Below are 53,868 nucleotides of genomic sequence, written 5' to 3' on the forward strand. Positions count from 1 at the left end.
GTTCGCATCGCGGGACTCGCTGGCGCTCGCCCCGCGCACCGCTCGCGGTCTCGCCAGGGTGAGAGCAAGCTCTCACTGGCCATCGGAATCGCAAGCGATTCCGAGACAGCCGCGCGCCAGTCGGATGGTCGGGTGGCCACACCGTCCAATCAGTACCCCGAGTCGGCGTCTGTATTTATCTGCACGGGGGGCGTAACTGGTCACCATGAGTACAGTATCGACGCGAGTCTCCAGGGTGGTCCGCCAGTGAAGCTCGCCATGATCGGCTTCGGCCAGGCCGGTGGGAAGGTGGTCGACCGGTTCGTCGAGTTCGACCGGCAGACCAGGGGGAAGACCGTCCGGGCGGCAATCGCGGTGAACACCGCCGAGGCCGACCTGCGCGGGGTGAAGCACATCCCGAAGGACCGGCAGGTGCTCATCGGGCAGACCCGGGTGAAGGGCCACGGCGTCGGCGCGGACAACGAGCTCGGCGCGGAGGTCGCCGAGGAGGACATCGAGGAGATACAGGCGGCGCTGGACGACGTGCCGGTCCACGAGGTCGACGCGTTCATGGTCGTCGCCGGGCTCGGTGGCGGCACCGGCTCGGGCGGTGCCCCGGTGCTCGCGAAGCACCTGAAGCGACTGTACGCCGAACCCGTCTACGGGCTGGGCATCCTGCCGGGCTCCGACGAGGGCGGGCTGTACACGCTGAACGCGGCGCGGTCGTTCCAGACGTTCGTCCGCGAGGTGGACAACCTCATCGTCTTCGACAACGAGTCGTGGCGGCACACGGGCGAGTCCCTGGGCGAGGGCTACGCGGGCATCAACGAGGAGCTGGTGCGCCGGCTCGCGGTGCTGTTCGGCGCGGGCGAGGTCGACGACGGCGGCGCGGTCGGCGAGTCGGTCGTCGACGCCTCCGAGATCATCAACACGCTCGGCAGCGGCGGCGTCTCGACCATCGGCTACGCCGTCGACCACGTCGAGCGAGAGAAGGGCGGGCTGTTCTCGCGGTTCTCGAAGAAGGAGCTGGACGAGACCGACACCACGAACCGCATCACGTCGCTCGTCCGGAAGGCGGCGCTCGGACGGCTCACGCTCCCGTGCGAGCTCAACGGCGTGGAGCGGGGGCTGCTCGTCACGGCCGGGCCGCCGGAGTACCTCAACCGGAAGGGCATCGAGCACGGTCGCCGCTGGCTGGAGGAGCAGACCGGTTCGATGGAGATCCGCGGCGGTGACTATCCGCTGCCGGACGAGCACTCGGTCGCCTGCGTGGTCCTGCTGTCGGGTGTGACCGACGTGCCCCGCATCAAGGGGCTCCAGCAGGTCGCCATCGAGGCGATGGACAATCTGGAGGAGATCCGTTCGCAGTCGGACGCGAACCTCGAGGCGTTGCTCGACGACGGCGACGAGGAACTGACGCCGCTGTTCTAGACCTTCTCGTTGCTGGGGACGACGCGCTCGGTCCCCCGGCCGGCGTCGATGCGACTGCTCAGTCCCCAGCCGAAGACGATGATGCCGAAGACGAAGATTCCGGTCGCGGCCAGAATGGAGGCCAGCGGTGGCGTCGCGAAGCCGAAGAAGGGGCCCTTTGCGATGTACCAGCCGGAGCCGGCCGTCACGACCAGCCCGATGAGCATCACGGCGGTACTCAGATGTGTGCGCATACCTCTCGCTTATCGGCCAATAGATTAAAGTTAATCTATAATTCCTTTTCTATAACTATAGATTGAAGTTCTTTACTTCAAGAATTAAAAATCCGCCCCGTGGAGATCAGCACAGAGCGAACCGACGGTCCGGTCGCGGACCGGGGACCGGTCACGGTGGCCGGTCGTGGTTCCGTCGTCCTGAACCGCTCAGTCCTGGATGGAGATGTCGCTCAGTCCTGGATGGAGATGTGGTAGTCGTCCTCACCCCCGAGCATGGGGAGGTGGACCTCGAGGACACCGTTGCGGTAGGTCGCCTCGATCTCCTCGGCGACGATCTCGCCGGGGATGCGCACGCGCTCGCTGCTGCGGCGCGACTGGTGCATGGAGACGAACTCGGAGTCGTGGTCGATCTCGGTGACCGCGTCGACGTGGAGGAAGCCGTCGCGGTAGGTGAGCTCGATGTCCTCGCGCTCGAAGCCGGGCAGGTCCATCACGAACACGTAGCTGCCGTTGCGCTCGGTGAGGCTGGTCGCGCTGTCGCCGTAGGTCGTGACGTCGGTGTCGCGGCCGGACTCGAGCTGGGGTGTCATCCCGCGAGGGGTCATGCCCATCCAGCCGGCTCGCATCTCGTCGAACATCTGGTCCATCTGGTCGAACATGCTGTCCATGTCGTCGAAGGTTCTGAATGCCATACCCGCAGTACGAGCTATGAGGAGATAAACACGTATGGACAGCAGTTAGCACAGCTCTGCTGGTTGAATTCGGGAGCCTGGAGAAAATTATGGATTCGTTCTGACCTGTGCTGCCGCGTCCCGGAACAGCCCGTCGAGTATCTCGGGCGTGGTCGGGTGGAACGCCCGGTCGGGCACCTCGCGCACGTCGAGACCGAGTTCGACGACGACCTGCATCGTCTTCGCCATCACGTCGGCGTGGTGGTGCAGCCCCTGGTAGCCGAGGACGGTGCCGTCGTCGGCGTCGACGACGAGCGAGGCGCGCCCCTCGGGAGTGTCCTTCGTCGTGAACACGCCGTCGTCGCTGGCCTCGCGCGTGACGTGCACGTGGTCGATGCCGGCGGCCTCGGCGCTCGCCTTCGAGTGGCCGACGCGGGCGTAGGGGTAGACGCCGAGCCCGGAGAAGACGACGTGATGGTGGACGTTCTCGTACGGCTCGAGCGCGTCGCCGCGGCTGTGTGCGAGGATGTTCGCTGCCGCCTGGAACCCCTGTTCCTTGGCGACGTGGAGGATGGGTTCCTTCCCGTTGGCGTCGCCGACGACGAACACGCGGTCGTCGTCGCGGGCCTGCATGGTGTCGTGGACCCAGCCCTCCCCCGGGACAAGCCGGGTCGATTCGAGCCCGAGGCGGTCGAGGTTCGGCCGTCGGCCGGTGAACAGGAACAGCTCGTCGGCCTCGTGGACCTCGTGGTCGCCCTCGCGCTCGACGTGGAGACGCACGCCGCCGTCGTCGGTCGGTTCGAGCCGCTGCTCGTGGGTGTGCCGGAGGATGTCGACGTCGAACTGCTCCTCGTAGAGGTCGGCGAGGGTGTCGCCGAAGGCGGGGTCGGCCTCGTCGAGCGGCCGCGCGTCGTGCTCGACGACCGTCAGGGAGGTGCCGCCGGCCTCGGCGACGTAGGGGACGAGCTCCATGCCGACGTAGCCGAAGCCCATGACGAGCGCGGAGTCGGGGAACGACCGCGAGTCCAGCACGTCCGCACTCGTCCGGAAGTCGACCTCGTCGATGCCGGGCAGGTCGGGAACGTTCACCGTCGACCCCGTGGCGACGACGACGTAGTCGGCGTCGACGGTCCGGTCGCCGACGGCGAGCGTGCGGTCGTCGACGAACCGCGCGGTGTCACGCAGGAACTCGACGTCCTCGCGCTCGGCGAGGTCCTGGACCGCCGCCCGTCGGTGTTCGGCGAAGCCGGCGACGTGCTCGTCCTTCGTGTCGACGACGGCGTCGAGGTCGACATCGGGGAGGTCGCCTGCGAGCCGGTCGTCGTGTCTGGCCTGGAACCTGTGTGCGCCGGCAGAGAGCACCTCCTTCGAGGGCATACAGCCACGGAGGATGCAGAGGCCGCCGCCGGGGTCGCCGTCGTCGATCAGGGTGAGTTCGACGCCCGGTTCGTCGGCCAACTCGCCGGCGACCGCGACGCCGGCGCTGCCGTAGGCGCCGACGATAGCGACGTGTGTCATGCTCACCCCTCGGGGTGACACACAAAAAGGGATTCGCCAGCAGTGTGCGCCGCCCGCATTCGCGTCGGGGCGGCGTCGGTTCGAGGGCGATACGACGGGGGAACTCCAACGGGGTCGGAGGCGTCAGCTCCGGGCGCGCACCGCGACGAACGCCGCACCGACGAGGGCGGCGAGCGCGGTGGTCACGCCGAAGCCGGGCATGCCGCTACCCGAGTCGTCGCTGTCGTCGCCGTCGGTTCCGTCGCTGTCGTCACCGTCGGTCCCGTCGGTTCCGTCGGTCGTCTCCTCGCCCTGGATGGAGGCGGTCCGCTCGGAGAAGTGGTTGAACGCCACCATGACCGTGGTGGACGCCTCGGCCTGTGCGGACGCGTCCTCGGCGACGTAGTACATCGACTCGTCACCGTCCTGGGTCGCGGCGCGGAGCTCGCTCGTGCTCTCGGCCTGTGCGGCCGCCTCGCCGTCGACCATCACGTCGACGGAGTCACCCGCCTCGACGACGGCGTCGGAGACGTGGGTCACGACGACCTTGCCCTGGCTCTGCGAGCGCTCGACGGTCATGTTGACCGTGTGCTCGCTCTCCTGGGCGGCCTCGACGGTGGTGTCCTGACCGTAGGTGACGGTGTCCTCGACGGTCTCGCCGTCCTGCTGCTCGACGTAGACCTCGGCGGTCGCGGTGCCGTTGGCGATCATGCGCTCGACGCGCTCCTCGCCGTCGGTGCGCTCCTCTCCGGACTCGCGGAAGACGAGCGACGCGTCGCTCCCGAGTTCGGCGGTGACGTTCCCCGCCTCGTTGACGGTGACGTTCCCGTCACCGACGACGATGAAGGTGCCCGTCGTGCCGTTCCCGGTCTCGACGACCACGCGGTCGTCGGACGCGGCCGCCGCCTCGGCATCGCTGCTGACCTGGGCCTCGACGAACTGACCGTTCTCGCCACCGTGGACGACCAGCGTCCCGTCCTCGTTGTCGTGAGCGACGATGCTGGCCGAGCCCTCGGTCTGGACGGTGGCCTGCGTCGTCGAGGACGCACCCATCTCCAGTCCGAGCCCGTCCAGCTCGACGACGGTCTCGAGGTCGAACTCGCCGCTCACGTCCGCGCGGCTCTCGTAGTTCGACTGGGACTCGACGCGCATCGACTCCACCATCGTCTCGTTGTCGACGGTGTAGTCGACGACCGCGTCGTCCTGCACGTCGTAGCTCACGTGTGTACCAGCGTAGGCTTCTTGCGTCTCGGTTCGATCGGCCGTGACTGCTGCCGCTGCGGGTGTCGCGACGGAGGCGACGACCAGCAGGGCGGCCAGCAGCGGTGCCATTCGATTCATCGCATCCCTCACGTGACCAGAGTGAGTGGTATAACGAGCCCCTAATCGAGTTGGGAGATCGGCGTATAGTAAAAGGCAGATACCGAACCAGTTGGGTTTCAGTCCTCGAACAGCGTGGACCGCTCGTCGAGAACGGCCACACCGGTCGGCTCGGCGCGCCGGACGATGTGGACGTCGTACGTGTCGTCGGCCGCGACGCTGTGGCCGACGCTCCGGAGCGTGGTCAGCATCCGACCGGCGTTCTCGCTCCCGACGAAGACGACCGTCGCACCCAGCTTCCGTGCGGTCCGTCGGATCTTCGAGGAGATGGTCCCTGGAGAGACGTACCTGTCCGCGAGCACGTACTCGAACTCGGCCGTCGGCGCGATGGACTCGACAGACTCGGCGAGTCGCTCGAGTACCAGCTTCGCGTCGAAGCTCTCCTCAGGGGCGAGCCAGTCTCGCTCTCTGGCGTAGCCGGGACTCCTCGGGACCACCGAGACCGCGACCACGCGCTCGTCGGTCAGACTCGCGTACGACTGCGCGCGGTCGAGCGCGACACGCGAGAGTCGCTGATCGTCGAACGGGACGACGTAGGTCATACCTGAAGCTACTGGTCGGGCGGCTATAAATAACGGCTACTCCTCTCAGGTTCCGAGGATGGCGACCCGGCCGTCAGCGCGAGATGTCCTCGGTCCGGTCGGCGACGATGGCGTCGACCTCGGACTTCGTGACGGTGGCCACGTCGCCGGGGATGGTCCGCTTGAGCGCGGCGGTCGCGGTCGCGTACTGCAGCGCACGACCGACGTCGTCGCCGGAGAGACGGCGGGCGAGGAACGCACCGGTGAACGCGTCGCCGGAGCCGATGGGGTCGTGCGTGTCGGTCTCGAAGGCGTCCTGCTCGTGGACGACGTTGTCGTGGATGGCGACCGCGCCGTGTGCGCCGCGGGTGACGACGACGGTGCGGAACTCGTACTCGGAGGCGAGGTGGTGGGCGAGCTGGGTCGGCTCGCCGTCGTAGTCGAGCACGGCCTCGGCGTCCTTCGCGGCGATGATGAGCACGTCGATGGCGGGGAACAGCCGCGTGATGGTGTTCCGGGCCGCCTCGGGCGACCAGAGCTTGCGCCGGTAGTTGACGTCGAAGGCGACCATCGTCCCGGCGTTGCGGGCGACGCTGAGCATGTTGACGGTCGTCTCGCGCATCTGCTCGGAGAGCGCGGGCGTGATGCCGGTCGTGTAGAAGGCGGTGGCGTTGCGGACCCGGTCGAGGTTGAACTCCTCGGCGGCGGCCGTCGAGAACTCGGAGTCGGCGCGGTCGTAGACGACGTTGGTCCCGCGGGGCTTGCCGGCGTGTTCGAGGTAGTAGGTGCCCGGGCGGCCCTCCTCGGACCAGACCACGTCCGTGGTGATGTCGTGCTGGCGGATGCCGTTCGCGATGCGCCGTCCCGGCGGCGTGTCCGGCAGCTTCGACATCCAGGCGGCCTTCGCGCCCAGCCGCTCGGCTGCGATGGCGGTGTTGGACTCGGCCCCTGCGGCGTGAACCTCCAGCTGTCCGGTCGTCTCCATCCGCTCGTTGCCCGGCGGTGACAGCCGCAGCATGGACTCGCCGAACGTGACGAGGTCGTCGCTCATCTGTCTCCTCCCGGCGTCGCCGCCGACTGGCTCGCAGCACTCATGTGCGGTCGAACGGACGGCACTGGTATAAGTGTCCCCACCACACGCCGCTGGCCGGTGGCGAATCGAACGGCGGGACGGTGGTGTCAGCCCGACAGGACCGCACCGGCGTCGTGCTCCTCGAGCGACAGGTCGAAGCCGAACGCTCGGGCGACCGCGACGTTCGTCTCGACGTGGTCGGTGACCGCCGCGAGCCGGGCCCGGCCACCGCACAGCGAGAGGGGGAGCACGAGCTGGTCCGCTGCGTACTCGTCGACGACGCCTGGGCCCTCGTGGAACGCCACAGCGTCGCCCGCGGCCGACTCACCCACGTCCTCGGCCGGTCGACCCGGCTCACCGAGCGCGTCGAAGCCGGCGACGCTGTCCGCGTACTCCAGCACGACGAGGACGGCGGAGCCGGTCGACCGGGCGTCGACGGTCGCGACGCACCGCTCCCGGACCGGGACGTCGACGGCCGCCCGCACGGCCGCGGTCGCCGCCCGTGCCTGTCGTTCGGCCACCTCGGCGTCGGCGAGGTCGTCCGAGGCGACCGAGCTGACGCGGACACCGTCGAGGTCGCCGCGCTCCGTGAGCGAGCACGACCGGGGCGCACCAGGCGCGACGTGTAGCGTCGCCTCACCGCCACCTTCCGGGTAGAACCCCCTGCGAGCCGGCTCGACGGCGGCGTGCAGGCCGAACCGACGGGCGAGCGGCAGCCGGACCCGCCGGTAGTAGTCGAGCGTCGGCGACCAGGCCACGTCGGTCCCGCCGGTCGCGGTCACCGAGATCGGGGCGTCGAGGGTCGCCGAGAGGGGTAGCAGCGTCTCGAAGACGAGCGTGACGGCTCCCGCCGTCCCCACGTCGACGGCGTACTCGCCGGGGTCGGGGTCGCCGGGATCGAAGACGACCGTCTCGCTGCCGAGATCGTCGCCCGAGACCTCAGCGTCACAGACCGCCGCGATGACCGCGAGGCCAGCGAGGTGCTGGTGTTTGAGGCCGGGGTTCGGACGGTTCCCACGGACGTTCTCGACCCGGACCGCCTCGCCGCGCACGGCCGCGAGCGAGAGCGCCGACCGGAGCACCTGTCCGCCGCCGTCGCCGCCGTCGATGGTCCGCACGGTCAGCCACCGTGGCCCGGGTAGTCCCGCTCGAAGCGCGCCTCGATCTCGTCGTCCGGGAACGAGACGAGCGTCGGGCGGCCGTGTGGGCAGGCCCACGGGTTCTCGCAGTCGTCGAGCGCCGCGAGCAGGTCGACCACGGAGCCCTCGGTGAGCGACGTGTTGCCCGTGATGGAGGGGTAGCACGCGAGGTCGGCGACGAACTCGTCGGCCAGCTCGTCCACGGTCGCCTCGCCGTCGGCCCCCTCGGCGACGAAGCCGGCGAGCACGTCCCGCAGGTCCTCGGGGTCGAGCGTCTTCCTGAACACCGCGGGGACGGCGGTCACCGCGACCGTCCGGTCGCCCGTCCGCTCGGCCCGGAAGCCGAGCGCCGAGAGCGCCTCCCGGTAGTCCGGGAACGCCGCGGCCTCGCCGGCGGTGAGTTCGAGCTCGACGGGCTCGGCGAGCGTCTGTGCCGTCGCGCCCTCCTCGAACTGGGCCCGGAGCCGCTCGTAGTTGACGCGCTCGTCGGCGGCGTGCTGGTCGACGAGCACGAGGCCGTCGGGCGACGTGGCGACGAAGTAGGTGTCGCGGTACTGCCCGAGCACCTCCAGCCGGGGGAGCGCGTCGTAGTCGGTCGGCTCCGTGGCGTCCTCGCCGGTCAGCGTCGTCTGCGTGCGCTCGCCACCGAACTTGCGGTCGGCGTCGGACGTGGCGTCGGCCCCGTCCGAGGTCCCCGTGGCCGGCCCGGCGTGCTCGCTCGACGACGGCGGCTCCGGCCAGCCGCCCGACGCCCGGGAGTCGCCCGGGCCGAACTCGCCGAGGTCGGTGGGTCGCTCGCGTGTCTCGGTGCTACCCCAGTCCGGTGCGTCGGTCGACTCGGACGTGGCGTCGGTCGTCGCGGTCGTCGACGCGTCGTCGGTATCGGTCGCTCCGCTTCGTGGCTCGGTGTCCGCCGTCGGCGTCGACGGCGACGAATCCGCCGCCCCGGCCGACGACGACGCCACCGTCTCCGGGGACGGTTCGTTCTCGGCGGTCGACGAGGCTCGATGCTCCGCCGACGATGCGCGGTTCCAGGTGTCCCGAGCCGCGGCGTCCCCGGCGCTGGCGGTCGGCTCCACGGGCGTGTCTTCGTCCGCCTGGCCGGGGTCGGACTCCGCCGTCGACTCCGGCCGCACGTCCGCCTCGGCCGCCTTCGACTTCCCGCGCGGGGCCGACGACCGGAGCAGGCCGGCGTCGAGCAGCGCGTCCTCGACGGCGGCGTGGACCTGCCGGCGCACCCCCGCCTCGTCGGAGAACCGGACCTCCATCTTCCGCGGGTGGACGTTCACGTCGACCTCGCCGGCGTCGAGCGAGAGGTCCAGCACGACGAACGGGTAGCGGTCGCCGGCGAGCTGGCCGCCGTAGGCAGACAGCACCGCATCGCGGACCAGCTTCGAGGTGACGTACCGGCCGTTGACGAACGTCGAGACGTACTCGCGGGTGCTCCGCGTCGTCTCGGGGTGGGAGACGAGGCCCGAGATCGCGCCGAGCGGGCCGTCCTCGAGGTCGGGCGCGTCGACCGACTCCATCGCCCGGGCGACCTCCTTCCCGTAGACGTTGAGGACGGCCGAGCGCAGGTCGCCCTGCCCGGTCGTCGCGAACACCTCGCGGTCGTCGTGGGTGAGCGAGACCGCCACGTCCGGGTTCGCCAGCGCGTAGCGCGTCACCACGCGGTTGACGTGGCTGAACTCCGTCGCGCGGGTCTTCAGGTACTTCTTCCGCGCAGGCGTGTTGAAGAAGAGCTCCTCGACCTCGATGGTCGTTCCTTCGGGACGGCCGACGGGCTGGACTGACTGCACCTCCCCGCCCTCGTAGACGAGTTCTGTGCCCTCTGCGGGCCCGTCGTCCGGGTCCCGCGGCTTCGTTCGGATCGTGGTTCGAGAGACCGCGCCGATGGTGTGCAGCGCCTCCCCCCGGAAGCCGAGCGTCCCGACCCCGCCTTCGAGGTCGTCGATGTCTCGTATCTTGCTCGTCGTATGCTCGCGCACGGCCGCGCGCACGTCGGCCTCCGTCATCCCCGCGCCGTCGTCCGCGACCGTCACGCCGTCGACGCCGCCGTTCTCGACGGCGACGTCGACCCGGGTCGCGCCGGCGTCGAGGCTGTTCTCGACGAGCTCCTTCACCACCGACGCCGGGCGCTCGACGACCTCGCCGGCGGCGATGCGCTCGACCGTCGCCTGGTCGAGCTTCCGGATGTCCGTCTCTGGCATATGCGTCGCGTTGGTGGCGACGACAATACGTGCTGTGGTCCGGGGAAAGACACTTGTCGTCACCATCGGTACCCGGGCGTGTGTCGTCCGATCCGCCCTCCACCCCGAGCCGCGGCCGTCGTCACGTGCTCGCCTCGCTGGCCACCGCCGGTATCGGTTCACTCGCCGGCTGTGCGACCGTCGACGGCTTCCTCGGCGACGACGTCGAACCGCCCGAGCGCCGCGTACCCGCCGACTGGAGCCCCGCACCCGGCGCCTGGCCGAGCGAACAGTACGGTCCCGCCCGGACGAACCACAACCCGTTCGCGTCCCCGCCCCGGCGCGAGCCGACCGTCGACTGGGAGGCCGACGCCGGCGGCGTCGTGGACTCGCTGATCGTCGCCGACGGGTCCGTGTTCGTCTGGAACGAGACCGACGGCGTCGTGCTCGCACTGGACTCAGAAACCGGCGAGGAGCGGTGGCGGCAGTCGGTCCCAGGGGACGCTGGAGCGCTGCAGGCGATCGCCGGGCGACTCTACGCCGGAGGCGGAGACCGACTCACGGCGATGACCACCGACGGAGAGGAGGAGTGGTCGACCGACCTGACCGACAGCGGCGTCTGGGGCTACTTCCTCGTCGAACGCGCCGGCTGGGTGTTCCTCTTCCCCTCGGACGGGGCGCTGTGCCTGCACGCCGACACCGGCGAGATCGTCGAACGGACCGACGACGCCCTCTACAGTGCAACGACGGACGGAGTGTCGCTGTACGGCGGGCGTTCGTCGTTCCGCGCCTGCGATGTCGACGACCGGACACTCGACGAGCGCTGGACGGCCGACTACGACGGCTACGAGAGCTACGGCCCCCCGGCCGTGCGCGACGGCCTCCTCTACCGCGGGACGAACACCCTCGCCGACTCCGGCACGCAGTCGCGGGGACGGCTGTCGGTGTACGACACGGTCGACGGGAGCGAGCTGCTGCAGATCCCGTTCGAGGAGACACCACAGCCGCCGGCAGTCGCCGACGGCGTCGCCTACGTCGCCACGTCGGACGTGTGGGCGGACACGCTCGGACGGGACGGCGTGCTCGTCGCCGTCGCATCCGACGGCACGGAGCGCTGGCGGTTCGAGCCAGACGCCGGCCTCTGCACGCCGGTGGTCGCCGACGGTACCGTCTACGCCAGCCCGTTCCGGGCGTCCAGTGCGCCGCTCGTCGCACTCGACGCCGACTCTGGGGCGGAGCTGTGGCGGCGGGAGCAGACAGTCAGCGGTCCGGAACTCGCCGTCGCCGGCGAGACGCTGTACGTCGCCGGCGGGAGCAAGGTGGTCGCCCTGCGGGACTGAGGCGACTCACTCCACCGCGCACGTCCCCGAGTAGGACACGTCACCGAGCGACCGGACAGTCGGCTCGTCGCCGCAGACCGGGCAGTCCGGGTTCTTCGCGACGGGCACCTCGTCGGTGGTCATATCGGCGGCGTCGTAGACGAGCAGCCGGTCGTCGAGGGGGTCGCCGACGGGGACGAACTGCTTGACGACCTCGGTGGCCATGATGCCGCCGACGACGCCCGGGAGCACGCCCAGCACGCCGGTCGTCGCGCAGTCCGGGACGGTGCCGGGTTCTGGTGCCTCGGGGAAGACACAGCGGTAGCAGGGGCCGCCGGGGAGGTAGGTCGTCGCCTGTCCCTCGAACCGGTAGATGGCCCCGTGGACGAACGGTTTCTCGGCGAGGACGCAGGCGTCGTTGACGACGTATCTGGTAGGGAAGTTGTCCGAGCCGTCGACGACGAGGTCGTAGTCGGCGACGAGATCGGCGACGGTGTCGGCGTCGACCCGGAGCTCGTGGCGGTCGACCGCGATGTCGGGGTTCAGGCCCTCGACGAACTCCGCGGCGCTGTCGACCTTCGGGCGGCCGACGTCGTCGTCGCCGTGGATGACCTGCCGCTGGAGGTTCGACCGCTCGACGGTGTCGTCGTCGACGATGCCGATGCGACCGACGCCGGCGGCGGCGAGGTAGGCGAGGACGGGCGAGCCGAGCCCGCCGGCGCCGACACAGCAGACCGAGGCGTCGAGCAGGTTCGCCTGCCCGTCGGGACCGACCTCGTCCATGATGACGTGCCGGGAGTAGCGGTCCAGCTGGGTCGGCGAGAGCGAGAGGCCGGTCATGCAACGGGGTTCGGGCCCCGGCTGCATGACTCTCACGCTCGTCGGCCTGCGGTGGCAGCCACTGGTACCCGACGGCTACATTTGGCAACGAGTGTCACACCACAACGGATTTAACGTGGTGTGGTGTATCATGGCATATGGCGTCCGCACCCGACTCCGGTGACGACGTGTTCGACGAATTCCTCTCGGACCGCGGTCACGAAACAGAGCGAGTAGGGTGGGACCACAACTACAACAAGCTACAGTGCCCCGACTGCATGGCGCTGCACGACGAATCAGCCGACGACTGCTCGGTCTGCGGCTGGGAGCCGACCCCGGCGTAACCGTCGGCCAGCGCCGATTCTCCTGTGAACGGGACACCCGCGGTGGAACCACCAGCGTGCGGTGTGTTGTCAGTTACATGAGACGCGGCAACACGGGCGGTTTGGCGGTAACGTTATTAAACATAATTCCATCAGACAGTCTTGGAGATTCAAATGCCGGAATGTCAGAACTGCGGGTCCTTCGTAACCGAGGCGTACGCGCGAGTGTTCACACCACGCGAGATCGACGACCCGCGCGTCTGCCCCAACTGCAAGGACAAGATCCGCGACGGCAGCGACGTCCGAGAGGCCCGATCCCCCCGGAACAACTAGGTTTCCCCGCAGCAGTACGTCTCCCCACAGCCCCGCACTATCGGGCCGCTGGCGCACGATTCTGCCCGGCGACCGAACCCACGGCTCTTATACGTATCGGCCTCCAGTATATGTGCAATGAGCGACGCCGATACGAAACTCACCCGTCTGTTCGGTGGGCCGGGGAGTGGGAAGACGACAGCCCTCCTCGACCGCGTCGAAGAACTACTCGAACGAGAGGACGTCAGCCACCGCGACATCCTCGTCGTCTCCTACACCCGCGCCGCCGCCGCCGAGGTCCGTGAGCGCCTCGCCGAGCGACTCGACATCAACCCCCGTTCTCTGCAGGGCAACGTCTGTACGATGCACGCGAAGGCGTACGAGCTGCTGAACCTCTCCCGCGGCGACGTCGTCAGCGAGTCCGACAAGGAGGAGTTCTGCGAGGAGTACGGCATCGAGTACGAGGACGAGTACGGTGGCGCCGGCCGTCGGACCGCCCGCTCGACCACCATCGGGAACAAGATCATCGCCACCTCCCAGTGGCTCCAGCGGACCGAGCGCGACGTCGCCGACTGGTACGACGTGCCCTTCCAGTGGAACGTCGAGGAGGTGCGGCTCCCGCCAGAGATCGACCCGAACGCACAGGACGGCAACAAGTACACGCCGACGTGGCCCTCGGACGACGACCGCATCGACGTCCCCGAGGTCATCCGTGCCTGGCGGAGCTACAAGGGCGAGCACGACCTCACCGGCTTCGCCGACATGCTCGAACGGGTGAAGCAGCGCTCGCTGCTCCCGAACGTCGACCACCTCGTCATCGACGAGTTCCAGGACATCACCACCCTCCAGCACGAGGTGTACGAGGAGTGGAAACCGCACATGGACACCGTGCTCATCGCCGGTGACGACGACCAGGTCGTCTACGCCTGGCAGGGCGCCGACCCCGACCTGCTGCTCGAGGCCGACCCCGACGAGGACGTCATCCTGCCGAACTCCTACCGGCTGCCCTCGCGCATCCTGAACGTCGTCAACCGGGAGATCCGCCACATCGACAAGCGCCAGGACAAGGACCTGAAGCCGCGCAAGGAGGGTGGGAGCGTCGAGGCCGTCGAGAACCCCTCGATGCTCGACCTCGTCCGGAACGTCCGGCGCACCGTCCAGAACGACGACGGCACCGTGATGGTGCTGTTCCGGGCGCGCTACCAGATGTTCCAGTTCATCGACGAGTTCATCTCCGAGGGCATCCCGTTCAAGTCGCTGACCGACCAGCGCATGTGGACCGACCGCCTCGACGACTACGTCACCGCCGTCGAGGCGCTCGACGAGGACGAGGACATCAACGGCCTGCAGGCCCGCCGTCTCGCGGACATGCTCGCGGACTCCGCGTTCGGCACGAACGAGCGCGACGACCTGTTCGACGCCATCGACACCGAGCAGGAGGACGCGGGCGTCGAGGACCTCACCGAACTCGACGTGGACCCGAGCCTCGTCACCGACTTCGTCCCGTTCATGCCCGGGCCAGCGTCGGCCTCGGACATGGTCCGGAAGGTCACCTCGTTCCAGCGCAAGTCGATGAAGGCGTACTTCGCGACCCAGGAGTACCGCGGGATGGAGCGCGACGCCGTCCGCGTCGGCACCATCCACTCCGCGAAGGGTCGCGAGGCCGACCACGTGTTCGTCGGCACCGACCTCACCGAGAAGGTCGTCGAGCAGATGGTCGCCACCGTCGACGAGGACGCGCTCGACGACGACATCGAGTTCACGAAGACCACCTCGCCCGTGCCGGTGCTGACCGACAACGAGCGCCGCGTCTTCTACGTCGGGATGTCCCGCGCCCGGGAACGGCTGGTCCTGCTCGAGAACCTCGTCAGCGGCGCGCCCACGCTCCCCATCGACGTCCTGCTGAACAACGAGCTCACCGGGGCCACCACGGACGAGCTCGCAGAGCTGGCGAGCGAGCCCATCGAGGCCGCCGACTGAGCGATGACGCTTCCCGTTCCGTTCGAGCACGTCCGCGAGGAGCTCCGCGACCGTGACGCCTGCGCGTTCGTCCACGCCGGCCGCGAGGACGACCCCACGCTCCGCTACCTCGGTCGTGCCGGCCGTATCGACGGCGAGCTCGCCGTGGTCGTCACCGCAGATACCAGCATGCTGCTCGCTGCCGAGGCCCCGGCCGCCGCCCGCGAGACGTTCCCCGGCGACAGCGTCCTGCCCGCCGGCGGCGAGATACCGACGGGCGAGCGCGTCGCGACCGTGCTCGACGACCTCGGGCTCGACGGTACCGTCCTCACACCCAGAACGATTCCGCACGACGCCGCACTCTACCTCGAGAACGCGGGCTACGAGGTCGCCTCGACGGCCGTCGTCGACGACGCACGGGTCGCCAAGACCGACGCCGAGCGCCTCCGCCAGTCCACGGTGCAGTCGGCCGCCTGCGCCGGGATGCGCCGCGCCGCCGCCGTGCTCGACGCGGCCCACGCCCACGAAGGGCGCCTCGACTGGGAGGACGCCCCCCTGACCACGCTCCGACTCCGCCGCGAGATAGACGCGGCCATCGCCGGAGAGGGGATGTCGCCCGGCTACACCGCCATCGGCGTCGACGGCGCACCCGCGACGCCCCGCTCGGAGACGACCATCGAGCCAGGCCAGACGGTCGTCGTCGACCTCGCACCGCAGGGCCCCGACGGCTACCACGGCCGGCTCGTCCGCACGTTCGTCGTCGACGGCGACGGCGGCTGGACCCGCCGCGCACAGCTCGCCGCCGAGGGCGCACTCGACGCCGCCATCCCCGAACTCTCGCCCGACGGTGCCGACGCCGTGGCGACCGAGCTCGACGCCGAGGTGACCGCGTACGGCTTCGATCCGGCACCCGAGTCCGGCGGCTACGGCGTCGGCCTCGAACGCCGCGAACGCCCCACGCTGGACGAGGACGAGCTGCCCGTCGGCGCGGTGCTCGCGCTCGACGTGCGTGTCTCCGACCCGGCAGAAGGCACCGTCCGTCTGGCAGACCTCGTCGCCGTCACCGACGACGGCGGCGAGCCCCTGGGCGCGTTCCCGCGCTCGCTCGTCCCCTGACTACTCCCCGTCGTCTCCCTCGTCGGGCTCCTTCACCGCCGCCTCGACGACCGTCTCGCCGACGATGCTGCCCGCGTCGAACGGGTTGTCGACGTACTTCTCCATCAGGATCATCAGGACGCCGATGCCGATGAGCGCCGCGCCCCAGGTGGTGTTGCCCTGGATGAAGAAGAGGTCGACGCCCGCCGCCATCGCCGGCAGCGCGAACGCGAGCGTGATCAGCAGGGAGAACTGCCCGAAGATGCTCTGGCCCATGTTGGCCGTCCGTACGTCACCGGCGGAGAAAAAAGGTGCTACTCGGGAGTCGGGTTCGGACGGGGCGTTCGGTCACCTGAACACGCCGTACAACCGGTCGTACGGGCCGTAGTAGACGAACAGCTCGGCGAGCAGGAACAGGCCGCCGACGATGCCGGCGACGGCGGCGAGCTGCTGGCCCTGCGGCAGGTCCCAGAGCAGCCCGGGGTCGAGCCGGGTGAAGACGGCACCGGTGGCGAGCATGACCACGAGGAGGGTGCCGGCGAACAGCCAGAGTCGGTCGGGGTCCGGCGACGCCTCGTTCGCCGGCGTCTCGATGGTCGCGACGTGGTAGCCGAGGAGGAGCGTGACGGCGAAGGCCGCCGCGACGTACGCGATGTTCGTGAACGGGTCTGGCGGGCTGAGCGTCGCACCGCCGACCAGCGCGGGAGCGAGGCCGATCGGGAGCGCCCAGCCGAGTCGTCGAAGTCGTGTACCCATCAGGAGAGGGGTCGGCGATGGCGACGGAAAAGGCTGCCTAGCCGTCGGCGGGCGATTACGTCTCCAGCAGGTCGGGCAGCAGCGTCACGTCGTCGAGGATGGCCTCGGCCCCGTAGGCGACGAACTTCTCCTTGCCCGAGACGCCGGAGAGCCCGCCGCTGAGGACGCCGACGGCGTGGTACTCGCGACTGCCGTCCTCGGTGGCGGCGTTGCGTGCGGTCTGGATGTCGTCGATGGTGTCGCCGACGAAGACGAGCGAGTCCGAGTCGAAGCGCTCCGCGAGCGTGACGAGCGCGTGGGGGTCGGGCTTGCCGGCCTCCCAGTCGTCCATGGTGAACCGGTGCTCGTCGGGGACGTCGAGGCCGACGCGGTCGAGCGCGATGTCGGCCTCGGCGGCGGGTCGGCCGGTGACGATGCCGACGTTCCAGCGCTCGGTCAGCGCCGCGACCGTCGCGGGCGTGGCGATGATGGGCTCGTCCTCGATGTAGCCCGTGTGGTCCATGTCCGGCTCGCCGCCCTCGAGTTCGCGGTAGCGCTGGCTGCCGAGGTAGAGCTGCTGGAACACGTCTCGCAGGCGTTCGGTGTCCCACGCCTCGTGGACCCGGTCGAGCGCCTTCGCCCCGATCTCGCTGCCGACGACGAGCTCGGCGGCGTCCAGCCCCCCGCCGTGTTCGCGTATCTCGCCGGTGAACTCCTCGAGGGTGAGTTCGAGGCCTTCCCGTCTCGCGAGGACGAACAGCGCTGCGGCGTAGGTCAGCTCCCAGTCGTTGTTGAACCCCTCGGCGTCCTTGAACGCCTGCACGTCCGCACGGTCGATGGTCTCGCCGTAGACGTGCTCGACGGCGTCCACGATGGCACGCCGGTAGGAGTCGGCCACGTCGACGAGCACGCCGTCGACGTCCAGCACGACCGTGTCCACCTGCATACCCCGCCATCTGTTCCCCCGGGTAATGGGCCTATCGGACGTCAGTCGCTGCCGGTCATCACCGTCGTCGGGGTGACGTCACGGGGGTCGACGACGGCGTCATCGACCGCCGCGACCGCGTCGTCACCGGCCACCGCGACCGCGTCGTCACCGGCCGCCGCGACCGCGTCGGCCTCGTCGTCGACCACCGGGCGTGTCCGTGTCGACGACGAACAGCGTGTCGCCCGGGATCGGCTCCGGCGTCGCCCGAACCGCCGTCGGGTCGCCACCGAGCGTGGTGACGAAGCAAGCCGCACCCGCGTCACGGGCGACCGCCACGACCGCGCGCTGGAGCTCCGGCGGGCAGTTCAGCGCGTAGACCGCCTCGGCGTCGGCGTACACCGACGGGTCGGGGTCGGTCACGTCGTCGCGGACGAAGCCGACACCATCGGGAACCGACCGGTCGTGGACGTCCGTCGCGGTGACGGCGACGCCGCGCTCGGCGAGTCCGGCGGCAACGTCCGTCCGGTTGCCGATACCCACCTCGACGACCCGCTCGAAGCGTGCGAGTCGGTCGACGAGCGCGGGGGTCGAATCGGGGACCACGGCGGGATATTTATAGCCCGGGCTACCTTACGGTTTTCCATGCTCGTCGACATCGTCCCCGTCGGGGACGTCTCCGCAGCCGTCAAGCGTGCGGCATCGGAGGGACTCAGGTCGGTGTACGACTGCGACGTGACGATCCACGAGCCACAGCCGCTCCCGAGCGACGCGTACGACGCGACGCGGAACCAGTACTCCGCCGAGGAGTTCATCCAGCTCGCGGAGCAGGTCGGGACGGGCGACAAGAACATCGGCGTCACGCCGAAGGACCTGTTCTACCGTCGGCGGAACTACGTGTTCGGGCTCGCCTACCTCGACGGGAGCGGGAGCGTCGTCTCGACGTACCGGCTCCAGACCTCGAGCGACGGTGGCTTCTCGAACCGCAGCTCCGAGGACATCTTCCAGGACCGCATCCGCAAGGAGATCGTCCACGAGATCGGTCACACGATGGGGCTCGAACACTGTGACAACAAGCGCTGCGTGATGAACTTCTCCCCGACGGTCCGCGAGGTCGACGTGAAGGAGGAGAACCTCTGTGGGACCTGCCAGCGGAAGGTCCTGTAGATGGACGGGGACCTGCCAGCGGGCTGGGTCCGCGAGTACGAGGGGCGGAACGGTGCGGAGTACTTCCACGAACCACGCGAGCTCGCACTGAGTATCCTCCCGCGCTACGACTCGCCGCGTGGCCGCGCCAGCGAGATGACCGCGAGTGGCTACCTCGTCCGGGTTCACCGCCTGTTCGGCGACGACTACTGGACGCCGCTGACCCTCGGCCGCACGGAGACGCTCGCCGAGGCGAAGGACCTCGCGCTGGGGTACATGCAGCGGCTCCACCGCGAGGGAGGCACCCGGACCGAGGAGCTGGCGGCCATCGCGGGCGTCGCCCCGTACACGGACGACCTGCTCGTCCGGCTCGTCCGCACCCGGAGCGAGTTCGGCCTCCGGACCGTCGCCCACCGCGTCGCTGACTCGGTGACCGTGGTGTACGAGCGGGACGAGTCGGCCGTCCTGTCCGCGAAGATCGCCCGAGCTCGCTGTCGGCGGCTCGGCCGCGCGATGGACGTGGACGCCGCGACACCCGCGAGCGTGGTCGCCAGGACCGACGACGGGACACTCGTCTACGTCGCGCCGACCGGCGAGCCGTCCGTGGGGACGCTCTTCGCCTTCGATTCCGACGCACGGCTCGTGCTCCCTGACCTGCTGGAAGACCTCGAGACGCTGCTCGCCCGTCGTGAGGGCTGCGAGAACGGTCAGCGCGACGGCAGCGACAGCGAGCGCGACGACGCGCGGTAGCGCTCGACGCCCGCGAGCAGCAGCGAGAAGACGGCCCCGAGCAGCCAGTACAGCTGTTCGGCGACGCCGTAGGGCAGGACGTACTTCGAGACGGCGACGCCGAACGCGAGGTACTCGGAGACGACGTTCGCGTCGGTCATCGCACTCGAGAAGTCGCCCTGGGTGGCCGACGGCGCGGGGACGCTCCCGTCGCTCGCGTTCGGCGGCGTGGTGACGCGGTCGACCTCGTAGACGAGATTGCCGACGTTCACCGCCCAGACGACCTCCCCGTCCGGGGTCACCTCGACGACGCGGTCGTTGTACGAGTCGGCGACGAGCGTGTCACCGTCGGGGAGCCGGTCGCCGTCGCGCGGCCAGTCGAACTTCGCGCTGCCACCGACCTCCCAGACGACCTCGCCGTCGGGCCCGAACTCCACGATGCGGTCGTGCTCGCTGTCGGCGACGATGAGCGAGCCATCGGCGAGCCGGTCGGGGTTGTGCTGCTCGTACAGCTCGCCCTCGTCGTCCGCGTGGAACGCGTTCGGCCCCACGACCGGCTCGACCCGCACGTCGCCGTCGTCCGCGACGTGGAGCTCGGCGACGGTGTCGAAGTTCCGCAGGCTGATCTGGAACACGCCCGGCTCGAGACGGTCCACGTCGTTCACGTGCGTCCAGTCGCCCTCCGGCCCCATCCCGTCGGGGCGCTCGTAGTCGTCCGTGGCGTTCCACTCCCAGAGCAGGTTCCCGTCGTGGTCGACGGCGAACACGCGGTCGTTGCCCATGTCGGCCATCGCGTAGCGCGCCTCGCCGTCGACGACGTACCGGTCCGCGTCGTGGAGCTCGTGCTCGTGCTTCTCCACGTCGTACCAGGCGTACTCCCAGACCACGTCGTTCGTCCCCCGGTCGACGTGCTGGAGCGCGTTCCGCACGCAGCCGTCGTAGCCGTCGCTGGCGTACGGCTCCGGGCACTCCGAGTCCGGCACCGTCGATGCGGTCGACACCTGCACCGTCGACTCGTTCACGAGCTCGACGTCGAACACGTCGTCCGGCTCGCTGTACTCCCACGCCACCTCGCCGTCCGGCGTGATCTCCAGGGCCTTCCCGCCGTCCTGGTAGCCCTGGACGGCGACGAGCGTGTTCTCCTCGGGCGGCTCCTCGTCGACGGTCAACACCGGCTGGGTCGGCATCGTCACGAACCCCGCGACCGCGACCGCGAGAAAGACGAGCGACAGAATCGCGAACAGACGGGCGCGTCCGCCGGGCGTCCGGAGCTCGGCGGCCGCGGAACGGAGACGTTGCACGCCCGTTCGTTGGGGCGGAGGGACACGTTAGCGCTTCGATTCCGTATCGGATCGTGTCTGGAATCGTCTCGAGGAATCGGCAGGTTCCGGGTCGAAGGCTGCGCGATATCCGGAACGACGATGGCAGTCCGCCGCCGTTCCGAATCAGTCGACGGTCGCGGTCGTTATCCGGTACTCCATCGAGATGGCGTTCCGGCTCTCGTCGAAGTACTCCTCGATCGCCGCGCTCATGTCCTCGCTCAGGGCCGGGTAGTCGTCCTCGTCCACGTCTTCGAGCGCGACGATGAACAGTCCGGACTGGGAACGGACCAGCTCCCAGGAGTGCGACGGCGAGAGCGACAGCTGCTCGACGACACCGGTCTCGAACGAGAGGTCTGTCACCCCGTCGGCCAGTCGCTCTCGCACGACTTCCTCGTCACCCCAGAGGAACGGGGGCGGGGGTGCATCCGGGTCGGGCGGCAGGTACGCCTGGAGCGTCTTCGCCATCGCCGGGACGACGCTTCGGGGCGTCCACGACGAGAAGGCGATCCGACCGCCCGGCCTCGTCACTCGAAGGAGTTCCGACGCCGCGGCCTCCGGCGGCGTCGCGAACACGTGGCCGACACAGGAGAGGGTGACATCGAAGGCATCGTCCTCGAAGGGAAGCGCCGTCGCATCCCCCTCGCGCCACTCGATATCGTCGACACCCGCGATGGCGGCGTTCTCCCGGGCGTCTGCCAGCATCTCCGGGGTGATGTCCAGGCCAGTCACCTGTGCCCCGCGGCGTGCGGCGGTGATGGCGACGTTCCCCGTCCCGCACGCGACATCGACGACACGGTCGTCCGTATCGACGGCGGCAGCGTCGACGAGATGGGCGGCCATCGACAGGAAGCTCGGCCCGATGGTGTCGGCGTAGGAGCCGGCCGTCCAGACCCGTTGCACGTGCTCTTTGGAACTCATCGTTCACTTCCCCAGGGTTCGACGACCCCGAGCTGTGTCAGTAGCCCAAGGAAGTCCCACGTCGCCCACGTCTCTGCGATCTGGCCGTCTCGGACGCGATGCATCGCATTCCCCTGGATCTCGATCGACGTCCCGGTCGGTTCGATGCCACGGAACGCTCCCCGGTGTGTGCCGGTCAGGGTGCCTTCGAACGATACCAGGTCACCCTCGGCGATCAGCTCGCCAACGTGAACCGCTGCATCGGGGAACGCCCGATGCAAGCCCTTCATGGACTCGACCCAGGGCTCTGGCCCCGATTCGGATTCGGGACTCGCCGGGTCGTGACGGGTGTACTCCTCGGTGAAGATGTCGTCGACGAGGGCGTAGTTCTGCTCGTTGACGAACTCGTCGATGAATCGGTGGATGACGTCCTTGTTGGCCCGTTCTTGGGTGGTCATTCGATCGCCTCCCAGGCGACCATTCGGGCGGGCGGATAATCGTGATGTCTGGTGAAATATTTCAGGCGGTGAACGCTCACACCTCCCGTCACCCCGTTCGCCTCGCGGTGAGGAACGACTCGGGGTCCGCAACCGGGCGCGCGTCGTCTCGGACGAGCTGGTACACCGACTCGGCCCACTCGCGTGCCGCCGGCGAGTCGGTATCCACGACGGCCCTGAGCGCCCCCACCGGGCCATCGTGGCAGCAGATCGCGACGCGGTCGTCGAGGACGAGCAGCCCGCACCGGTCGCCGTCCGGGAGCGAATCGTGGACGAGGTGGGTACAGTTCTCGAGGGCGGTCGCCTCGGTGACCAGCTCGGGGTTCCACGAGTAGACAGCCTCGAACACCGCCGGGTCGTAGATGTACTCCGACTCCATCCCGTTCAGTATCCGGGTGAATGCCGCCTCCAGGTTGTTCGATTTCACCACCGTCGCGCCGAACCCGCGGAGCGACTCCGTCCCGCCGATCAGCTCCGCGATACGTTCGAGTGGCCGGGACGGATAGCCGGGTCCCGGATACGAGACGACCGCGTCCTCGAACAGGTCGACGTCGAACTGCGACATCTCGCGGGGGAGCCACCGCCAGACGTCGCGCAGTTTTCGCTCTGTCGCCATCGATTCGCAGAACCCGACGAACTCCTCGGCCACGAACTCGCCGAGTCGCGTCAGTTCGTAGATTCGACCGTCGCGGACGACCCATCCGCGGTCCTCGAAATCGGCGAGGACGCGCCCCATCGTCGGTGACGATGCCCCGGTCGCCTCACACAGCTCGGCCCGGTCACTGGGCTGCTCCGAGAGAACGCCCAGCACGCCGACACGGTGGGCTGACCGGACGAGAAACTCGATCTCCTCGACGGACTGTTCGAGTTCGGTGCCGCCACCAGGCGTGTGCATGACTAGCATACACGGTCGGCCACATTATGTCTGTCCCCCGGTTCGAAGGGTGTGAATCACTGCGTTCGTGGAGCCACACCAGTGCTCGGCACCCGTGAGGTCGCGGGACTCGCTCGCCGGCCGCGCGCCATGCCAGCTGCTCACGGTGAATTTGGAACAGCGAAAACGGGGAAACGAAATCGGACTCAGTTCAGGTCGTAGAGCGCGCCGTACTTCTCGGTGACGTAGTCGAGGAAGTAGTCGGCGGTGAAGCCCTCGCCGGTGGCCTCGCGGACGAGGTCGTCGGTGGTGTAGCGGCAGCCGTGCTGGTGGACGTGCTCGGTGAGCCACGCGTGGAGGTCGTCGAACTCGCCGTCGCGGGTGCGCTCGTCGAGGTTGCCGAGGTCGTCCTCGGCGGCCTCGTAGAGCTGGGCGGCGAGGACCGAGCCGAGCGAGTACGTCGGGAAGTAGCCGAAGCTGCCGTGGCTCCAGTGGATGTCCTGCAGGCAGCCCTCGGCGTCGGTGTCGGGGCGGATGCCGAGGTACTGCTCGTACTTGTCGTTCCAGACCTCGGGGACGTCCTCGACGTCGAGCTCGCCCGAGATGAGCTCGCGCTCGATCTCGAAGCGCACGACGATGTGCATGTGGTAGGTCAGCTCGTCGGCCTCGACGCGGATGAGGTTGTCCTCCTTGACGGTGTTGGCGGCCTCGTAGACGTCACGCGCCGTGGCGTCGTCGACCTGCGGGAAGCGCTCCTGCATCGCGGGGAGGAAGCGTTCCCAGAACGGCTCGGACCGGCCGACGTGGTTCTCCCAGAGGCGGCTCTGGCTCTCGTGGACGGTGAGGTCGCGGGACTCGCCCAGCGGCGTGCCGTAGTGCTCGTCGGGCAGCCCGAGGGTGTAGGTGGCGTGGCCGAACTCGTGGATGGTCGAGGTGAGCGCGCCGAGCGGGTCGGCCTCGTCGAACCGGGTCGTCACGCGGGCGTCGAACTGGTTGCCCGTCGAGAACGGGTGCGGCGCGACGTCGAGGCGGCCGCGGTCCCAGTCGTAGCCGAGCGTGTCGAGCACGTCGCGGGCCAGCTCCTCCTGCGTGTCGGCGTCGAACTCGCCCTCGAACGGGGTGGCGAGGTCGACGTCGGACTCGCGGACCGCGTCGACGAGCGGGACGAGCTCGTCACGGAGCTCGGTCAGCGTCTCCTCCGCGGTGTCGAGGCCGAGGTACGGCTCGTAGTCCTCGAACAGTACCGCGTACGGGTCGCGGTCGGGGTCGATGTGCTCGGCGTACTCGCGCTTGAGTTCGACCAGCTCCTCGAGCTTCGGTGCGAAGATGGAGAAGTCGTCCTCCGCCTTCGCCTCCTTCCAGAGCGGGTGGGCCTCGGCGGCGGTCTGGGAGATCGTCTCGACGAGGTCCGTCGGGACGCGTGCAGCGCGCTCGTACTTCCGGCGCACCTCGCGGACCACCGCCTCCTGCTCGGCGTCGAGGTCCGACTCCTCCAGTTCGTCGAGGTAGCCCGACATCTCCTCGCCGGTGAGCAGTTCGTGGCTCACCGCCGAGAGCGCGGAGAGCTGCTTCGACCGGGCCGGTGTACCCTCCTCGGGCATCATGACCTCCTGGTCCCAGTTGAGGACCGACTGCGCGCCACCGACGTTCGAGATTCGCTGGACGAGCGTGATGAACTCCTCGTAGGTGTCGGAGTGCTGGGCGGCTTCCGTTGCCATGGGAGGGTGTTTCGATTCGGAACCTATGAACTTCCCCATTCCTCGGCGGTGGCTACATACCCCGACACCACGATACGTCCCACCATGCTCGTTCCACTCGCCGTCGGCGACTGTATGACCCGCGAGGTCCTGACGACGACCCCAGAGACGACGGTCCGGGCGGCCGCCCGCGAGCTGTCGGCCGCGGACGTGGGCTCGCTGGTCGTCATCGAAGCCGAGGAACCGGTCGGCATCGTCACCGAGTCGGACCTGGTAGACGTGCTCGCGGACGCGCTGGACCCGGACGAGGTGACGGTGGGGACGGTGATGGCGGCGGACCTGGTCACCATCCACGCGGGCGCGACGCTCGAACGCGCCGCGGAGCTGTTCGAGCAGCACGACGTGGAGCGGTTCCCGGTGGTCGAGGACGGGGAGCTGGTCGGCCTCGTCGCCGTCAGCGACCTCGCGGACTACCTGCCCCATCTGACCGAGCGACGGCGGCGGGTGGACGACGCGTTCGAGCTCGATCCGCACCCGCACGTCCCCTCGGAGAGCCCGGAGATGGCGTACGACCACCCGGACTGGGAGTTCGCAGGCGAGGGGACGGCGGACGGGCTCGGCGTGGGGGACGTGGTGCGGTTCCGCAAGCGGCTGACCGACGGTGACGTGCGGTCGTTCGCGGAGGCCAGCGGCGACACGAACCGGCTGCACCTCGACGGGGAGTTCGCGGCCCAGACCCGGTTCGGCGAGCGCATCGTCCACGGCGTGCTCACGACCGGGGTGGTCTCGGCGGCGCTGGCGCGGCTCCCCGGGCTGGTCATCTACCTCTCGCAGGACCTCCGGTTCATGGGTCCCATCGGCGTCGGCGACGTGGCGACGGCCGTCTGCCGGGTGACCGAGGACCTGGAAGGCGCGAAGTACCGGCTGGACGTGGCGGTGTACGACGAGGACGGCGAGGCCGCCGTGGAGGGCGAGTCGGTCGTGCTCGTCGACGAACTCCCCGCGGGGACGGAGTCGGCGGCAGTGCCGGTCGAAGAGGCCGCCGCGGGCGACGACTGACCGGCCGCCGACGAGCTACCCGGACCAGGATGCCGCGAGCCGCCGGTAGCTCTCGTAGCAACGTTCGAGCACGTCGATGGAGACGCTCTCCGAAGCGGTGTGGGCCTCGCCCGACTCGGCGGGGCCACAGACGACGCAGGCGGTCCCGTCCTGGGCGAGCCAGCCGGCGTCGGTCGCGTGCGGTTTCGTGACCAGTTCGCCAGCGCCGTCCTGCACCGCCCGGACCGCGTCGAGCACGGCGTCGGCGAAGGCGTCGTCCGAGCAGCGCATCGGCGGGAGGTCCTGGTCGACGGTCCACTCGACACCCTCGATGGCCTCGACCTGCCCGAGGTCGGCGCGCTCGCCCGGCACGGTGCGCTCGTCGACGGTCACCGCGCAGGACTCGGGGACGACGTTCCACGCGGAGCCGCCCTCGATGCCCGTGACGGCGACGCTCCCCGAGAGCGCCTCGCCAGCGACGGTGACCGTCGGCCAGTCGAGGTCGCGGACGACGTCGACGGCGTCACAGGCCCGGTACACCGCGTTCTCGCCGGCGTCGGGCTCGCTCGCGTGGGCGGCCTGCCCCCGCGCCGTCACGGTGCTCCCCCGCCGGCCCTTGTGCGCGACGGCCACGTCGACGGTGTCCGGCTCCGAGTAGCCCGTCGAGCCCTCGGCGACGAGCGCCCAGTCCGGCGCGAAGCCGGCGTCGATGGCGTGACGGGCACCGATTCCGCCGACCTCCTCGCCGACGAACGAGGCGAAGACGAGTTCGACGGCACCGGCGAGGTCGGCGTCGCGGAACGCGAGTAGCATCGCCGCGTCCGCGCCCTTCATGTCGGCGGTCCCGCGGCCGTAGAGCCGGCCGTCGCGCTCCCTGACGACGTAGCTGCCGTCGGTGTCGACCTGTGTGTCGTCCGGCGGCACCACGTCGTGATGACCGACGAACGCCAGCGTCGGTGCGTCGGGGTCGTCGGTCGCGCCACGGCGGGCGATGACGTTCCCGCCCCGGTCGGCGTCGCCGGCGTCGTCACGGGTCACGGCGGCGTCGGTCTGCTCGCGGAGCCACTCCTCGACGAAGTCGCCCGCCGCGGCCTCGCCGTCGTGGCTCGGGATGGCGACGAGGTCGCGGGTGAGCGCGGTGAGTTCGTCCATGGCCGACCGTGCGGTCGCCCGGCACAAGAGGGTTCGCCAGCGGGCAGGGGCACCCGGACGCCCCGTCTCACACCCGTTCGTACACGGGCACCTGCTCGTCGATGGGGTCGGTCGACAGCTTCTCGACGGCCTCGGCGACGTGTCTCGCGCTGGCGGCCTGCTCCTCGCTCGCACTCGCGACCGACTGCGCCTCCGAGGCCACCGACTCGGCCGCGTTCGCGAGCGACTCCACGGTCTCCGAGATCTCGACGACGCTTCGGGCCTGCTGGTCGGCCGCAGCCGCGACCTCCTCCATCCCGTGGGCCGCGTCGTCGACGACGCCCTCCAGGTCGTCGAGGGTGTCGACCGCCGCGGCGACCTCGGCGCGGCCCGCCCGGACGCTGTCGTTCGCGTCGGCGACCGCCTCGCGGGTCGCCGCCGCCTCGCGCTGGAGGGCGTCGGCCGCCGTGGCGACCTCGTCGATGTCGTCGCGGGTCCGGCTCACGAACGTCTCCAGCTCGGACGCGATGGTCTCGGCCGGGCCACCGCCGCCGCCCCGCTTCGCCTCGACCTTCGCGTTCGTCGCCAGCACGGCGGTCCGGTCGACCAGGTTCTCGACGCGGTCGACGACGTCCTCGATGTCCTCGGCGCGGGCCTCGACCGTCTCGGCGGCGTCGAGCAGGTCCTCCGTCGTCGCCTCGACTGATTCGAGCGCGTCGAGGGCGCGTTCGCCCGCATCGACGCCCTCGCTCGCCTCGGCGGCCGCGCGCTCGCTCGTCTCCCGGACGTCGTCGGCGACGGAGGCGACCTCCTGTGCGGCCGCGCTGACCTCCTCGACGTCGGCGGCCGCCGCAGCCGCGCCCTCGGCCTGCCCATCGGCGTGGTCCCGGATCGTCGTCGCGCTCTCGGCGACGGCGGCGGAGGACTGCTTCAGCTGGACGACGGGGGGCTGGACGTCCTGCTCGACCTCCGTCGCGAGCTCGCGCTGGGCGTCGATGGCGCGCTCCAGGCGCTGGCTGTAGGAGTCCACGTACGTGTCGCTGGCGACCTGCAGGTCGAGATTGAGGATGCGCAGCAGCGCGAGCACGTCCTGCATCCCGTCGTGGATGGCGTCCCGGACGGTGGCCTCCAGCGAGGCGTCCAGCCCCTCGGGCTCGTCGCCGCCGCCGAGCCCCCGGAGCGCGCCGACGACGCGGTCGAGCCCGCCGTCGCTCGCCTCGCGTTCCGCGACCCAGTCCTCGATGGCGTCGACCACCTGCGTCTGGACGCGCTCGTCGACCCGCGAGAGGATGAGGTCGTAGTAGAGCCCGTACTGCCCGACGTACTGCTTCAGCGGCATGTCGAGCAGCTCGTGGAGCTTCCCGATGCGGGCGCGGTTCGTGAAGTACGCCTCGTCGTAGTCGCCGGTCGCGAGGGAGACGAGGTACGCCTGCTGCGTGCGCTTGAGCTGTTCGACGCCCTTCGGCGAGCGCTCGATGACCCGCCGGGTCTGCTCGTGGGCGGTCAGGTTGTCGTAGAACGCGTCGGCGATGGCGTCCTGGTTGTCCCGCAGCAACGGCTCGAGGTCGTCGAGCCGACGTTCGTCCTCGGCGTCGAAGCCGACGAACTGCTTGCGCCAGGCGATCTCGTCCTCGTCCAGCCCGATCTCGCCGGTGAGCGAGGCGGCCTCCACGAACCGGTTCAGCCCACCCAGTCCGAACTCCTTCGAGGGGTCCATACCGGGCCGAAGACGTTCGGGGCAAGAATCAGGTGGGGGTGGTTCTCAGGACGCTGGAATCGGTGACTCCAGCACCGCGGGTGTGTCACGGCGTCCCGCCGGACCCGGCCCCTTATCAACCGCCACGGCCCTACTGCACGTATGAACGTCGTACCGGACACGAGCGTGGTCATCGACGGCCGCGTGTCCGCCAAGGTCGACGACGGCGAGTACGAGGGGGCCACCATACAGGTCCCCGAAGCCGTCGTCGCGGAGCTGGAATCGCAGGCGAACGAGGGGTTCGACACCGGCTGGGACGGGCTGGAGGAGCTCCAGCGCCTCGCCGACCGCGCCGACGAGGGGAAGATCGAACTCGAGTACGTCGGCGAGCGCCCCGACGCGGTCGAACGCGGCCACGCCGCCGAGGGCGAGATCGACGCGCTCATCCGCGACCTCGCCGCCGAGCTGGGCGCGACGTTCCTCACGAGCGACGTGGTCCAGTCGGAGGTGGCGAAGGCGAAGGGCCTCGACGTGGAGTTCGTCTCCGCGGAGGTCCGCGGCGCGACCGAGATCGACCGTCTGCAGGTGCAGAACTACTTCGACGACGAGACGATGAGCGTCCACCTGAAGGCGGGGGCGGTTCCGATGGCCAAACGCGGCGCGCTCGGCGACATGCACTACGTGAAGGTGGCCGACGAGCCCCTCTCGGACGAGACGATGGACGAGTACGCGACGGAGGTCGTCAACGCCGCGAAGGAGTCCCGCGACGGCTTCCTCGAGCTCTCCCGGAACGGCATGGACATCGTCCAGTTCCGCGACTACCGCATCGCGGTCGCCCGCCCACCGTTCGCGGACGGCATCGAGATCACCGCGGTGCGTCCCATCGCGCAAACGGACATGGAGGACTACGAGCACGCCGACGAGCTCAAGGAGCGCCTGCTCGAACGCCAGCGCGGCGTCCTCATCTCCGGCGCACCCGGCGCCGGCAAGTCCACGTTCGCGCAGGCGGTCGCCCGGTTCATCTCCGAGCACGACTACTCGGTCAAGACGATGGAGAAGCCCCGCGACCTCCAGGTCGGCCCCGAGATCACGCAGTACACCGAGCTCGACGGCGAGATGGCCAACACCGCCGACGCGCTGCTGATGGTCCGACCCGACTACACCATCTACGACGAGGTCCGCAAGACCAACGACTTCGAGGTGTTCGCGGACATGCGCCTCGCCGGCGTCGGCATGATCGGCGTCGTCCACGCCACCCGCGCCATCGACGCGCTCCAGCGCCTCGTCGGCCGGGTCGAACTCGGCATGATCCCGCAGGTCGTCGACACCGTCGTCTACATCGAGGCCGGCCAGATCGCGAAGGTGTACGACGTCCAGACCGAGGTGAAGGTTCCCTCCGGCCTCACCGCCGAGGACCTCGCACGCCCGGTCATCCAGATCACCGACTTCGAGACCGGCCGGCCCGAGTACGAGATCTACACGTTCAACCGGCAGGTCGTCACCGTCCCGCTCACCGACGACGGCGAGTCCAAGGATTCGGGCGTCGACCGCATCGCCAAACAGGAGATCGAGCGCGAGATACGGTCCATCGCCCGTGGCCACGTCTCGGTCGAGCTGAAGGGCCAGAACACCGCCGTCGTCTACGTCGAGGACGACGACATCTCCGCCGTCATCGGCAAGGGCGGCGGCCGCATCACCGACGTCGAGGACCGCCTCGGCATCGACATCGACGTGCGTACCCACGACGAGAACCCGAACTATCGGACCGGTTCCAGTGGTTCGGGTGGTTCGGGTGGAGCCGGTGGGTCGGGTGCGGAGGAGCAGGGCCAGCTCGTCACGCCCGAGATCACGTCGCGGCACGTCATCGTGCCCGTCGACGGCCACACCGGGGAGACCGTGGAAGTGCGGGCGGGCGACGAGTACCTGTTCACCGCGACCGTCGGCCGTGGCGGCGAGGTGCAGGTCTCTCGGGGGTCGGCGATTGCGGAGGAGCTGGAGCAGGCCATCGACCGGAAGCGGACGATCACGGTTCACACGGCCTGAAACCGGTTCGAAGCGCTGATTTTCTCTCCTTCGTACTGCTGGTGATTCGAGCGACTGGGCAGTCTCGCCAGCCGCGCGCCACGTTGGAAATCCAGTACTCGGTTCGACCCGAAGCTCACCCCTCGACAGCACCCAGCAGTGCCAGCACGCGCTCGGAGAGCGTCTCGGCATCCCGAGCGACCAGCTTGCACATCGGCTCCTTCCCGTGCGCCCCGTGGTCGAGGACGGCGACGGGGGTCTCGTCGGCCGCGCCGAACGTCGTCCGGCCGGCCCAGTCCATCGTGCTCGCGTCGGCGGGTTCCGCGGCGCGGTCGTAGGTCGCACTCGGCCAGCCGAGCTCGTCGACGGCGTCGGCGACCCGGTCGTCGAACCGGCAGTTGCAGGCGAAGCGGAGGGTCGGGTCGTACTCGCGGGCCGAGAGCAGGAATCGGGCGACGTGGCTGGACGCGCCGAAGCGCACGCCGCCGGTCGCCCGGACGCCGTCGTGGACGCGTGCGAGGCGGCCGTCGACGGCGACCGTCTCGGCGACGGACTCGGCGTACGGGAGCGCACCGACGACGTTCGTCCCGACCTCGGGAATCAGGGTGGTCGCGTCGGCCGCGACGAGGTCGTCGACGACACCTTCGACACCGGCGATGGTCTCCCGGGCGGCGGCCTCGTTCCGGACGCCGACGTGGTGATTGACAGCGCCGTTCGCCCCGACGTCGGCGTGGTAGCGGATGGCCCGCGCGACGAAGTCGACGCCGGCCTCGACGGCGTCGGCGAGGTCGTCGCCGGAGGCGAGGTTGGCGGCGATGGCGGCCGAGAGCGTGCAGCCGGAGCCGTGGGTCGCAGCGTCGGCGACGCGGGGATGCTCGAAGACGGTCACGCCGTCCTCGGTGACGAGCACGTCGACGACGCCGTCGGTGTCGAGGTGGCCCCCCGTCACGAGCGCGGCGTCGGCCCCCAGCGCGAGCAGGCCGGCGGCGGCGTCCCGGGCGCTCTCGACGTCGGTCGGTTCGACGCCGGTGAGGACGGCGGCCTCGTCGGCGTTGGGCGTGACGAGCGTCGCCTCGCCGACGAGGTCCTCGTAGGCGGATTCGGCCTCGCGGTCGAGGAGGCGGTCCCCCGACGTGGCGACCATCACGGGGTCGACGACGACCGGGACGTCGCGGTCGGCGAGTCGCTCGTGGACGGTCTCGACGACGGGCGCGGTGGCGAGCATCCCCGTCTTCACCGCCCGCACGTCGAGGTCGCCGAAGACGGCGTCGACCTGTGCGGCGACCTCGGCGGGCGGGAGGACGTGTGTGGATTCGACGCCGCGGGTGTGCTGTGCCGTGACGCTCGTCACCGCGCTGGTGCCCCACGCGCCGTGGGCGCCCATCGTCGCGAGGTCGGCCTGGATGCCGGCGCCGCCGCCCGAGTCGCTACCGGCGACGGTCAGCGCCACGGGCCGAGCGTCCGGTGCCGGTCGCCGCTCGGGTGTCGTGTCGTGGTCCATACCGGGTGGTATTAGCTGGTAGTACAAATCGATGATGGTGACTCCGGCACGGTGCCGTCGCTCGTCACCGGACGGACGACGACAGGAGAACGGCCTCAGCGCGAGCCCTCGGCGGTGCCGGCGCGGTAGCCCGCCCGGAACTCGCGGACGACGCTGCCGATGATGCTGCCGAAGACGATGGCCATGAGCAGGCTGGCGAAGCCGACCGACCACGGATCGTTGACGCCGCCGCGTGCGTACCCCGCCATGATGGCGGCCAGCGCACCCATGCCGGCGATTCCGGCGAAGCCGAGCCGGACCTCCGAGCCGGTCTGCATCGCGACGACGTGCTGGGGGATGGCGACCCCCACGAAGGCGTAGATGGCGACCCCGAGCGGCGTCTGCGCGAACACCGTCGGTTGGCCCGTCGCGAGCGTCGTGCCGCCGGCGACCGCGACGGCGACCGCGAGGCTCGCGACGACGATGCGACGCTCGTTCATGCGCCCCGGTTCTACACGTTCTGTTATAGGCTTTTCCCGGGTCCGGATGGCTATATGCGGGTGGTACCACCTAGTGGAAACACTCTTGGCGCTCCGATAGCGACTCCGAGCACATGGAACTCGGTACGCGGATACGTTCGATGGGACCGACGTGGCTGGCCGGCGCGATCGCCGCCGGGCCGGCGACGATGGCGAGCCTGCTGGGGGCGGGCGCGGGCTACGGCTACGAGCTGCTGTGGGTGGTCGTCCTCTCGGCGGTGCTGGGTGCGACCGCACAGTACCTCGCCGCGCGACTGGGCGTGCTGACGGGCGACGGGCTCGTCTCGACCGTCGAGGCGAAGCTGGGGCGCTGGTGGGCGTGGCTGCTCGTCGTCGACGTGGTCGCCGCGGCGGGGCTGGCACAGCTGGTCATCATGAAGACCGTCGCCGACGTGACCGCGCTGGCGACCGGCATCGACGCGACCGTCTGGGGCGTCGTCTGGGCGGTCGTGCTCGCCGTCGGGCTCGTCGGCGGCGGCTACCGCGTCGCCGAACTCGGCGCGAAGTTCGTCGTCTCGCTGGTCGTGCTGGCGTTCGTGGGCTCGCTGTTCGTCGTGCCGGTCGACCTCGGCGCGGCCGCCGGCGGGACGCTCCCCTCGCTTCCGACCGCCGACACCGCCCTCGTCGCGGCGGGCATCCTCGGCGGCGCGGTGCACGTCACGCTCGTCACGATGCAGAGCTACACGATGCGCGAACGGGGCTGGACCCGCGACGACTGGGGCCTCGCCCGCTTCGACGTCGTCGCCTCGATGGGCGTCGCCTTCGGCGTCTACTCGCTGGCCATCTTCCTCGTCGCCGCGAGCGTCTTCCACCAGGGGCCGGTCCCGCTCGCCGAGCTGACGGCGACCAGCGCGGCGACCGCGCTCGGCCCGGCCGTCGGTGGGCTCGCGGAGTCGCTGTTCCTCGCCGGCCTGCTCGGCGCGGCCGTCTCGACGCTCGGCGGGAACACCACGGTGCCGCCCTACGCGCTCGCCGACAAGCTCGGCTGGAGCCGCGACGACGACCGCTACCGGGCCGCCGTGGCCGTCACCGCACTCGCCGCCGCGCTCGGCCCGGTGATGGGCGGGAACGTGTTCGAGCTGCTCGTGCTCGTGCTCGCGTTCGGGCTCGTCGGCACGCCCTTCGCCATCGCGCTCGTGCTCTACCTGCTGCACGACCCCGACACGGTCCCGGAGCGGCCGCCAGTCCTGGCGAGCCTCGGCGGCCTCGTCCTGCTCGCCGTGACGAGCGTCACCGCCGGCTCGTGGCTGCGGTCGGAGCTCTCACCGTACGCGAGCGACCCACTCGGACTGCTCGGCGACCCCGGAACGCTGCTCGCCGCCGTCTTCGCGGCGGTGCTGGCCGTGGCCACCCTCGGACTGGCGGGCCGGTTCGTCCACGACCGTGCGACCGACCGGACGCGGGCGAGCGACGCATGACGCCGACCGGCCCGCTCGACGGCGTCGACCCGCTCCCCGTCGCGTCCGGGCGCCACCTCGTCGTCGGCCCGTCGAACGTCGGCAAGACCCGGACGACCGCCGCCACGCTCGCACGCTGGGTCGCCGAACACGGCACCGACGGCGTCGTCGTCCTCGACTTCGCGCCGGCGGTCGAACGCGACGGCGAACTGCTCGGCGGTCGGCTCGACCGCTTCTACCGGCCGCCCGACGGCTGCTGGTACGGGGTCCTCGACGCGCACGCGCCGCGGAGCGACGGCCGGGACGACGAGCACGCCCTCGCACTCGCCCGTTCGAACGCCGAGCGCGCCCGCCGGCTGCTCGAGGCCGCGCCGTCACCACGGGCCGTCTTCGTCAACGACGCGACCATCCCGGCACAGGCCGACGGCGACCCGTCGGCGCTGCTCGAGTACTGCTCGACGGCGGAGCTCGCCGTCTGCAACGCGTTCGCGGGCGACGAACTCGGGACCGAGGACGAGGTGTCGCGGAACGAACGGGCGGCGCTCGACGCGCTGACGGCGTGGGCAGACGTGCACTACCGGCTCGGCCGGTGACTACTCCTCCGCGGCCTCGCAGAGTTCGACGGCGAGCGAGACCGCGTCGGCGGCGTCGGCACCGAGGACGTACATGATGGGCTCGACGCCGTAGTCGCCGTCGTGGTAGGCGATCTTCGGTACGCCGCCCTCGGTGAACCGGTCGCGGAGCCGTCCCTCGCGGTCCTCGTAGCCCGCGTCGAACTCCATGGGCTCGTAGCCCGCCGCCCTGGCTGCGTCGAGCAGTTCCTCGGAGGTCTTCAGGTTCACCGCGCCGCGCACGTCCGGGTCGATGGCGGTCGCCGCGAGCACCAGTCCCGCGACGTGCCGCGATGCCCCGAACTCCGGGTTGCCGGGGACGTTCAGCCGGCCCTGGATGGCGTGCAGTCGCCCGGGGATGGCCGCCACGTCGCCCACCTCGTCCGCGTCGGGCAGCGCCATCGCGACGTTGGTCCCGACGTTCGGCACGTGGTCGACGACGGACGGCGTCCCGCCCAGCCGCCTGACCGCCTCGCGGACGTTGTCGAGCACCGCCCGCTCGTCGAGCACGTCGCTGTCCGGCCCGCGCACACAGAGGTCACAGCCCATCCCGCGGAGCGCCGGCATCACGTCCTCGTGGACCGCACAGATTGGCCCGCGGTCCTCGAACTCCTCGACGAGCGCCAGGAGCTCCGAGAGCGCCTCGTAGTGGTCCATCCCGCCCTCTGCGAGCCCCTCGCCGATGCGCTCGACCGTCGCCACCATACGGGCGTCCTCGCTGAAGCGCTCCTCGACTGTCACCTCGCCGCTCCGGTACTTGCTCACCGCGGCCTGCGTGACCCCCAGATGGTCGGCGATCTCCCGCTGTGTCAGCCCCCTGTCGGCGAGGTCGTCGACGAGCATGGCCCGGGCGGTCGGCAGGAACCGCTCGACGACGATCTCGCTCGGCAGCACCACTGGCATGGACGCCGGTTCGACCCCCGCCGTGTTAAGTGGTGCGTGGCGCCCGACTCCGGGAAGCCCTGGCGAGGCTCGCTCGGGGCTGGCGGTTCGTGGTCGCAGCGAGTCCGTCGGGGACCACCACAGCACGCCGGACAGCCCCCACCCCCAGCATTGGTCTGGACTTTAGTGCCCGACCCACGTTGTACCGGGCATGCTTCCGGACGCGCTGTCGCTCCTGCTGCAGGGGACACCGCCCGATTTCTGGCCGGCAGAGCTCGCCGACGACTGGTCGTTCGTGGTGCGGGTCGGCTGGGGCGTGCTGGCGTTCTGTCTCGTGACCATCTTCGGCTGGTACATCCTCGACCCGGCCGTGAGTCGCATCGTCACGGCGCGGAACCGCAACAACCCGACGCTGGAGGAGGCGGTGTCGCGGTACCTCCGGCTCTCCGTCCTCGTCGCCGCGGTCCTCGTCGGGGCGTTCATCACGGGCTACGGCACGTTCCTGCAGTCGTCCGCGCTGGTCGTCGCGGCCGGGACGCTCGCGCTCGGGGTGGCGGGCCAGACGGTCATCGGCTCGCTGGTCAGCGGTATCGTGCTCGTGCTCGACCCGGAGTTCAACGTGGGCGACTACATCGAGTGGGAGGGCGGCGAAGGGACGGTCCGCTCCATCACGCTCCGGGTGACGCGGGTGCAGACACCCGACGGCGGGCTGGTGACGCTGCCGAACACGAAGCTGACGAGTCAGGCCGTCACGCGGCCGTACGGCTACGACCGCACGCGCATCGTCGAGCACGTGGGCATCGCCTACGAGGACGACGTCGACGAGGCGCTCGCGCTGCTGGAGGAGGCCGCGCGGAACGTCGACGGCGTGGTCGAGGGGCCGTGCCCGACGGCGTACGTCGACGAGTTCTCGGGCGACGCGGTCGTCCTCCGGGGAGTGTTCTGGGTGGAGGCGCCGGGACGTCGGAGCCTCTTCCGAATCCGGTCGGACTACGCACGCCGGGTGAAACAGCAGCTCGAGGGGGCCGATGTCACCATCGCGCCGGCCTCGAAGCGCGAACTGCTGGGACGGATCGAGGTGGAGTCCACCGGGTGAGCGTTGGCCGCTGCCGGTAACTATTCGTAGTCGACCACCGTGCCGTTGCAGTATGGAAATTGCCGACCGCGCCGTGCGAGCGGACCGACTCGCTGACCGGGCTGGAGGTCGATGAGCAGGCAACCCCAGCTTCCCACCGAGTTCGCGGGGTTGAGCACCGGTGTGCTGCTCCACGACGCCGAAAGCGGCACCGTTCTCGACGTGAACGAGCGACTGGAGGAGCTGTTCGGCTACGACGCGGCCACGCTCCGGGGGATGCAGGTCGCGGACTTCACCGCGCCGACGACGAAGTTCACCCAGGAGACGGCGCAACGCCGCATCAGGGCGGCGGCCGACGGCGAGCCACAGTCGTTCGAGTGGCAGAACGAGCGGGCCAACGGCGAGATACTCTGGGTGTCCGTCGACCTCACCGGCATCAGCATCGGTGACGACGACTGCGTTCTCGCGGAGGTCAGGGACATCACCGAGTACAAGACGCGCGAGCGCCGGCTCCGGCTGCTCAACCGGGTCGTCCGTCACAACCTCCGGAACGACACCACCGTCCTCATGGGCTACGCCGAGCGGCTCAAGGCGGCCGTCGAGCAGGAGCGACTGGAGGACGAGATCGAGACCATCCTCGACATCGCCGCGGAGATCGGCTCCCTGAGCAAGTCCATCGAGGAGTTCGAGGAGATCGCGGACCCGAACGGGACGATGCGCTCGCGGACGTCGGTCAACGAGGTCGTCCGCGAGCACGTCGTGACGGCACAGCAGGAGTACCCCGACGCCAGGGTGCTGCTCGACGAACCGGCGGCGGTCTGGGTGCAGGCCGACGGCGGGCTCGATTACGCCATCGACCACGGCATCGAGAACGCGATCGTGCACAACGACCGCGACCAGCCCTCGGTCGAGGTGAGCGTCACCAAGGACCCCGAGAGCGGCCGTGGCGAGATACGGATCGCCGACGACGGACCGACCATCCCCGAGGTCGAGATCGACGTCCTCGACGCGGGGGAGACCAAGACCGACACGTACCACGGCTCCGGCATCGGGCTCTGGGTGATGCAGTGGTGCATCGACTCGCTGGGCGGCGAACTCGTCTTCGAGGAGAACGAGCCCCGCGGGAACGTCGTCCGCATGCTCCTCCCGCTCGACGACGGCGAGGAGTGAACGGTCCCAGAGCCGTCACTCCCCGCCGGACAGCTCGGCCCAGACGCGCCAGGCGGGGTCCTCCTCGGGGTGGTGGACCCGCTCGCCATCGACGTAGACGCCCTCGCCCGCGCTGATACGGCCGGCGTCGGCGACGGGCGTCCCCCGCGATTCGAGCGCGTCGACGACGCCGTCGACGCCCTCCGGCCGGACCGCGACGAGGAGGCTCCCGCTGGTCGTCGCCGCCCACGGCTCCATGTCGAAGTAGTCGCAGATGGCGGCGGCCGCGTCCGAGACGGGGGTCGCCGCCGACTCCACGTCGATACGGACGCGCGCGCCGCCTGCGAGCTCGACGAGCGCGCCCTGGAGCCCGCACTCCGTCGCGTCGTGCATCGCGGTGACGGGCCCGCTCGCCGCGGCGAGGAGTGCGTCTCGGACGTGCTCGGTCGACGGGAGGCGCTCGGCCTGCCGGGCGAGCAGGTCGTCGGGGAGGTCGATTTCGTCGGGGAACAGCGCGGCGAACAGCGCCGTCGCCTCCACGGCGGGGCCGTGCGTGACGAGCAGGTGGTCCCCGGGGCGTGCGCCGTCGGGACGGACCACGTCGTCGTGGTCGCCGACGCCGAGGACGGTCGCGCCGCCCACCCAGGGGAACGCACAGCCCGCGTATCTGGCCGTGTGACCCGCCAGCACCGTCGTTCCGAGGTCCGCGAGGTCGTCGGCCATCGTCTCCCAGACGGCCGCGAACGCCTCGTCCGTCATCTCAGGTGGGAGCGAGAAGGAGATGGCGAGGTGGCTCGGCGGGATGCCGGAGACGGCCACGTCGGCGAGGACGACGCCGAGCGCGAACTCGGCGGCGCGCTCCCAGCCGAGGTCGGGCAGGATGGAGACGGGGTCGGTCGCGGTGACGACGGCCCTGCCGCCGACGTCGAGGACGCCGAAGTCGACGCCGTGTCGGGGGCCGAGCGCCACGTCGTCGCGCGATGCCCCGAGGTTGGGGTAGATCACGTCGTCGAAGAACGAACGGTCTATCTTCCCGCGGTCGGTCATCGGCTTCGACTACCGACCGCGGGTGGAAATGCGTACCGTTCGGCGCGGGTCAGCCGAGCCAGCCAGGCGACGGCAGCGCGGCCGGGTCGGCGAGGAGGCCGGTCGCCGCCAGCAGTGAGACGACGAGCGTCGTCACGACGATGCTCGCGGCCGGCGGGTCGAGGTGGGTGTCGGCGTGGGCGTACAGGAGGCGCTGGGCGAACTCGCCGACGAGCGCCCCGGCCAGTCCCGCGACCGCCCCGATGGCGACCGCGTGGAGCAACGGGAGCGCGACGGCGAGTGCGGCCGGCGTCTCCGCCCCACCGGCGGCCCCGACGACGGCGAACCCGGCGGGCAGCGTCATGTGGTGCGTGACCGGGATCTCGGCCACGCCGGCGACGACGTACACCAGCAGGACGACGCTCACGCCGAAGCCGAGGAACACGCTCGCGGTCAGGTGGGTGAGGTAGCCGCCGACCGCGCCGAAGGCGAGGCCGAGGGCCGCGACGCCCGGCCACCGGTACTGGTACGGGAGCCACGGCTCGACGGCCGGGCGGTCGGGGCTGTCGGCGCCCGTGTTCGCCGCCCCGCCGTCGGTGGCCAGCCGCGACTCCTCGCGCTCGAACGGCCCCATGTCGAGGAAGTCCCGGCCGGCACCGAGCAGGGAGTAGCCGAAGACGAGTCGATGCACGAGCGCCGAGGCGACGACGCCGAATGCGACCGGGTCCAGCGGGAGGACGAGCGCCGAGCCCGTCTTCAGCAGGTGGCCGAGGACGCCGAACGCGCCGCCGACGAGCAGCACGTCGACGCGGGTGCCGAGCCCCCGGGTGACCTCCTTGGCGTCGTGGTAGTCGAAGTCGGTGTCGAGGTAACCCCGCTTCGCGGCGTAGGCGACCGCGGCCGCGCCGCCACCGAAGCTGACGTGCGGGCCGAAGACGGGGCCGAACGCGACCGAGCCGGTGAGGACGAGCTCCGGCGCAGAGGGGGCGACGCTCTCGCGAGCGAGAGCGTACAGTTCACCGACGACGACGAGGACGCCGGTCAGCGTGAACGCCGGCAGTGCACCGACGGCGGCCCCGAATACGCCGCCCGCGAACGCGGCGAGCAGGAGTTCGAGGGCGAGTGCGTCACTGAACACCGTCCTCCAGTTCGTCGAACAGCGCGACCACCCGTCGCTCGACCTCGTCGCGGATGGCGGCGACCTCGTCGGGCGACCGCCCGTCGGGGTCGGTGAGGTCCCAGTCGCGGACGTCGACGGTGGTGTCGAGCGAGAGCGTCGAGCAGCCCATCGTCGCGACCACGTCGCACGACTCGAGTTCCGCGTCGCTGACCTCGCGGGGGGTGCGGTCCGAGAGGTCGATGCCCACGTCGGCCATCGCGTCGACGACCTCGGCGTGGACGTGGTCGGCCGGGAGCGTCCCGCCGGTGACGATGGTCCAGTCGCGGTCGCGGCGGTCGCGCTCGCGCTCGGCGAACGCGGTCGCCATCTGGCTGCGCCCCGCGTTCTGCACGCAGACGAAACCGAGCGTGGTCATTCGTCGGCACCTCCGGCGTCGGCGTCCGCGGTGTCGCCGTCGTCGCCCTGGACCGTCGCCAGCAGCGCCTCGGCCCGGTCGGTCGTCCGGTAGTAGCGCCAGCGGCCCTCCTTCCGGCGCTCGACGAGCCCCGCGTCGGTCAGCGTCGAGAGCGCGTGGCTCACCGCGCTGTCGCTCACGTCGAGGAGCGGTTCGAGCTCGCAGACGCAGAGCTCGCCGTCGGCCGCGGCGAGCAGCCGCACGATGGCGAGCCGCGTCTCCGTCGACAGCGCGTCGAAGACGACGGCGTCGGTCGGTGTCCGGTCGAGGCTCGCCCGGTCGCGCACCCCCTCAAGTTCGTCGATGCGGGCGTCCACGTCGCCGTCGCAGCAGCTCCCGCACTCGTCGGCGATGAGTCGTTCCAGTCGCTCCGTCGTTGCCATATTCCCAGATGAACAACTGTTCATATGAGTGTTCCGGTGACCAACTCCCACCCGTTCGGCGGCCGACTCGCCCTTGCCGAGTGCAACGTCGTTATGGGGCTGGGAGACTTCGGTGGCAATACGCAGCAGTCTCCATCCCGTCATCAGGGAGTACAAAAAAGTACTTAAAAACACGTCGCTAACTTCAGGTTAACGCAGACAATGCAAGGTCAAAACCAGCAGCAGGCGTACGACCGGGGAATCACTATCTTCTCGCCGGACGGACGTCTCTACCAGGTCGAGTACGCACGCGAGGCCGTCAAGCGCGGCAGCGCGAGCGTCGGGATTCGAACGCCGGAGGGCGTCGTCCTCGTGGCCGAGCGTCGCAGTCGCTCGCCGCTGATGGAGCGCGACTCCGTCGAGAAGCTCCACAAGATCGACGACCACGTCGGCATCGCGAGCGCCGGGCACGTCGCCGACGCCCGCCAGCTCATCGACGTGGCCCGCCGACAGGCCCAGGTCAACCAGCTCCGCTACGGCGAGACCATCGGGGTCGAGACGCTGACGAAGGCCGTCACGGACCACATCCAGCAGTACACCCAGACCGGCGGCGCGCGCCCGTTCGGCGTCGCGCTCCTCGTCGGCGGTGTCGAGGACGGCGAACCGCGGCTCTTCGAGACCGACCCGTCCGGCACCCCCTACGAGTGGAAGGCCATCGCCATCGGCGGCAACCGCGAGGAGATCCAGGGCTACCTCGAGAAGGAGTACGACGACGAGCTCACCCTCCAGGGCGGCATCGACCTCGCCATCGAGGCGATGGCCGTCGGCGAGGAGGACGGCTTCCCGCCGGAGGGGCTCGCCATCTCCACGATAGCAACCGAAAGCGGTGAGTACCGGACCCTCGAACTGGACGAGATAGAGAACCGTCTCGCGGAACTCGACCTCCTCACGGAGGGTGACGACGAATGAAGCTCGACAACACCGACCCCTACGAACCCGAACTCGGCGCGTCCGAGTGGCGAGAACAGGCCGGCGACGAACAGAACGTCAACAAGACCGGGACGACCACCATCGGCATCGCGACCGACGAGGGCGTCCTCATCGCGACCGACCGGCGGGCCAGCCTCGGCGGCCGCTTCGTCTCCAACAAGCAGGTCGTGAAGGTCGAGGAGATCCACCCGACCGCCGCGATGACGCTCGTCGGCAGCGTCGGCGGCGCCCAGTCGTTCATCAAGTCCCTCCGCGCCGAGGTCAACCTCTACGAGACCCGCCGCGGCGAGGACATGAGCATCGAGGCGCTGGCCACGCTCGCGGGCAACTTCGCCCGCGGTGGCCCGTTCTTCGCCATCAACCCCATCCTCGGCGGCGTCGACGAGGACGGCAGCCACGTCTACTCCATCGACCCCGCCGGCGGCGTCATGAAGGACGACTACACCGTCACCGGCTCCGGGATGATGGTCGCCTACGGCCTCCTCGAGGGCGAGTGGCACGAGGACATCGAGATGGACGAGGCACGCCGCCTCGCCGCCCGCGCGGTCCAGAGCGCCGCCGAGCGCGACACCGGCTCCGGCAACGGGCTCGTCCTCTGTGAGGTCACGGCGGACGGCGTCGACATCACCGAGTACGACGGCTTCCCGGACGAGAGCGAACTGTAGGTTCCGGTCCCCTCTCGCTGCGTTCTTTTCGCGTACTGCCAGCCCCCGAGAGCCGCATCTCGGCCCGGGCGAGACGGTCATACGCTTCGGCGACCTCTGGAGCAGCATGGAAGAAGCTACCACGCACCACGGGGTGTCGTCCGTCGCCGACACCATCGCCGCCACGGTGTCCGAGTGGCCCGGCGTGTCCGCCGGTCGGACCTCGACGGGCGGCCGCGCGTTCACGCTGGGAACCCGCGAACTCGGCCACGTCCACCGTTCCGGACTGCTCGACATCCAGTTCGAGCGCCCCCTGTGCGACCGGCTGCTCGCCGAATCACTCACGGGTCCGCATCCGCTCGACCCGCACTCGACGTGGACCTCCTACCGGGTCGTCGACGCCGCCGACGTCGAGCACGCGGTCTGGCTGCTGTGGGTCGCCTACCTCGCGGCGCTCGCGGCCGCACGACCGAGCCCCATCGCCCGGCGGGCACGGGCAGTGGTCGACGTCGACACCGAACTGGCCGCGCTCCCGACGGCGGTCCGGACGGCACTGCCTAGCCGAGGGTGATGAGGGCGACACCGGCGATGGCGACGCTCGCGGCCGCCAACCGGAGCTTGAAGTTCCGCTCCTCCAGCACCACGCCGCCGAGCAACACCGCGACGACGGCCTGCGCGTTGACGATGGGCGAGGCGACGCTCGCGGGCAGCGTCGTGAACGCGAGCGAGATGACGTGCTGGCCGCCGGCGACGACCGCCCCGAAGGCGACGAACTTCCACCAGTCGGCAGCCAGCGCCGTGCGGTCGAGCTTCGGGAGCGCGAGCGGCGTGATGGCGACGAACGTGGTGACGAGCATGACGACGACGAACGCCGCCGGGTCGACGCCGAGCTCCTGCAGGACGACGCGCTTGCCCACGTCGACGACGCCGAACGTCGCCGCGCTGAGCAGGGCGAGCTGGGCGGGCCTGGCTCGTACGGCCCGCCCGAGCGGCTCCCACAGCGCCCCGGGCTCGTAGTTGACGAGGTAGAGCCCGAGCGTGACGACGACGACGCCCGCGATCTGCACGGCCGAGAGCCGTTCGTGCAGGAACAGCACCTCGATGGGGAGGACGAACGCGGGGACGACCTTGCTGATGGGCGCGACGTAGCTCACGTCGCCGGTCGAGAGCGCCCGGAAGAACGCGAGCAGTGCGACGACGACGCCGACCGAGACCGCCAGCGACGCGGCGAAGCCGGTCACGGTCGTCGGTACGGGCGGGCCGTCGGTCGTCGCCACGGCGACCGGGAGGTACCAGACGACGGCCGCGGCGTACACGCCGAACATGTAGACCGAGGCCGGGTACGCGGCGAAGTACCGCTTCACCCCGAACATGTAGCCGCCGAAGAGGACCGCCGCGAACAACGCGAGGGCGATACCGTTCACGGGTCACCCTCCCTCGCGGGGCCGAATGAAGCGTCCGGTTCCGGCAGCGTTCCCCGAGCGACCGTCCCCGACCGCGGAGCCGTGGCTCGGAGACGGGCGAAACCGGAAGAAAGCGGCGCGGTTACTTGCCGCGACCCTGGCCGGAGTTGTTCGAGGGACGGGTGTGCTCGGTACCCTTGCCCTTGAACGTCAGACCACGGTTCTGCGTGCCGGCGCTGGTGAGGCCGCGGAACGCACGGCCCGTGTGGCTGTCGTCGCAGATCCAGTTGAGGTCGTCGTCGTTCTCGATGGCCGGGTGTTCGGGGTCGACCATGATCACTTCGTGCCACTTCTGGGAGCCGTCCTCACCGACCCAGTAGGAGTTGAGCACGCGCAGGTTCGGGTACTTGCGCGAGCAACGCTCCTCGGCGATGCGCTGGATGTTCTTGCGGCGACCGATGCGGTTGACGCCCTGACGCTTGGACCGGCGACCGGCCTTGTGGCGCTGCTTGCGGGCGTTCCCCTTGCGGACCGAGACGCGGGCGACCACGATGCCCTGCTTGGCCTTGTAGCCCAGCTCGCGGGCCTTGTCCAGCCGGGTCGGGCGGTCGACGCGCTCGATGGCGCCCTGCTGCCGCCAGTCCTGTTTCCGTTGCCACTGCAGCTCGGCGAGCTTCCCGTCGTCCGGGTCCCGCCAGGCTTCCTTGATGTGGGAGTAGAAGCTTCGTGCCATGTGTGTATCACCACGGGCGTTGGCCGGTTCAGTTCGCGTCGGCGAACCACATTCCGATGACCTGCTGTGCGCAGGTGCCCGCTGGAGCCCGTCCGCCAGCGAGTTACCCGAACTTCCCCACTGAGGGGGTTAAGGGCTTCGAAAGCCGGTCGCGATCAGCCCCCCGTCGAGACCGTCCAGCAGTCCTCGGAGATGAACGCACCGGACGCGTGTCCCCTGAGTTCGCGGACCAGCGTCCGGCCCCGGAGGCGGTAGGTGACCCGGTGCGAGGTCGCGTCGGCCGGCTGGGGCGTCTCGGTCCCGGTCGGCGTGTGCTCCGTCCCCTCGACCGCCATCTCGACGTCGTAGCCGCCGTCCACCGCCGTGGTCTCGGTGACGGTGATGGAGTCGATCCCCGAGTAGTAGTCGTCGGTCGCCACCACGTACACCGCCTCGAACTCGCGGACGTAGTCGACGACGTTCGATTCGGTCAGGGTCTCGGGGCGGGCCGGGAGGCCGTCGATGTCCGGCTCGTCGGGGCAGTCCTCGGGGAACGAGGTGGCCCGGGTCGCGGTCGCGGTTGCCGTCCGGGTGTCGGTCGGTGTCGACGTGGGCCGCGTCGTCGTCGGGTCCGGGCTGGTCGTCCCGTCGCCGTCGTCGCTCTCGTCGCCGAGACAGCCGGCGATGGTCACGGCGCCGAGTGCGGACGCGGTGGCTGTGAGGAGGGAGCGACGGTGCATAGCAGACTCGTCAGTCTCGCCCGGTAAGTGCCTTGAGGTGACTGAAAACGGGATTTGGCGGTCTGCCTGGAGACTCAGGCCGAGTAGTAGTACTCGCCCTCGTCCTTCTGCTGCTTGTCGAGCTGCGAACCGGGCTTGTTGACGCGGGGCCGTTTCGTGCGCTCGTCGCGGCGGAACGTCACGTCGAGGTTCGCGAGGAACTCGTTCATGCCCGAGCGCATCGGCTGGGGCCGGCCGGCGTGACCATGTTCGGCTGGCTCGCCGTCGAACACCATCAGTCGGTCGGCGAGCAGGTCGATCATGTAGATGTCGTGGTCGATGACCATGACCGTCGCGTCCTGGCTCTCGGCGTACCGCCGGATGGCGCTGGTCGCCTGCACGCGCTGTTCGACGTCCAGGTGCGCCGAGGGCTCGTCGAGCAGGTAGAGGTCGGCGTCCTCGGAGAGACACGCAGCGATGGCGACGCGCTGGCGCTCGCCGCCGGAGAGGTCCTCCAGGTTCTGCTCCATGATGCGTTCGAGCTGGAGCGGCTGGGCGATCTCGGTGTTCCAGTACGACGAGCCGAACTGGTCGGTGATGGACTGGAGGAACACGTCGACGCGCATCGGCTGGTCGATGTCGATGTACTGCGGCTTGTAGGAGATGTCGAGCCGGAAGTCGAGCTCGCCCTCGTCCGGTTCGAGGCTGCCGTTGAGCAGCTTCGCGAGCGTGGACTTCCCGATGCCGTTCGGGCCGACGATGCCGAGCACCTCGTTCTCGTGGACGGTGCCGCCGTCGACGGTGAGCGAGAACTCGCCCTCGCCGTAGCTCATCTCGAGGTCGGGGTACTCGACGAGCACGTCGCCCTTCTCGACGGTGCGCGGAGCGTGCTCCTCGAACTGGATGGCGTTCGGCCGGATGCGCATGTTCTCGTTGTCGAGATAGCCCTTCAGGTACTCGTTGATGCCGTTCCGGACCGACTTCGGGTCCGTGACGACACCGTACGCGCCGGGCTCACCGTAGGCGACGTGGAGGTTGTCCGCGAGCAGGTCGAGGATGGCCAGGTCGTGCTCGACGACGAGCATCGACCGGTCGCCGTCGGCCGCGAGGTCGCGGATGAGCCGTGCGGCGGTGACGCGCTGGCCGATGTCGAGGTACGGCGTTATCTCGTCGAGGAAGTAGAAGTCGGCGTCCCGGGCGAGCGTCGCGGCCAGCGCGACGCGCTGGAGCTCGCCGCCCGAGAGGTCGCCGATGTGCTGGTCCATCACCGGCCGGATGCTCAGCCGGTCGACGATGGCGTCCAGGTCGCCGCGCTCGTCGGTCGAGGCGAGCAGCTCCCGCGTCGTGCCGTCGAACTGGTTCGGAATCTGGTCGACGTACTGGGGCTTGCGGGCGACGCTCACGTCGCCGTCGCGGAGCTCGCGCAGGAACGCCTGCAGCTCGGTGCCGCGGTAGCGGTCGAGCACGTCGTCCCAGTCGGGCTCCGTGCCGTAGTTCCCGAGGTTGGGCATGAGCTCGCCGGCGAGGATGCGGACCGCGGTCGTCTTCCCGATGCCGTTCGGGCCGAGGATGCCCGTGACGCGACCCTCGTCGGGTGCCGGCAGGCCGTACAGCGAGAACGCGTTCTCGCCGTAGCGGTGGGCCGGCTCCTCGTCGAGCTCCTGTGGCAGGTTGATGATCTCGATGGCGTCGAACGGGCACTTCTCGACGCAGATGCCGCAGGTCTCTCCCAGACAGATCTCCTCGGAGATGCGCACCTGGTCGGGTTTCCCCTCCATCGCGTCCTCGCCACGGACGGTGATGCACTCCTTCCCGGTGCGGTTCGGCGGACAGAAGTTCTTGCACTCGTAGTTGCAGCGGTCGGGCTGGCAGCGCTCCAGGTCGACCACCGCGATGCTGTCGTCGGCCATCGGTCACCCCGTGTGCTGCGCGGTGAGCATGATTCCCCACGTCACGAACCAGAAGGAGAAGGTCATGAACGCGATGAACAGGAAGTCCTTCGCACCGAAGTCGTCCTTGTAGACGCCGAGCAGCCGCTGGAGGAGCGGCTGGATCGCGATGGCGACGATGACGACGAGCTGTGCGGTCTGGTTCTGTGCCGCAATCTGCGCCGTCTCGGCCCCGGCGGTGAGCGACGCCGAGAGGAAGGCCGCCGCGACGCCGACCCCCGCGGAGAGGGCCGTCCGCGTGACCGTATGAAAGTGCTGGTCCTCCGAGTCCGCCGTGTCGGAGCCAGCCGTATCGGTAGCCATGTTCGTGGGTGTGTGAGCGCCGGTAAAAAGGCGTTCGCTTGTCTCCCGTCCTGGCAGGTCTCAGGACGGCTCGTTGGGGTGAAGTTTAAGGTCGTGGCGGTTTTCGATTCGTAACGATGAGCACAACCGGGGAGGAACTCGAGGAGCTACCGCCCAGCGCCAAGCTCGTGTACAAGGTGCTCGAATACGACGGGCCACTCACGCAGAAGCAGATCGTCCAGGAGTCGATGCTCTCGGCACGGACGGTCCGGTACGCACTGGAACGGCTACAGGAGATCGACCTCGTCACCCAGGACGTCTACTTCGCCGACGCTCGACAGAGTCTCTACGAGATCGAGGAGGAGAAGGTGGCAGCCGACGGCGGCGAGGCCGACTGCAACGAAGCCGAGCCCTGCTGCGCGGAGTAACGCTCGTTCACCACGTTCGTTCTCGACATGCCACCTCGCCAGCCGTGGCGCCGCGGCCGGTGCCGACCGTCGCGAGGACCGGCCGGCCGGCCACACCGCCTTTATCCGAGGCGGGCGAGAGTCCGGTCATGAGCGATGGTGACGGTGGCCCGCAGTCCGGCGACGACGTCCCCGGCGACGGGCCGGCTCACGACGCCGACGAGGAGCAGTCAGCCGAGGTCCGCTCGCCGGCGACGGACCCGCGGGCCCCACGGCCGGAGAACCCACGACGCCGGCTGGTGGTCGTCGGCGTCGTCGTCCTCATCGTCGGTGCGAGCATCGGCGGCGTCGCCTGGGCCCTCATGCAGAGCCCGGACGAACCGGTCGAGGCACCCGACGTCGAGTTCGACCTCTCGGTGCAGCCGGACGGACCGACGACGCTCACACACGCCGGCGGTGTGTCACCCAGTGCCGGCCAGCTCGTCGTCGCGGTCGACGGCGATCGGGCGACCTGGGCCGACCTCCGGTTCGACACCGGTCCCGACGACCCCGTCCAGCCGGGGGACTCGGTCACCCTTGTCGGCGTCGAGGCGGGCGACGTCGTCACCGTGTTCTACGTCGAGGACGGTCAGGAAGTTCCCATCGCGAACGTCACCGTCACCGCATCGTGAACAGTAGCGTCACCCGACCCCAACACCGGTCCGAGTCGAACCGCCTTTCGTGCTCGGGGACGGTAGCCAGCCCATGAACGTCAAGCGCATCGCCGTCGTCCTCGTCTTCCTCGTCGTCGGGAGCGTCGTCGCCGGCACGTTCCAGTCGACGCCCATCGCCGGGATGTCCGACGCCCAGCGCACCGCCCTCGGCATCGCGTTCTCGACCCCCGTCGGCATCGCCGTCTTCGCCCTCGTCGCGAGCACGTTCGACACCGACGGCTACCTCGCGGAGCGCTCCTGGGCCGGCAAGTTCGGCGACCTCGTCTTCGTCGAACTCGCCGCCGTCATCGGCGCGCTCGCCACCGCCACCGCCCTCGAAGGCGCGATTCCGAGCTTCGCGGGCTGGGCCGGTGCCGCACTTGGCTACTTCCTCGCGTTCTTCACCTTCCTCTGGCGCGCCGGCGAGTACAACGAGACGCCCGACAGGGGCGAGGAGTAGGGCGCGAGACGACGTTCCCGCCAGTCTTTCTCGCGGACCCCTCTGCACGGACCGCCACCCCACACCGACACCCGTTCAACTGCCGACTCCGAACCCTTATTCACGGTCCGGGTCCACGTCACGCGTATGCGAATCGCACTGCTCGGTGGCACGGGCGACATCGGCCAGGGGCTCGCGCTCCGCTGGGCCTTCGATACGGACCACGAGGTACTGATCGGCTCGCGCGACGCCGAGAAGGCACGCACCGCCGCGGAGTCGTACGAGACGGAGCTCGACAGTCGCGGCCTCGACCGGACGGTGAACGGCTTCGTGAACGAGATGGCGGCCGACCGCGCGGACGTTGTGGTACTCGCCGTCCCGCCGTACCACGTCGGCGACACGGTCGAGTCGGTCGCGGCGAAGCTCGACGAGGACACCATCCTCGTCTCCCCGGCGGTCGGGATGAAGGGCGACGAGGACGGGATGCACTACCACCGGCCCGGCGCCGGGAGCGTCACCGCCATCGCGGCGGAGGCTGCGCCGGAGGACGTGTCGGTCGTCGGCGCGTTCCACAACCTGTCGGCGGACCGGCTCGCGAACCTCGACGTGGAGCTTGATCTCGACACGCTCGTCGTCGGTGACGACGGGGACGCGAAGGACATCGTACGTGGCCTCGCCGACGAGATCGAGGGGCTACGGTCGCTCGACGCCGGCCCGGTCGCCAACGCGGCGGAGGTCGAGAGCGTCACGCCGCTGGTCATCAACATCGCGCGCTACAACGACGGAATGCACGACGTCGGTGTGAAGTTCGAGTAACGGAGTTCTGGTCGTAGATTGCGGACGGTTGCTGTTGCTCGCGGAACCTGAGACAGTATCACGGGGCATGCGCCCCGACCACCACCGTCGGCGCGGTTATGCGCCGGCCTTCTCGAGGGCGTCCTCGAGATCTTCGCGCTGGGTGACGCCGACGAAGCGCTCGACGACGCCGTCGTCGTTCTCGACGATGAGCGTGGGAAGCGAGCGAACCTGGTACTCGTTCGCCACGTCCTGCTCCTCGTCGACGTTGATCTTCTCGACCTCGAACCGGTCGGCCCAGTCCTCCTCGAGCTCGTCGAGGATGGGGTCCTGCGTCTTGCAGGGGCCACACCAGTCGGCGTAGAAGTCCTTGAGCGTGACTGCCATAATCGGCCGACTGTTCCCTCGCAGCGCGCATAAGGGTTTGGTTCGGCGAGGCGCGCACACGAGCGCGGTGTCGAAAGGTTTAGACCGTCGCAGGGACGAGATGCCGATATGAGCAAGGGAGAGAACTCCGGCGGGCTGATGTCCAGCGCCGGGCTCGTCCGCTACTTCGACGCCGAGGACCGCAACGCCATCAAGATCGACCCCAAGACGGTCGTCGCGTTCGGCGTCTTCTTCGGCGCGCTCGTGATGGTGCTGCGCGTCGCGCTGTAGACCGGGCACGTCGCCGACACCGGCAGCATCGCACGGACTCGCGAGACTTTTCCTTCGGCACCCGTAACCTCCGGTCATGACACTCATCGCTGGCGTCGTCGCCGTCCAGGGCGACGTCTCCGAGCACGCCGACGCCATCCGCAGGGCCGGGACGGCCCACGGCGAGGACGTCGCGGTGCGCGAGATACGCGACGCGGGCATCGTCCCGGAGTGCGACCTCCTGCTCGTGCCGGGCGGCGAATCGACCACCATCTCCAGACTGCTCCACGAGGAGGGCATCGCCCCCGAGATCGTCGCCCACGTCGAGGCCGGCAAGCCGATGCTGGCGACGTGTGCCGGGCTCATCGTCGCCTCGCGCGACGCCAAGGACGACCGGGTCGACACGCTCGACCTCGTCGACGTGAGCGTCGACCGGAACGCCTTCGGCAGACAGAAGGACAGCTTCGAGGCGCCGCTCGATGTAGCGGGACTGGACGAGCCGTTCCCCGCCGTGTTCATCCGCGCGCCGGTCATCGACGAGGTGGGCGAGGACGTGGAGGTGCTCGCGACGTGGGACGAGCGCCCGGTCGCGGTGCGCGACGGCTCCGTGATTGCGACCTCGTTCCATCCAGAGCTGACGTCGGACGTGCGGGTCCACCGGCTCGCGTTCTTCGCCGCGGCGGAGGCGGACCCGCTGGCCCGGTGAGAGCGGGGACTTTTCTACCTCGGTCCCCTCCGTCCGGCCATGAACGCAGCCATCGACGCGGTCCGCGTCGCCGGAACCCGCGACGGACCCGTCCCCGTGGTCGTCCTGACCGTGGAGGACGCCGAGGACGTGGTCCCCATCTTCATCGGTTTCGAGGAGGCCATCGCCATCGCGCGCGGCCTCGACGCCGAGGACATCGGCCGGCCGCTGACCCACGACCTCCTGCTCGACGTGGTCGAGGAGCTGGGTGGCCGGGTCACGCAGGTCGTCGTCAGCGCGGTCGAGGACGGCACGTACATCGCGGACCTGCACGTGGCCACCCCGCGGGACGACGTGGTCGTCGACGCCCGCCCGAGCGACTCGCTCGCGCTCGCCGCCCGCACGAACGCCCCCATCGAGATATCGGAGGCCGTGTTCGAGGACAGCCGACGCGACGCCGACGAGTTCGCCGAACTCGACGACATCCGCGAGGTGACGGAGTTCGCATGAGCGGCGACGCCACGGAGACGCCCGCCGACGGCTCCACGGACGACGTGCTCGACGAGCTGTTCGCGGTCGTCGAGGACCGCAAGGCGAACCTCCCCGAGGGCTCGTACACGACCAGCCTGTTCACGCACGAGAAGGGGGAGAACGCGGTGCTGGAGAAGCTCGGCGAGGAGACCACCGAACTCGTGCTGGCCGCGAAGGACGACGACCACGAGGAGCTCGTCCACGAGAGCGCCGACATCGTCTACCACCTGCTGGTCCTGCTCTCGATGAAGGACGTCGACATCGACGAGCTGCGGGCGGAGCTGGCGGAGCGACGCTGAATCGGACGCGACGTGGTGCCGAACACACCATTGGCCATCTCCACTAGAAACAGCTAACAACTCGCGAGTCGTTCGACAACATTCTTCCCTTCAGCCTTGGCACGCCATGACGTGTCATGACAGGTGACAGGCGACAGTTCCTGCGGGCGACGGGTGCGTCACTCGGCGCACTCGCGCTCTCGGGCATGGCGACGACGACCGCGACGGCAGCCGACCCGACCGACGACTGGCAGCCCGCCGATTCGAGCAACTACACGAACGCCAGCCGGAGCGCCTCGGACATCCGCTGGGTGGTGCTGCACACCATCGAGGGGAGCTACGAGGGCTGCATCAGCTGGTTCCAGAACCCCGACGCCGACGTCTCCTCGCACTACGTCGTCGGCAACCAGGCCGACCAGATCACCAAGATGGTCCAGCTCGAGGACGTCGCGTGGACGCAGGGCAACGGACCGTACAACGACACCGGCGTCTCCATCGAGATGGAGGGCTACGCCAACGAGACCGACTTCAACGACCACATCTACCAGCAGGCCGCCGACGTGGTCCGGTACGTCTGTGACACCTACGACGTGCCGATGCAGCACCCGACGTACGACATCGCCCCCTGCTCGGCGTACGACGGCGAGGGCGGCGTCATCGGGCACGAGCAGATCCCCTCGCCGTACGACTGCTCGGAGGTCACCGGCGGGAAGGTCGACCCCGGCGACACCTGGGACTGGGACTACTTCATGTCGCTCGTGACCGACGGGAGCGGCGGCGGTGGCGGCGGCAGCGACCCCACCTTCGCCGACGGCGACATCGTCCACAACACTGCCGAGCTGAACACGCGCGAACAGCCCGATACGAGCGCGACGCTCGTCGACACGTTCCCCGCCGACACCACCGCAGAGGTGGTCAACGGCCCCGTCGAGTCCGACGGCTACACCTGGTGGGGCCTGCACTGGCTCGACGCCGACGTCTGGGGCTGGTCCGTCGAGGCCTACCTCGCCGCCGGCGAGGGCGCGACCTTCTACGACGAACAGCCCGTCCAGACGACCGCCGACGTGTGGGTCCGCGAACAGCCCGGCCTCGACGCCGCGAAGGTGCAGGTGATGCCCGCCTACACCGGCGGCAACGTCGTCAACGGACCGGTCGACGAGGACGGCTACACCTGGTGGGGCGTCCACTTCGACGACGGGACGAACGTCTGGGCGTGGTGTCCCGAGGAGTGGCTCGCCGCGGTGTAGAGCCACACAACCCACAGCGGCGCGCTACCGCACACCAGACCGTCCGGTGTCCGGACCCACAAGGAACGCCTTATACGTCCGCGCAGACAACGTGTGACCATGATTTTCGAGAACCTTCCGACGACCCCCCGGTCGGAGGAGCTCATCGACAAGGCGTTCTCGCGGGCGGCCCGCTCGGGGCGAGCCAAGTCCGGGCACGAGGCCCAGACCTCGATGCTGCAGACGGCGTCGAACATCCTCTCCGACAACATGGAAAACGTCGTCACGGCCTGGCCCGACTTCGACACGGTCGACCCGTTCTACTACGAGCTCGCCGACGCCATCGTCGACGTGGACGAACTGCGCCAGTCGCTCAGCGAAGTGAGCTGGGCGGCACGCAAGACCGCCGAGATCCGCTCGGAGTACGAGGGCCGCATGCGGCGCAACGACGTCGACACCGCCCGCAAGCTCCGCAAGCAGGCGTTCGCCCGCCTCGCCGACGTGGTCGAGGAGGTCGAGGACGACCTGCTCCGCATCGGTCAGGCGCGCGACGACCTGAAGACGCTGCCCGACATCGACCCGGACGCGCCGACCATCGTCGTCGCCGGCTACCCAAACGTCGGCAAGTCCTCCTTCGTCAACACGGTCACCCGAGCCCGCGGCGAAACTGCCTCCTATCCGTTCACGACGAAGGGCATCGGCGTCGGCCACTTCGAGCGCGACCGCATCCGCTACCAGGTCGTCGACACACCCGG

Annotated in this window: 61 protein-coding genes (1 of these 61 only partly in view); 27 read left to right on the forward strand and 34 right to left on the reverse strand. The window is 69.7% G+C overall.

Going from position 1 to position 53,868, the window contains the following annotated elements:
* Positions 1-246 precede the first annotated feature (246 nt).
* On the forward strand, positions 247-1,410 hold the full coding sequence (locus tag ACSG06_RS20300) for a tubulin/FtsZ family protein (protein ID WP_440992109.1): 1,164 nt from the start codon (positions 247-249) through the stop codon (positions 1,408-1,410).
* Here ACSG06_RS20300 and ACSG06_RS20305 read toward each other — a convergent pair.
* From ACSG06_RS20305 to mutL, 8 genes are all read right to left on the reverse strand, one after another.
* On the reverse strand, positions 1,407-1,643 hold the full coding sequence (locus ACSG06_RS20305) for a DUF8132 family protein (RefSeq protein WP_440992110.1): 237 nt from the start codon (positions 1,641-1,643) through the stop codon (positions 1,407-1,409). The genes ACSG06_RS20300 and ACSG06_RS20305 overlap by 4 nt on opposite strands.
* 212 nt (positions 1,644-1,855) lie before the next feature.
* Positions 1,856-2,317: an Hsp20/alpha crystallin family protein gene (locus tag ACSG06_RS20310; RefSeq protein ID WP_440992111.1), complete on the reverse strand. Its 462-nt coding sequence runs from the start codon at positions 2,315-2,317 to the stop codon at positions 1,856-1,858.
* A gap of 87 nt (positions 2,318-2,404) precedes the next feature.
* Positions 2,405-3,814, reverse strand: coding sequence for a dihydrolipoyl dehydrogenase family protein (locus ACSG06_RS20315; RefSeq protein ID WP_440992112.1), 1,410 nt, complete (start codon positions 3,812-3,814; stop codon positions 2,405-2,407).
* A 123-nt stretch (positions 3,815-3,937) separates the two neighbouring features.
* Positions 3,938-5,134: a PGF-CTERM sorting domain-containing protein gene (locus tag ACSG06_RS20320; RefSeq protein ID WP_440992113.1), complete on the reverse strand. Its 1,197-nt coding sequence runs from the start codon at positions 5,132-5,134 to the stop codon at positions 3,938-3,940.
* A gap of 98 nt (positions 5,135-5,232) precedes the next feature.
* Positions 5,233-5,715 carry a universal stress protein gene (locus ACSG06_RS20325; protein ID WP_440992114.1) on the reverse strand — a complete coding sequence of 161 codons (483 nt, stop codon included), beginning with the start codon at positions 5,713-5,715 and terminating at the stop codon, positions 5,233-5,235.
* Between the two features lie 73 nt (positions 5,716-5,788).
* Positions 5,789-6,745, reverse strand: a complete 957-nt coding sequence (kdgK1, locus tag ACSG06_RS20330) for a bifunctional 2-dehydro-3-deoxygluconokinase/2-dehydro-3-deoxygalactonokinase (RefSeq protein ID WP_440992115.1) — start codon at positions 6,743-6,745, stop codon at positions 5,789-5,791.
* Between the two features lie 128 nt (positions 6,746-6,873).
* Entirely contained in the window at positions 6,874-7,884 is a 1,011-nt protein-coding gene (gene rtcA / locus ACSG06_RS20335) for an RNA 3'-terminal phosphate cyclase (RefSeq protein ID WP_440992116.1), read from the reverse strand.
* Positions 7,885-7,886: 2 nt separating this feature from the next.
* Entirely contained in the window at positions 7,887-10,115 is a 2,229-nt protein-coding gene (gene mutL, locus ACSG06_RS20340) for a DNA mismatch repair endonuclease MutL (RefSeq protein WP_440992117.1), read from the reverse strand.
* An 80-nt stretch (positions 10,116-10,195) separates the two neighbouring features.
* Between mutL and ACSG06_RS20345 the strand changes: the two genes are divergently transcribed.
* Positions 10,196-11,434: an outer membrane protein assembly factor BamB family protein gene (locus tag ACSG06_RS20345; RefSeq protein ID WP_440992118.1), complete on the forward strand. Its 1,239-nt coding sequence runs from the start codon at positions 10,196-10,198 to the stop codon at positions 11,432-11,434.
* Positions 11,435-11,440: 6 nt separating this feature from the next.
* Here the strand turns inward: ACSG06_RS20345 and ubaA are convergent, their stop codons facing one another.
* Entirely contained in the window at positions 11,441-12,253 is an 813-nt protein-coding gene (gene ubaA, locus ACSG06_RS20350) for an SAMP-activating enzyme E1 (protein WP_440992119.1), read from the reverse strand.
* A 137-nt stretch (positions 12,254-12,390) separates the two neighbouring features.
* Here ubaA and ACSG06_RS20355 point away from each other — a divergent pair, with 137 nt between their 5' ends.
* The 4 genes from ACSG06_RS20355 to ACSG06_RS20370 all read left to right on the forward strand — a co-directional run bounded on the left by ACSG06_RS20355 (position 12,391) and on the right by ACSG06_RS20370 (position 15,942).
* Positions 12,391-12,576, forward strand: a complete 186-nt coding sequence (locus ACSG06_RS20355) for an HVO_0416 family zinc finger protein (RefSeq protein ID WP_440992120.1) — start codon at positions 12,391-12,393, stop codon at positions 12,574-12,576.
* A 153-nt stretch (positions 12,577-12,729) separates the two neighbouring features.
* Positions 12,730-12,888, forward strand: coding sequence for a DUF7563 family protein (locus ACSG06_RS20360; protein ID WP_256399502.1), 159 nt, complete (start codon positions 12,730-12,732; stop codon positions 12,886-12,888).
* Positions 12,889-13,005: 117 nt separating this feature from the next.
* Entirely contained in the window at positions 13,006-14,847 is a 1,842-nt protein-coding gene (locus ACSG06_RS20365; protein ID WP_440992121.1) for a UvrD-helicase domain-containing protein, read from the forward strand.
* 3 nt (positions 14,848-14,850) lie between these two features.
* Positions 14,851-15,942, forward strand: a complete 1,092-nt coding sequence (locus ACSG06_RS20370; protein ID WP_440992122.1) for a M24 family metallopeptidase — start codon at positions 14,851-14,853, stop codon at positions 15,940-15,942.
* Here ACSG06_RS20370 and ACSG06_RS20375 read toward each other — a convergent pair whose 3' ends face one another.
* From ACSG06_RS20375 to ACSG06_RS20395, 5 genes are all read right to left on the reverse strand, one after another.
* Positions 15,943-16,197, reverse strand: a complete 255-nt coding sequence (locus ACSG06_RS20375; protein WP_440992123.1) for a DUF7533 family protein — start codon at positions 16,195-16,197, stop codon at positions 15,943-15,945.
* Between the two features lie 72 nt (positions 16,198-16,269).
* Positions 16,270-16,677, reverse strand: a complete 408-nt coding sequence (locus ACSG06_RS20380) for a hypothetical protein (protein ID WP_440992124.1) — start codon at positions 16,675-16,677, stop codon at positions 16,270-16,272.
* 55 nt (positions 16,678-16,732) lie between these two features.
* Entirely contained in the window at positions 16,733-17,602 is an 870-nt protein-coding gene (locus tag ACSG06_RS20385; protein ID WP_440992125.1) for a TIGR01548 family HAD-type hydrolase, read from the reverse strand.
* Between the two features lie 41 nt (positions 17,603-17,643).
* Complete coding sequence (locus ACSG06_RS20390; protein ID WP_440992126.1) at positions 17,644-17,790, reverse strand: hypothetical protein; 147 nt, start codon at positions 17,788-17,790, stop codon at positions 17,644-17,646.
* Positions 17,750-18,187, reverse strand: a complete 438-nt coding sequence (locus tag ACSG06_RS20395) for a UPF0146 family protein (RefSeq protein ID WP_440992127.1) — start codon at positions 18,185-18,187, stop codon at positions 17,750-17,752. Before ACSG06_RS20395 ends, ACSG06_RS20390 begins: the two co-directional genes overlap by 41 nt.
* A gap of 39 nt (positions 18,188-18,226) precedes the next feature.
* On the opposite strand from ACSG06_RS20395, the gene ACSG06_RS20400 reads away from it, so the two are divergent.
* Together ACSG06_RS20400 and ACSG06_RS20405 are read left to right on the forward strand one after the other, a co-directional pair.
* A complete protein-coding gene (locus ACSG06_RS20400) occupies positions 18,227-18,748 on the forward strand; it encodes an archaemetzincin family Zn-dependent metalloprotease (RefSeq protein WP_440992128.1) in 522 nt (173 codons plus the stop codon).
* Positions 18,749-19,477, forward strand: a complete 729-nt coding sequence (locus ACSG06_RS20405; protein ID WP_440992129.1) for a hypothetical protein — start codon at positions 18,749-18,751, stop codon at positions 19,475-19,477.
* Here ACSG06_RS20405 and ACSG06_RS20410 read toward each other — a convergent pair.
* The 5 genes from ACSG06_RS20410 to ACSG06_RS20430 form a co-directional block, all read right to left on the reverse strand.
* Entirely contained in the window at positions 19,435-20,757 is a 1,323-nt protein-coding gene (locus ACSG06_RS20410; RefSeq protein WP_440992130.1) for an NHL repeat-containing protein, read from the reverse strand. The genes ACSG06_RS20405 and ACSG06_RS20410 overlap by 43 nt on opposite strands.
* Before the next feature lie 144 nt (positions 20,758-20,901).
* Positions 20,902-21,696, reverse strand: coding sequence for a class I SAM-dependent methyltransferase (locus ACSG06_RS20415; protein WP_440992131.1), 795 nt, complete (start codon positions 21,694-21,696; stop codon positions 20,902-20,904).
* Positions 21,693-22,133 (reverse strand): ester cyclase, encoded by a 441-nt coding sequence (locus ACSG06_RS20420; protein WP_440992132.1) that lies wholly within the window; start codon positions 22,131-22,133, stop codon positions 21,693-21,695. The genes ACSG06_RS20415 and ACSG06_RS20420 overlap by 4 nt, the downstream gene beginning before the upstream one ends.
* Before the next feature lie 88 nt (positions 22,134-22,221).
* A complete protein-coding gene (locus tag ACSG06_RS20425) occupies positions 22,222-23,076 on the reverse strand; it encodes a helix-turn-helix transcriptional regulator (protein ID WP_440992133.1) in 855 nt (284 codons plus the stop codon).
* 176 nt (positions 23,077-23,252) lie between these two features.
* On the reverse strand, positions 23,253-24,764 hold the full coding sequence (locus ACSG06_RS20430; RefSeq protein WP_440992134.1) for a carboxypeptidase M32: 1,512 nt from the start codon (positions 24,762-24,764) through the stop codon (positions 23,253-23,255).
* An 84-nt stretch (positions 24,765-24,848) separates the two neighbouring features.
* On the opposite strand from ACSG06_RS20430, the gene ACSG06_RS20435 reads away from it, so the two are divergent.
* Positions 24,849-25,802, forward strand: a complete 954-nt coding sequence (locus ACSG06_RS20435; protein ID WP_440992135.1) for a CBS domain-containing protein — start codon at positions 24,849-24,851, stop codon at positions 25,800-25,802.
* Between the two features lie 15 nt (positions 25,803-25,817).
* Here the strand turns inward: ACSG06_RS20435 and ACSG06_RS20440 are convergent, their stop codons facing one another.
* Complete coding sequence (locus ACSG06_RS20440) at positions 25,818-26,933, reverse strand: M20 family metallopeptidase (protein ID WP_440992136.1); 1,116 nt, start codon at positions 26,931-26,933, stop codon at positions 25,818-25,820.
* A gap of 67 nt (positions 26,934-27,000) precedes the next feature.
* Positions 27,001-28,629 carry a protoglobin domain-containing protein gene (locus ACSG06_RS20445; RefSeq protein WP_440992137.1) on the reverse strand — a complete coding sequence of 543 codons (1,629 nt, stop codon included), beginning with the start codon at positions 28,627-28,629 and terminating at the stop codon, positions 27,001-27,003.
* Positions 28,630-28,770: 141 nt separating this feature from the next.
* On the opposite strand from ACSG06_RS20445, the gene ACSG06_RS20450 reads away from it, so the two are divergent.
* Positions 28,771-30,651, forward strand: coding sequence for a PINc/VapC family ATPase (locus tag ACSG06_RS20450; RefSeq protein ID WP_440992138.1), 1,881 nt, complete (start codon positions 28,771-28,773; stop codon positions 30,649-30,651).
* Positions 30,652-30,766: 115 nt separating this feature from the next.
* Here the strand turns inward: ACSG06_RS20450 and thiD are convergent, their stop codons facing one another.
* Both thiD and ACSG06_RS20460 read right to left on the reverse strand, forming a co-directional pair.
* On the reverse strand, positions 30,767-32,131 hold the full coding sequence (gene thiD, locus ACSG06_RS20455; RefSeq protein WP_440992139.1) for a bifunctional hydroxymethylpyrimidine kinase/phosphomethylpyrimidine kinase: 1,365 nt from the start codon (positions 32,129-32,131) through the stop codon (positions 30,767-30,769).
* Between the two features lie 95 nt (positions 32,132-32,226).
* A complete protein-coding gene (locus tag ACSG06_RS20460) occupies positions 32,227-32,610 on the reverse strand; it encodes a hypothetical protein (protein ID WP_440992140.1) in 384 nt (127 codons plus the stop codon).
* Between the two features lie 113 nt (positions 32,611-32,723).
* Between ACSG06_RS20460 and ACSG06_RS20465 the strand changes: the two genes are divergently transcribed.
* Together ACSG06_RS20465 and ACSG06_RS20470 are read left to right on the forward strand one after the other, a co-directional pair.
* Positions 32,724-34,067, forward strand: coding sequence for an NRAMP family divalent metal transporter (locus ACSG06_RS20465; protein WP_440992141.1), 1,344 nt, complete (start codon positions 32,724-32,726; stop codon positions 34,065-34,067).
* Entirely contained in the window at positions 34,064-34,639 is a 576-nt protein-coding gene (locus ACSG06_RS20470; RefSeq protein ID WP_440992142.1) for a hypothetical protein, read from the forward strand. The genes ACSG06_RS20465 and ACSG06_RS20470 overlap by 4 nt, the downstream gene beginning before the upstream one ends.
* Here the strand turns inward: ACSG06_RS20470 and ACSG06_RS20475 are convergent, their stop codons facing one another.
* Positions 34,640-35,560, reverse strand: coding sequence for a thiamine-phosphate synthase family protein (locus ACSG06_RS20475; protein WP_440992143.1), 921 nt, complete (start codon positions 35,558-35,560; stop codon positions 34,640-34,642).
* A 190-nt stretch (positions 35,561-35,750) separates the two neighbouring features.
* On the opposite strand from ACSG06_RS20475, the gene ACSG06_RS20480 reads away from it, so the two are divergent.
* Together ACSG06_RS20480 and ACSG06_RS20485 are read left to right on the forward strand one after the other, a co-directional pair.
* Positions 35,751-36,635, forward strand: coding sequence for a mechanosensitive ion channel family protein (locus tag ACSG06_RS20480; RefSeq protein WP_440992144.1), 885 nt, complete (start codon positions 35,751-35,753; stop codon positions 36,633-36,635).
* A gap of 111 nt (positions 36,636-36,746) precedes the next feature.
* Positions 36,747-37,784, forward strand: a complete 1,038-nt coding sequence (locus ACSG06_RS20485; RefSeq protein WP_440992145.1) for a PAS domain S-box protein — start codon at positions 36,747-36,749, stop codon at positions 37,782-37,784.
* 15 nt (positions 37,785-37,799) lie between these two features.
* Here the strand turns inward: ACSG06_RS20485 and ACSG06_RS20490 are convergent, their stop codons facing one another.
* The 4 genes from ACSG06_RS20490 to ACSG06_RS20505 are packed head-to-tail and all read right to left on the reverse strand — an operon-like array spanning position 37,800 to position 40,746.
* On the reverse strand, positions 37,800-38,810 hold the full coding sequence (locus ACSG06_RS20490; RefSeq protein ID WP_440992146.1) for an AIR synthase-related protein: 1,011 nt from the start codon (positions 38,808-38,810) through the stop codon (positions 37,800-37,802).
* A 49-nt stretch (positions 38,811-38,859) separates the two neighbouring features.
* Complete coding sequence (locus ACSG06_RS20495; protein ID WP_440992147.1) at positions 38,860-39,927, reverse strand: DUF7973 family transport facilitator; 1,068 nt, start codon at positions 39,925-39,927, stop codon at positions 38,860-38,862.
* The gene (locus ACSG06_RS20500; RefSeq protein ID WP_440992148.1) at positions 39,917-40,324 is read right to left on the reverse strand and encodes an arsenate-mycothiol transferase ArsC; all 408 of its coding nucleotides are present in this window, start codon (positions 40,322-40,324) and stop codon (positions 39,917-39,919) included. Before ACSG06_RS20500 ends, ACSG06_RS20495 begins: the two co-directional genes overlap by 11 nt.
* Positions 40,321-40,746, reverse strand: coding sequence for an ArsR/SmtB family transcription factor (locus ACSG06_RS20505; protein ID WP_440992149.1), 426 nt, complete (start codon positions 40,744-40,746; stop codon positions 40,321-40,323). The genes ACSG06_RS20500 and ACSG06_RS20505 overlap by 4 nt, the downstream gene beginning before the upstream one ends.
* A 201-nt stretch (positions 40,747-40,947) precedes the next feature.
* Here ACSG06_RS20505 and psmA point away from each other — a divergent pair, with 201 nt between their 5' ends.
* The 3 genes from psmA to ACSG06_RS20520 all read left to right on the forward strand — a co-directional run bounded on the left by psmA (position 40,948) and on the right by ACSG06_RS20520 (position 42,930).
* Entirely contained in the window at positions 40,948-41,694 is a 747-nt protein-coding gene (psmA, locus tag ACSG06_RS20510) for an archaeal proteasome endopeptidase complex subunit alpha (protein WP_440992150.1), read from the forward strand.
* Complete coding sequence (gene psmB, locus ACSG06_RS20515) at positions 41,691-42,380, forward strand: archaeal proteasome endopeptidase complex subunit beta (RefSeq protein ID WP_440992151.1); 690 nt, start codon at positions 41,691-41,693, stop codon at positions 42,378-42,380. The genes psmA and psmB overlap by 4 nt, the downstream gene beginning before the upstream one ends.
* Positions 42,381-42,486: 106 nt before the next feature.
* The gene (locus ACSG06_RS20520) at positions 42,487-42,930 is read left to right on the forward strand and encodes a luciferase domain-containing protein (RefSeq protein ID WP_440992152.1); all 444 of its coding nucleotides are present in this window, start codon (positions 42,487-42,489) and stop codon (positions 42,928-42,930) included.
* Here the strand turns inward: ACSG06_RS20520 and ACSG06_RS20525 are convergent.
* From ACSG06_RS20525 to ACSG06_RS20545, 5 genes are all read right to left on the reverse strand, one after another.
* A complete protein-coding gene (locus tag ACSG06_RS20525; protein WP_440992153.1) occupies positions 42,917-43,783 on the reverse strand; it encodes a DMT family transporter in 867 nt (288 codons plus the stop codon). The two genes, ACSG06_RS20520 and ACSG06_RS20525, sit on opposite strands and share 14 nt — an antisense overlap.
* 121 nt (positions 43,784-43,904) lie before the next feature.
* Complete coding sequence (locus tag ACSG06_RS20530; protein ID WP_440992154.1) at positions 43,905-44,495, reverse strand: 50S ribosomal protein L15e; 591 nt, start codon at positions 44,493-44,495, stop codon at positions 43,905-43,907.
* Between the two features lie 155 nt (positions 44,496-44,650).
* Positions 44,651-45,214 (reverse strand): hypothetical protein, encoded by a 564-nt coding sequence (locus ACSG06_RS20535; protein WP_440992155.1) that lies wholly within the window; start codon positions 45,212-45,214, stop codon positions 44,651-44,653.
* 74 nt (positions 45,215-45,288) lie between these two features.
* Positions 45,289-47,103: a ribosome biogenesis/translation initiation ATPase RLI gene (locus tag ACSG06_RS20540; protein ID WP_440992156.1), complete on the reverse strand. Its 1,815-nt coding sequence runs from the start codon at positions 47,101-47,103 to the stop codon at positions 45,289-45,291.
* A 3-nt stretch (positions 47,104-47,106) separates the two neighbouring features.
* Positions 47,107-47,445: an EMC6-like membrane protein gene (locus ACSG06_RS20545; protein WP_440992157.1), complete on the reverse strand. Its 339-nt coding sequence runs from the start codon at positions 47,443-47,445 to the stop codon at positions 47,107-47,109.
* A 116-nt stretch (positions 47,446-47,561) separates the two neighbouring features.
* Here ACSG06_RS20545 and ACSG06_RS20550 point away from each other — a divergent pair, with 116 nt between their 5' ends.
* The 4 genes from ACSG06_RS20550 (at position 47,562) to npdG (ending at position 49,778) form a co-directional block, all read left to right on the forward strand.
* The gene (locus ACSG06_RS20550) at positions 47,562-47,852 is read left to right on the forward strand and encodes a winged helix-turn-helix transcriptional regulator (protein ID WP_440992158.1); all 291 of its coding nucleotides are present in this window, start codon (positions 47,562-47,564) and stop codon (positions 47,850-47,852) included.
* Positions 47,853-47,980: 128 nt separating this feature from the next.
* Positions 47,981-48,502, forward strand: a complete 522-nt coding sequence (locus ACSG06_RS20555) for a hypothetical protein (RefSeq protein WP_440992159.1) — start codon at positions 47,981-47,983, stop codon at positions 48,500-48,502.
* A 73-nt stretch (positions 48,503-48,575) separates the two neighbouring features.
* Positions 48,576-48,983: a hypothetical protein gene (locus tag ACSG06_RS20560; RefSeq protein WP_440992160.1), complete on the forward strand. Its 408-nt coding sequence runs from the start codon at positions 48,576-48,578 to the stop codon at positions 48,981-48,983.
* A gap of 126 nt (positions 48,984-49,109) precedes the next feature.
* The gene (gene npdG, locus ACSG06_RS20565; RefSeq protein ID WP_440992161.1) at positions 49,110-49,778 is read left to right on the forward strand and encodes an NADPH-dependent F420 reductase; all 669 of its coding nucleotides are present in this window, start codon (positions 49,110-49,112) and stop codon (positions 49,776-49,778) included.
* Between the two features lie 96 nt (positions 49,779-49,874).
* On the opposite strand, the gene ACSG06_RS20570 is transcribed toward npdG, so the two are convergent.
* Positions 49,875-50,144: a thioredoxin family protein gene (locus tag ACSG06_RS20570; protein ID WP_256297790.1), complete on the reverse strand. Its 270-nt coding sequence runs from the start codon at positions 50,142-50,144 to the stop codon at positions 49,875-49,877.
* A gap of 108 nt (positions 50,145-50,252) precedes the next feature.
* On the opposite strand from ACSG06_RS20570, the gene ACSG06_RS20575 reads away from it, so the two are divergent.
* From ACSG06_RS20575 to ACSG06_RS20600, 6 genes are all read left to right on the forward strand, one after another.
* Positions 50,253-50,414 (forward strand): preprotein translocase subunit Sec61beta, encoded by a 162-nt coding sequence (locus ACSG06_RS20575; RefSeq protein ID WP_440992162.1) that lies wholly within the window; start codon positions 50,253-50,255, stop codon positions 50,412-50,414.
* Between the two features lie 76 nt (positions 50,415-50,490).
* Positions 50,491-51,099 (forward strand): pyridoxal 5'-phosphate synthase glutaminase subunit PdxT, encoded by a 609-nt coding sequence (gene pdxT / locus ACSG06_RS20580; protein WP_440992163.1) that lies wholly within the window; start codon positions 50,491-50,493, stop codon positions 51,097-51,099.
* A gap of 39 nt (positions 51,100-51,138) precedes the next feature.
* A complete protein-coding gene (locus tag ACSG06_RS20585) occupies positions 51,139-51,588 on the forward strand; it encodes a bifunctional nuclease family protein (protein WP_440992164.1) in 450 nt (149 codons plus the stop codon).
* Positions 51,585-51,908, forward strand: a complete 324-nt coding sequence (hisE, locus tag ACSG06_RS20590; protein WP_440992165.1) for a phosphoribosyl-ATP diphosphatase — start codon at positions 51,585-51,587, stop codon at positions 51,906-51,908. Before ACSG06_RS20585 ends, hisE begins: the two co-directional genes overlap by 4 nt.
* 116 nt (positions 51,909-52,024) lie before the next feature.
* Positions 52,025-53,134, forward strand: a complete 1,110-nt coding sequence (locus ACSG06_RS20595; protein WP_440992166.1) for an N-acetylmuramoyl-L-alanine amidase — start codon at positions 52,025-52,027, stop codon at positions 53,132-53,134.
* A gap of 99 nt (positions 53,135-53,233) precedes the next feature.
* Positions 53,234-53,868 carry the 5' portion of an NOG1 family protein gene (locus ACSG06_RS20600; protein WP_440992167.1) on the forward strand. It continues 334 nt past the right edge of the window, so 635 of the gene's 969 nt are visible here — the first part of the coding sequence; it begins with the start codon at positions 53,234-53,236; the stop codon falls past the right edge of the window.

Origin of the sequence: Haloarchaeobius baliensis (assembly GCF_052060055.1) — an archaeon.
GTDB classification, from domain to species: Archaea; Halobacteriota; Halobacteria; order Halobacteriales; family Natrialbaceae; genus Haloarchaeobius; species Haloarchaeobius baliensis.

Bases quoted from the DNA above. Each gene is read 5' to 3' on its own strand.
- ACSG06_RS20305 (WP_440992110.1), bottom strand. From the start codon at position 1,643: ATGCGCACACATCTGAGTACCGCCGTGATGCTCATCGGGCTGGTCGTG.
- ACSG06_RS20310 (WP_440992111.1), bottom strand. From the start codon at position 2,317: ATGGCATTCAGAACCTTCGACGACATGGACAGCATGTTCGACCAGATG.
- ACSG06_RS20315 (WP_440992112.1), bottom strand. From the start codon at position 3,814: ATGACACACGTCGCTATCGTCGGCGCCTACGGCAGCGCCGGCGTCGCG.
- ACSG06_RS20320 (WP_440992113.1), bottom strand. From the start codon at position 5,134: ATGAATCGAATGGCACCGCTGCTGGCCGCCCTGCTGGTCGTCGCCTCC.
- ACSG06_RS20325 (WP_440992114.1), bottom strand. From the start codon at position 5,715: ATGACCTACGTCGTCCCGTTCGACGATCAGCGACTCTCGCGTGTCGCG.
- kdgK1 (WP_440992115.1), bottom strand. From the start codon at position 6,745: ATGAGCGACGACCTCGTCACGTTCGGCGAGTCCATGCTGCGGCTGTCA.
- mutL (WP_440992117.1), bottom strand. From the start codon at position 10,115: ATGCCAGAGACGGACATCCGGAAGCTCGACCAGGCGACGGTCGAGCGC.
- ubaA (WP_440992119.1), bottom strand. From the start codon at position 12,253: ATGACCGGCCTCTCGCTCTCGCCGACCCAGCTGGACCGCTACTCCCGG.
- ACSG06_RS20355 (WP_440992120.1), top strand. From the start codon at position 12,391: ATGGCGTCCGCACCCGACTCCGGTGACGACGTGTTCGACGAATTCCTC.
- ACSG06_RS20360 (WP_256399502.1), top strand. From the start codon at position 12,730: ATGCCGGAATGTCAGAACTGCGGGTCCTTCGTAACCGAGGCGTACGCG.
- ACSG06_RS20365 (WP_440992121.1), top strand. From the start codon at position 13,006: ATGAGCGACGCCGATACGAAACTCACCCGTCTGTTCGGTGGGCCGGGG.
- ACSG06_RS20370 (WP_440992122.1), top strand. From the start codon at position 14,851: ATGACGCTTCCCGTTCCGTTCGAGCACGTCCGCGAGGAGCTCCGCGAC.
- ACSG06_RS20375 (WP_440992123.1), bottom strand. From the start codon at position 16,197: ATGGGCCAGAGCATCTTCGGGCAGTTCTCCCTGCTGATCACGCTCGCG.
- ACSG06_RS20380 (WP_440992124.1), bottom strand. From the start codon at position 16,677: ATGGGTACACGACTTCGACGACTCGGCTGGGCGCTCCCGATCGGCCTC.
- ACSG06_RS20385 (WP_440992125.1), bottom strand. From the start codon at position 17,602: ATGCAGGTGGACACGGTCGTGCTGGACGTCGACGGCGTGCTCGTCGAC.
- ACSG06_RS20400 (WP_440992128.1), top strand. From the start codon at position 18,227: ATGCTCGTCGACATCGTCCCCGTCGGGGACGTCTCCGCAGCCGTCAAG.
- ACSG06_RS20405 (WP_440992129.1), top strand. From the start codon at position 18,749: ATGGACGGGGACCTGCCAGCGGGCTGGGTCCGCGAGTACGAGGGGCGG.
- ACSG06_RS20415 (WP_440992131.1), bottom strand. From the start codon at position 21,696: ATGAGTTCCAAAGAGCACGTGCAACGGGTCTGGACGGCCGGCTCCTAC.
- ACSG06_RS20420 (WP_440992132.1), bottom strand. From the start codon at position 22,133: ATGACCACCCAAGAACGGGCCAACAAGGACGTCATCCACCGATTCATC.
- ACSG06_RS20425 (WP_440992133.1), bottom strand. From the start codon at position 23,076: ATGCTAGTCATGCACACGCCTGGTGGCGGCACCGAACTCGAACAGTCC.
- ACSG06_RS20430 (WP_440992134.1), bottom strand. From the start codon at position 24,764: ATGGCAACGGAAGCCGCCCAGCACTCCGACACCTACGAGGAGTTCATC.
- ACSG06_RS20435 (WP_440992135.1), top strand. From the start codon at position 24,849: ATGCTCGTTCCACTCGCCGTCGGCGACTGTATGACCCGCGAGGTCCTG.
- ACSG06_RS20440 (WP_440992136.1), bottom strand. From the start codon at position 26,933: ATGGACGAACTCACCGCGCTCACCCGCGACCTCGTCGCCATCCCGAGC.
- ACSG06_RS20445 (WP_440992137.1), bottom strand. From the start codon at position 28,629: ATGGACCCCTCGAAGGAGTTCGGACTGGGTGGGCTGAACCGGTTCGTG.
- ACSG06_RS20450 (WP_440992138.1), top strand. From the start codon at position 28,771: ATGAACGTCGTACCGGACACGAGCGTGGTCATCGACGGCCGCGTGTCC.
- thiD (WP_440992139.1), bottom strand. From the start codon at position 32,131: ATGGACCACGACACGACACCCGAGCGGCGACCGGCACCGGACGCTCGG.
- ACSG06_RS20460 (WP_440992140.1), bottom strand. From the start codon at position 32,610: ATGAACGAGCGTCGCATCGTCGTCGCGAGCCTCGCGGTCGCCGTCGCG.
- ACSG06_RS20465 (WP_440992141.1), top strand. From the start codon at position 32,724: ATGGAACTCGGTACGCGGATACGTTCGATGGGACCGACGTGGCTGGCC.
- ACSG06_RS20470 (WP_440992142.1), top strand. From the start codon at position 34,064: ATGACGCCGACCGGCCCGCTCGACGGCGTCGACCCGCTCCCCGTCGCG.
- ACSG06_RS20475 (WP_440992143.1), bottom strand. From the start codon at position 35,560: ATGCCAGTGGTGCTGCCGAGCGAGATCGTCGTCGAGCGGTTCCTGCCG.
- ACSG06_RS20480 (WP_440992144.1), top strand. From the start codon at position 35,751: ATGCTTCCGGACGCGCTGTCGCTCCTGCTGCAGGGGACACCGCCCGAT.
- ACSG06_RS20485 (WP_440992145.1), top strand. From the start codon at position 36,747: ATGAGCAGGCAACCCCAGCTTCCCACCGAGTTCGCGGGGTTGAGCACC.
- ACSG06_RS20490 (WP_440992146.1), bottom strand. From the start codon at position 38,810: ATGACCGACCGCGGGAAGATAGACCGTTCGTTCTTCGACGACGTGATC.
- ACSG06_RS20500 (WP_440992148.1), bottom strand. From the start codon at position 40,324: ATGACCACGCTCGGTTTCGTCTGCGTGCAGAACGCGGGGCGCAGCCAG.
- ACSG06_RS20505 (WP_440992149.1), bottom strand. From the start codon at position 40,746: ATGGCAACGACGGAGCGACTGGAACGACTCATCGCCGACGAGTGCGGG.
- psmA (WP_440992150.1), top strand. From the start codon at position 40,948: ATGCAAGGTCAAAACCAGCAGCAGGCGTACGACCGGGGAATCACTATC.
- psmB (WP_440992151.1), top strand. From the start codon at position 41,691: ATGAAGCTCGACAACACCGACCCCTACGAACCCGAACTCGGCGCGTCC.
- ACSG06_RS20520 (WP_440992152.1), top strand. From the start codon at position 42,487: ATGGAAGAAGCTACCACGCACCACGGGGTGTCGTCCGTCGCCGACACC.
- ACSG06_RS20530 (WP_440992154.1), bottom strand. From the start codon at position 44,495: ATGGCACGAAGCTTCTACTCCCACATCAAGGAAGCCTGGCGGGACCCG.
- ACSG06_RS20535 (WP_440992155.1), bottom strand. From the start codon at position 45,214: ATGCACCGTCGCTCCCTCCTCACAGCCACCGCGTCCGCACTCGGCGCC.
- ACSG06_RS20540 (WP_440992156.1), bottom strand. From the start codon at position 47,103: ATGGCCGACGACAGCATCGCGGTGGTCGACCTGGAGCGCTGCCAGCCC.
- ACSG06_RS20545 (WP_440992157.1), bottom strand. From the start codon at position 47,445: ATGGCTACCGATACGGCTGGCTCCGACACGGCGGACTCGGAGGACCAG.
- ACSG06_RS20550 (WP_440992158.1), top strand. From the start codon at position 47,562: ATGAGCACAACCGGGGAGGAACTCGAGGAGCTACCGCCCAGCGCCAAG.
- ACSG06_RS20555 (WP_440992159.1), top strand. From the start codon at position 47,981: ATGAGCGATGGTGACGGTGGCCCGCAGTCCGGCGACGACGTCCCCGGC.
- ACSG06_RS20560 (WP_440992160.1), top strand. From the start codon at position 48,576: ATGAACGTCAAGCGCATCGCCGTCGTCCTCGTCTTCCTCGTCGTCGGG.
- npdG (WP_440992161.1), top strand. From the start codon at position 49,110: ATGCGAATCGCACTGCTCGGTGGCACGGGCGACATCGGCCAGGGGCTC.
- ACSG06_RS20570 (WP_256297790.1), bottom strand. From the start codon at position 50,144: ATGGCAGTCACGCTCAAGGACTTCTACGCCGACTGGTGTGGCCCCTGC.
- ACSG06_RS20575 (WP_440992162.1), top strand. From the start codon at position 50,253: ATGAGCAAGGGAGAGAACTCCGGCGGGCTGATGTCCAGCGCCGGGCTC.
- pdxT (WP_440992163.1), top strand. From the start codon at position 50,491: ATGACACTCATCGCTGGCGTCGTCGCCGTCCAGGGCGACGTCTCCGAG.
- ACSG06_RS20585 (WP_440992164.1), top strand. From the start codon at position 51,139: ATGAACGCAGCCATCGACGCGGTCCGCGTCGCCGGAACCCGCGACGGA.
- hisE (WP_440992165.1), top strand. From the start codon at position 51,585: ATGAGCGGCGACGCCACGGAGACGCCCGCCGACGGCTCCACGGACGAC.
- ACSG06_RS20595 (WP_440992166.1), top strand. From the start codon at position 52,025: ATGACAGGTGACAGGCGACAGTTCCTGCGGGCGACGGGTGCGTCACTC.